Here is a 57,671-nt window from a genome sequence, read left to right on the forward strand (position 1 = left end):
TCGTCTTCATCTAATAAATTCACTAGCTCATCATCTGAAATTGCATCTTGATTTGTTAGATAATTTTCTATTGTTGTTTTGTCTAATGTGCTTTCTTGTGTTAAAATAGTTGTATAAATAGGTATCGATAAAGCTATAATTATAATAGCAGCGACTGCATAGAGCCAAGTTTTTTTTCTAGTAAAAAGTGTAATTATTTTTGGCTCATTTTCAGGTAATTGTTTTAATACTTTAGCTGAAAAATCATCAAAATAATTTTCAGGAACTTTAAATCCTGATTTAATTTTGGGTTGTTCATCTAATTTAAATTCATTCATAGTCATAGGACATTATTTTTTTTAAAAGGTTTAATTCGAAATCATGTAAATTTCAATCTTTTTTACAGCATGATGATAGGATGCTTTTAAGGCACCCACTGATGTTCCTAAAACATCTGACATTGCTTCGTATTTAATTTCTTCAAAGTATTTCATTTTAAAAACCAATTGTTGTTTTTCTGGTAAAAGTGTAATTGCTTTTTGTAATTTTATTTGAATTTCATTTCCATCAAAAAAAGAGTCTGCTTTTAAATTGTCAACTATTTTACTTTGCAACGCTTCACTTGTAGTCCCGTTTCGTTTTGATTTCAGATTAATAAATGTGATGGCTTCATTTGTTGCAATGCGATACATCCAAGAAAATAATTTGCTATCCCCTTTGAAGTTTTTAAGATGTTGAAAAACTTTTACAAATGTGTTTTGCAAAACATCATCGGTATCATCATGATTCAAAACGATATTTCTAATATGATTATACAATGGTTTTTGATACTCATGCAATAGTTCCTGAAACGCCACATTTTGCGTTTTAGGATTCAATAGTTTTTGTATGAAATCTTTCTCTTCCAAAGAAATGTTTTCTGTTAGAATGCAATTAATGAAAAAGGTTTAATTCTTCCACAAAAAAAATCAAGGTTCGGCAGTTTCAACAGCTTGTTCAACAGGAGTTTCAAGAGGTTTTTCAGCAGGTTTAGATTTCTCAACGACTGCTGTTTTAGATTGAATAGGAATATAAATTTCGGTAATCCATTGTGAAGGATTTGCAATTTGCTCCATGTTTTTATAGTACAGCTCTAAAGAAGCCACGTTTGTATTTTGAGACAAATTATTTTTTGCTATATATACAAAAGTTTTTCTCCAAGCTTCTTTGCTGTGAGAATAGTCCCCTTTTAAAATAGTTTTTACAGCTTTAAACGGATACAATTGTCCAGAAGTAATATCGCTCCCTTCACTAGTGTAAACCACTTCTTTTATAGGAATACAAACCGAAAGTTTGGTAATTCCAGAAGCTACATCATAAGTATGATACAAAACAAATGGTTTTCCGTACATTACTAATTTATTTTTCTTAAAGAAATTAATAATTTTTGGAATCATGATGCGTAAATTTTTTGGCACATCACTTATTTTACAGGTAATACTCTGTCTTAAATAAAAGCAACCGAGTTTTTGTACAACACCAGCCACTTTAATAGAGTAGGTGTTTATTTCATAATCTAAAGTTTTATCTAAATTGATTAGGCTTTTTTCATACATATCACCTATAACATTACTCGGTCCGCCTTTAAAAGCACTATAAACTTTAAAACCAAAACCCATAGTTCCTTTAGATCTCCATGTTACTTTTGTTCCTCCTGCCGTATCTTTAAATGTCCAATAAACATCTGAAAGAGAGCCGTTATAGTCCATTTTTTGATGAATACTAACATTGTTTTTTACAGCTATGGTTTTCATTTCTCCGTCACCGTCTTTCCCTTTCCAGGAATAATTGGCCCCAACGCCAACAGTATTATTAGGATAAGAAAAAGTCATTTCTGGGTCTTCCTTTTTCCAAGAACCAAAAGTCTCCCAATTTCTAAAATCGTTCACATAATTAAAAACAGTACTTCTTTGTGATTTTATCACACGACTTCTTGTTACATCGAAATCTCCTTTTTGAGTAGCAACAAAAACTGTTGATGCAAAAAGAGTTAACAAAAAGAGCAGAAATATATATTTTAAAATTTTCATGATTTTACAATTAATTGCTTTTGTAAAGTTATAATTTTTAACTGATGTTTAATAGTATTTATTCTACTTAATCACTTTTCAAATTCTAAATTAACGTTTCATAGTTACTTTTATAATGAAAAGTAAAACTATGAATAAAATAAAAGCAATTAAAACTTTATAGGAGCCTTTATAAAATGTTTGATGTATGTTTATATCTTTCCGATAAGAAAAAATCATAATAATAACAAAAGTGATTAAAAATAAAGCGGCAAAAATCCATTGACCAGTACTAAACATAATTATAATTATTTTCTACAAAAATAGTCAATTGTAAACAAAAGTTATTATTTTGCACCATGATTTAATTTATTTATAAAATGCAAAAACAACTGAACGCCGTTAAGGAATTTCATACCGCATTTGCTATAGGTCATAGTGAACATCCAATAGCCGATTTAGGGGAATCGAAAAATATTCTGCGATTTAATTTAATGAAAGAGGAAAATGAAGAATACCTAGAAGCGGTTCAAAACAATGATTTAATAGAAATTGCAGATGCATTGGGCGATATGATGTACATTTTGTGTGGAACTATTATTGAACATGGTTTGCAACATAAAATTGAGGAAGTTTTCGACGAAATTCAACGTAGTAATATGAGTAAGTTGGATGAAGACGGAAATCCTATTTATCGTGAAGACGGAAAAGTAATGAAAGGACCAAATTATTTTAAACCAGATTTTTCAAAAATATTGAAATAAGAGTGTAATAAATCTAAAAAGAGGGGTTTTCAATTGAAAACCCTCTTTTTTATAATAAAAAATAAACTAAACTTTTACAGTCCAACCAAAAGTATCATCTGCTAATTTATGCTGAATATTGGTTAAGTGTTCTTTAAGTTGTAATGCATATGAATTCTCAATTTTTGGCAATTCATAATAAACATCTCTATAAGAAAATCCAACAATAGGATTTACAACTGCAGCAGTTCCTGCTCCAAAAATTTCTTTCAATGTGCCATTTTTAGAGGCTTCTACAAGTTCTTGTACTAAAACTGGTCTAACTTCTACATTTATTCCTTTACTTTTTGCTAAATCGATGAGGCTTTTTCTTGTTACTCCGTCAAGTATTCTTTCGCTAACTGGTGCAGTGAGTAATGTATCATTTATTCTAAAGAAAACATTCATGGTTCCAGCTTCTTCCAACATGGTATGAGTGGCGTCATCTGTCCAAATTACTTGTTGAAAACCTTCTTTGTTAGCTAGATTAGTTGGGTAAAACTGTGCTGCATAGTTACCTGCAGCTTTTGCTGCGCCAATACCACCATTTGCCGCACGACTAAAATGTTCGGCAATAAGCACTTTTACTTCACCTGAATAATACGATCGAGCTGGCGATAAAAGAATCATAAATTTATAATCATCCGAAGGATTTGCAACAACTCCTGTACCAGTGGCAATCATGAAAGGTCTTATATACATTGTATTTCCTTTCCCTTTTTTTATCCACGACTCATCCAATCGAAGTAACTCATTAAGCCCTTCCATAAAAATATATTCTGGTACTTCGGGCATTGCCATTCTAACTGCAGATTTATTGAATCTTTTATAATTTTCATCGGGTCTAAAAAGCCAAACATCATTATTATCATCTTTATAGGCTTTCATGCCCTCAAAAATGGCTTGACCATAATGAAAAACTCTAGTAGAAGGATCTATTAAAAAAGGAGCATAGGGTTTAACAACAGGTTTTTGCCATTCACCATTTTTATAATCACATTCAAATAAATGATCTGTAAAAACTGCTCCGAAACTCAAGTTTTCAAAGTCAACTGAATTTATTTTTGTAGTCGTAGCTTTAATTATTTCAATTTTACTAGTTTGAGTTGTACTCATGATAATGAATTTATTTTATATTATGAATTGGCTTGAAATTATTGTTTTGAATAGTACATTACACACAAACAATACATGCAAAATTAAATAAAATTTAGCAAAAAACTTGCCAAAAATCTATTTAAAATAGAATTTACTGATGATTTGTTTATATTCTAAAAAAGTTATCATATTTATTATAAATTATATTAAATATCTAATAAAAAATAGATTTATTAAAGCTTTTACATTTTGCATTGGTTAATTTTGTAATTTAAAAGTCTATTATATAAAAAATAATTTGAGAAGAGAGATTATACAAACACTTGATGGTTCAACAACTATTCAACTCCAAGAATGGAATGAATGCTATCATTCTAAACATGGTGCCATTCAGGAGGCGAAGCATGTATTTATTAAGAATGGACTTTCATTATTTCAAAATAAATCTATTTCCATCCTGGAGATAGGTTTTGGTACTGGTTTAAATGCATTTATTACTTTTTTAGAAGCTCCAAAACTCAATTTGAACATTGATTATGTTGGAGTAGAAGCTTTTCCTATTTCATCTGATGAGATTCTTGCCATGAATTATGTTAATGAATTAGAAGCAGTTGATCAAGATTTAATTTTCAAAGCAATGCATTCAAGTATTTGGGAACAAAAGAATAGGTTGTCAAATACATTTTCATTAACCAAAAGAAAACAGTTTTTTGAAAATATTAATGATATAGAACAGTTTGATTTGATTTATTTTGATGCCTTTGGGTATAGAGTGCAACCAGAATTATGGAGTACAGAAATTTTCAGAAAGATGTATACTTCTTTAAAACCAAATGGAACTCTTGTAACTTATGCAGCTAGAGGAGTTGTAAAGCGAAGCATGATTGAAGTAGGTTTTATTGTTGAAAAATTAGCAGGACCTCCAGGGAAAAGAGAAATGTTTAGGGCGACAAAAAAAGAACTTATATTATTGTCAATTAACATTTAGTTTGTAAAATCTAAACTTATTTTATTTAAATTTGATTAAACAATTTATTTATATAATACATAAAAAAAGTTTGTAATTCCATGAAATGAGTTGTTAATTTTTCGCAAACACGATTGTTGATATGCGAATTACATAAGACCAATAAAAAATAAATGTCAACATATGAAAAGAACCATGTTTGCTTACACAAAAAGCATACTTGAAAGAGTAAGTTTTGATCCTCAACTTTTTTGTAAAGAATTAGAGAAAGCATTAAAAGTGCTTTTGCCTTATGAAATCGAACAATTAACGGAATGGCTATTAAGCTATACAATTGAAAGACCTGAATTAAGGCAGTGTCTTATTTATGTTAACAAATAATTTTAAAAGAGCTTAAATGGCTCTTTTTTTTATTAATATAGTTTTATTTGCAGATTTATATTGTAAGTTAAATCTTTAAAAATAAATATTTTAACGTTATTTATCGTTTTTTATAGCACTTAAACGTCTTTTTTTAATTATTTTTATTGTGTTGAATGTTTTTTTATTTTATATTTACCGAAAGTTAATTATTTAAGATAACCCCTAAATCTTAGTATTATGCCTAGAATGATTTACGACTACACAAAATCTGTGCTCGAGAGAGTAAGTTTTGATCCGATTCTTTTTTGTAAAGAATTGAGAAAAGCAATAAAAAATTTATTGCCATATGAAATTGAACAACTAAAAAAATGGTTGCAGAATTTTACATCAACTGAACATCCTGAACTAAGGCAATACATTAGTATTGTTAGTTAGTTTAAAATAAAAGAAGGAGCTAAATGATCCTTCTTTTATTTTTTATTTAGAGGACTTATAATTTCTACATTCTGAAAAGCAATTGCCCCTCTTATAACTCCAGATATAGTATTTCTAAGCGCATCTATAATTTGAATTTTTAATTCATTTTTCGGATAGATTATACTTATTTCTCTGGCTGGTTTAGGTTCCTTGAAATGTTTTAATTTTAATTTATCTTTGTCTTTTAGGTCTAAAGTGTGAAGATAAGGCAACAACGTTATTCCTAAACCTTCATCAGCTAATTTTATTAAGGTTTCAAAGCTTCCGCTTTCTATTTGAAAATGATTGATTTCACTTTTACTATAATTTTTGCATAAATTCATTATTCCGTCTCTAAAACAATGTCCATCTTGTAACAATAAAATGTCATCAAGATTCAAATCAGAAACTTCAATCTCGTGCTTTTCGTGATTTTTATGCCCCTCTGGAATATAAGCAACAAATGGCTCAAAATATAAAACAATTTCCTTAATTTTATCTTCCATCAGCGGAGTTGCTGCAATAGCAGCATCAAGATGTCCGTTTTTTAACTTTGTTACAATTTCTTCGGTATTGAGTTCTTCAATGATTAGCTTTACTTTTGGATACTTTTTAATAAAATTATTCAAAAACATAGGCAACAGAGTTGGCATAATAGTTGGAATGATTCCTAATCTAAACTCGCCACCAATAAATCCTTTTTGTTGCTCAACGATATCCTGAATTCTATCGGCTTCATTTACTATATTTTTGGCTTGAGTAACAATTTTTTGACCAATATCGGTTAGTTGGATTGGTTTTTTTGTCCTATCAAATATTTGTATGCTTAATTCTTCCTCAATTTTTTGTATTTGCATGCTCAAGGTAGGTTGAGTTACAAAACATTTTTCGGCTGCGAGAGTAAAATTTTTATGTTCGGCAACAGCCAAAACATATTTCAATTGTGTAATTGTCATTATATAATAAATTTTGATGCAAATGTAAAAACAATCGATTTAATTTATGGTAAAAAAAGAAACTTTCACAATTAAAATTGAGTTAATTTTTTAAGTTACTTTAATCAAGCTATTTAGAAGTTTTTTATAAAAGAAAAAAGTTTGATGAATTTATAATCATCAAACTTTTAAAGTCATCTAGTTAACAAAAGCTTAGATTAGAACATTGTTATTACAGCGTAATATAATGGCAATCCAATCGTAATATTAAAAGGAAAAGTTACTGCTAATGCCATAGGTAGATATAAACCTGGGTTTGCATTAGGAACAGCTATTTTCATGGCTGCAGGCACTGCTATATAAGAAGCACTTGCTGCAAGTACTGAAAATATAAAACGATCGCCTATTTCTTGAGTGATATATCCACTTAAAATGGCAACTAAACAACCATTTATAAGCGGTATCAAAATGGCAAATGCAAACGTAAACCAACCATTTTTAATAAAGTCTGATAATTTTCTTCCACTTGTCATACCCATATCGAGCAAGAAAATTACTAAAAATCCTTTAAATAAATCAGTTGTAAAAGGTTTTATACCTTGAGCCTGACTATCGCTAGCCAACATCCCGATAATTAAACTACCAACAATTAAAATAACACTACCGTTAGTGAATGAATGTTTAATTATTCCTGAAATTTTAATGTCACTATTTTTTTTGTAAAAGGAAATTAATATCACACCAACAATTATTGCGGGAGCCTCCATTAATGCCATTATGGCGACCATGTGACCGTTAAAGTTTATTTTTTGTAGTTCTAAAAATGAGATTGCAGTTACAAAAGTTACAGCACTTACTGAGCCATAAGCTGCAGCAATGGCACCTGCATTTTCTACTCCAAGTTTCTTTTTTAAAATAAAAAAAGTATAAAAAGGAACAATTAATGCAATTGAAATACCAAACATTACTGACCAAAATATATCCATATTTAAAGTGCTGTGTGCAAGCTCTTGTCCGCCTTTAAATCCTATGGAGAATAACAAATAGAGTGAAATAAATTTGGATGAATTTTCGGGAATTTCTAAATCGCTTTTTACCTGTACTGCAATTATTCCTAATAAGAAAAATAGTAATGCGGGACTCGTAAGATTATCCATTAAAATTGTTGTATTCATAGTTTTTGTTTATTTGTTAGTTTTTGTTTATTCGATTGTAAAGTCAAAATTTTCTTCTTGTGCTCTATATAATCGGTCGTTTATGCTAATTCCTATTCCTTTTTCGGGTACTTTTTCCGCATAAATAGCCTCAAAATTCATAGCGTCCAGTCTATGCATTGCAGCATATAAATTTTGTGCAGCCTCATTAATATCTTCATTTAATGATAATTGAATATACTTATTATAAGAAAGAGGTTGGCTCGTTTTTTTAAAAAGAAGAAATCCTATGTTTTTGTTTATATTGTTTTCAATATTATCTGAAATATTTTCAGAAACGAAGAACTTTGTTTTAGGTGAATAATGTTTGCTTAACATTCCTGGAGCTTCAGGTGATGCTGATGCCGTATTTTTAGTTTCTATTTTACCAATAATTTTTTCAATTTCTTCTTTAGAAATGGCCCCAACTCTATACAATATTGGTTTATTATTTTCAAAACCAATTATAGTTGACTCGATTCCTTTTTCGCATGAACCGCCTTCTAATATATAGGGGATTTTATCACCTAATTGTTTTTTTACATGTTCAGAAGTGGTTGGACTTATATATCCAAAAGGGTTGGCACTCGGTGCAGCTAAAGGAAAATCTAATTTTTCTAGAAGTGATAAAGCAATTGTATGCGAAGGGATTCTAATTCCTACCGTATTCTTTCCTCCTGTAACAATGTCAGGAATAATTGATTTTTTTTCTAATACTAAGGTTAAAGCTCCCGGCCAAAAATGGTTTGCTAAGTCTAATGCAATAGCTGGAATATTTTTGGCAATAGTATGTAAATAGTCAATAGACTTAATATGAACTATTAAAGGATTAAATAAGGGTCGCTTTTTTATTTCGAAAATTTGTGCTAAAGCTTTTTCATCGAATGCATTTGCAGCTAATCCATATACTGTTTCAGTTGGAATAGCAACAACATATCCTTGTTGTAATAAATTTGCAGCTACTTTAATTTCTTTTTTCATAATCTACGGATTGCAATAATCACAATACATTGGGTCTTCCCATTTTTTTCCATTAGGAAACATTTCTTCGGTTTCATAATTGCATTTCAAACAAGAATAAATATGTGATTTTATTGATCGCGTTTCGCTTCCGCAAAGACTACATTTTAATCCTGTTTTTGTTGAGGTGATTCCAAAACCTGGCGTTTCACATTTTGGACACTTAGATTTAATTTTTTCAATTAGTTTGCAAGCTGCTTTTTCAATAACTTTCATCCTAGTTGGATTATACATCGCTCTCATATCAGTTTCTGCATAAACCGTAGTATATTTTAACGAAATTTCTGCATACTTTTCTTTCAAATCATCCCATGTATGTATTCCTTTAGCAATAATACTAAAATCTTTTTCAGCATTTTTCAATATTATCGCATGAGATGGAAATTGTACTTTATTTGAAAAATCAATAAGTTCTTCATAATTAGTAACGCTTGTTGCGTTAAAATTGGTTTCAAGACTTATTTCACGAACTACTATTTCTATATCATTTTTTAAATCAATAAAAATTAGGATTTCATCATCGGCATTGGCAAAAAAAATACTAGGATGAGCCCCAAAAGATCCTTCGCTTGCAATTCCTAAATCGCAATTGTATTCTTTCATTGCAGCAATACATTTTGCTTTAACCGTTTCATAAGAATTCAAAGTTCTTTCTAATTCTCCTGAAAAAGTGCCAAAAATATCCGTATTATAATTATCAGGAGTAAAGCAATTTATACCTAAATTACTTTCAAAAATAGGTACAATTACCTTTTCTTTTTGATGCTGTGTTGCAATGATTAACTTTCTTCCCTCAAACATGTATTGTAATTACTGGGTTAAGACAATTTCAATTGTACTGTTAATTTTAAGTTTCATCCCTTTATCTTCTGCTTCTTTAATGATTTTTTTTATTGCCTCATTAGATTCAGTAAGAGCTTCGATTCTTTTTTTGGAATGTGATGCGTCACTATTAAAACGAATTTGATTGCTAAAAGAATCTAATTGATGAAACTTAATCTTGCTGTTTATTACTGACATAAGAATTTTCAATGCTTCAGTTGGGGTAAAATCTCCTTCTATTAATTGAAATTTGTATTCTTTATTTGCTTCCATAACTACTATTGTCTTTTACTCTGCAAACCTATTTCTATTTTTTTATAAATTTTTATTTATATTTGTTATGATAAACATTAATATATTTTATGAATTATACGCTTCATCAATTACAAATATTTTTAAAAGTTGCAGAAACTAAAAGTATTACAAAAGCTTCTGAGGCTTTAAACTTGACACAACCTGCGGTGTCCATTCAAATGAAAAATTTGCAGAATCAGTTTGATATTCCCTTAACTGAGGTTGTAGGAAGGCAATTATATATTACAGATTTTGGATTGGAAATTGTAGAAACGGCTCAAAAAATCATAAATGAAGTTCAAGCAATTAACTATAAAACCATGTTGTTTAAGGGAATTTTATCAGGAAAATTAACTATTTCAGTTGTATCAACAGGTAAATATGTAATGCCTTATTTTTTATCCGATTTTTTGAAATTAAATACTGGAATTGATTTAAACATGGATGTAACAAATAAATCTAAAGTAATAAAAAGTTTAGAAAATAATGAAGTCGATTTTGCTTTGGTTTCTGTTTTACCTAAAGATGTTAATTTGAATTCTGAAATTCTATTGGAAAACAAATTATATCTCATTGGTAACAATGAAGTAGTTATTCCTGATAAACCCTTTAATAAATCTATTTTTAGTGAAATACCTCTGATATATAGAGAAGAGGGTTCTGCAACTCGATTGGTAATGGAACAATTTTTTGAAAGAAACGAAATTAAAGCTCCTATGAAATTGCAATTAACTTCAAATGAAGCTGTTAAGCAGGCCGTAATATCAGGTTTGGGATATTCTATAATGCCATTGATTGGTTCTAGAAATGAATTGCAAAGCAAAGAGTTGCAAATAATTCCAGTTTCTGGTTTTCCTATAAAATCTGATTGGAGATTGGTTTGGCTTAAAAATAAAGCTCTTAGTCCTGTTGCACAAGCCTATTTAAATTTTTTAAAGAAAGAGAAAGCGCAAATTGTAGCGAATCATTTTTCATGGATTCATACTCTTTAATTTTTTTTGAATTAATATTGCAATTATTTTAAACTAAATATTAGTTTTATTTAGTTTAAATTCGTCTCTCAAAAAACTTAAATCATAAACAAGTTTTAATAATCATTATGTCAGACTTTTACAAAAAAATATTAGATAACAATAGGATTTGGGTTGAAACCGCTTTGGCATCCGATCCTAATTATTTTCAAGATCTCGCAAAAGGACAAACACCACCATTATTGTGGATAGGATGTTCGGACAGTCGTGTTCCTGCAAACGAAATTATAGGTGCAAAACCTGGCGAAGTATTCGTACATCGAAATATTGCTAATATGGTTGTACATTCTGATATGAATATGTTAAGTGTTTTAGATTATGCTGTTAATGTTTTAAAAGTTAAGCACGTCATAGTTTGTGGGCATTATGGTTGTGGGGGTATTAGAGCTGCTATGGGTAACGATTCTATTGGAATAATAGACAATTGGATTCGACATATAAAAGATGTTTACCGTTTGCATCAAAGTTATTTAGATTCAATTGTTGATGAAAATGATCGATTTAATGCTTTTGTTGAACTTAATGTGAAAGAGCAAGTTTACGATTTAGCCAAAACATCAATCGTTCAGTCAGCTTGGAAAAAAGGGCAAGACTTAACCCTTCACGGATGGGCTTATGGCTTAAATTCGGGTTTTGTAACTGATTTAGATGTAAATATTAGTTCTGATAAGGATTTAGATAAAGTGTATCAATTAAAATTTTAATACCAGTTTTACAGCTTTTTATTATTCATTTTCATCCAGATTCTCATTGAAGGCAGATGGTAATAAAGTAGGGATAAATTTAATTAAAATAGGCAATAATAAACTTCCGCCTGGTAATAAAAATATTGTAAGAGACGGAATGGTTTTGCAAATGTCTAAGATTTGTTTTTTAACTTTCTTTTTTTCTTTTTCGTTTAAATCTCTTCGGGTAGAATATGCTAATAACACCATCAATTCTTTGCTTTGAAGAATTTCTTTAATTAATCTTTTTTTATTCCGAGTAATAAGTGTTACAACACTTTGAGTTGTATGGTCGTAAAAATGTTTTACCGGATTTGAATAATTAAAATAAGGTATGTCTTTTTTATGTTTGATTATGAAGTCATTAGTATCTTGAATACTTTGATTTACAAAATCTTCCGAAACCTTTAAAATTTCAGCAAGTTTATATAAAAAATAGGCTTCGTTATTTTCAATTTCGCCGTCATTCCACATTGCCATCCCCGCAATATCAATTAAATATTTTTTTTCTAATTCATGTGAAAAAAAATCGAGTTCCAAATTTTCTATACTTTGAATAGTACCTTTGGAAAATTTACTATATCGTATTGATGCTTCAAAAAGTTTAATCAATAAGTCATCGTGTTGCGATTTATTTGATTTTATTTTAAGAGCTAAAGCTAAAACATTTACAACATTTTCCTCTATCTTTTTAAGATATTTTTCAGGAATACTGCCATGAATTAAATATTCCCGAAAAGCTAAAACATCTATAAATAACAAGGCATTTGTAACAAGATGGGTAAAGTTTTTGCTGATACTGTTTTCATTGGTCTGAACACGCTCGTCAATAATTTTTTCTAAAGTTAAAGATGGGGAGTTTGTGGGTAATATTTTTTTAAATAAAGTAAAACCTTGAGGATTCATTTCATTATAAAAAGCTACAGTTTGAATGATAAAATTTTCAGAATCGCAACTGTCTTTTGTCAGGCAAAAGAGTTCAAATAAGGTATTTAATAATGCTATTTTAGAAATTTCAGATTTAAACCAATCATCAATTTTAATCGTATTTTGGGTTGCAATGGCTACAATATGGCCATAAATAAACCCAGTATTTCTTACCTTATTATAAAAAATTTCGTCCGATTTTGAAACTGATTCTTTAGAGAATTTATGTTCAATAAAAAATTTGTCTATCCAACCTGGTGCTGAAGGATTAATCATAGCTACTCTTTAAGCTACAAAGCTAAGTTTTTTTATGAATGAGCAAAAATTTACATTCCATATTTATCCATTTGGTAGCGTTTTAATGAAATGATGCTCTTATTATTCCAAGATAAAATATAATGTTTATGAATTAAACATAGTTTCGGCTGTATCCCAATTTACAACATTCCAAAATGAAGCAATATAATCTGCTCTACGGTTTTGATTTTTAAGATAATAAGCATGTTCCCAAACATCTAAAGCTAAAATAGGTTTACCTTGTATTGTTACAGTAGGAATATCCATTAATGGGTTGTCTTGATTTGCTGTAGAAGTGATAACCAATTTACCATCAGTAACTACTAACCAAGCCCAACCTGAACCAAAGCGTTTTAAGGCGGCTTCACTAAATTGTTTTTTAAACTCTTCAAAACTTCCAAAAGTAGATTTAATTGCTATACCCAATTTTCCTTTAGGTTCACCACCACCATTTGGATGCATCATATTCCAAAATAAACTATGGTTAAAGTGTCCGCCACCATTATTGCGAATGATTTCTGGAAATTTTGACATGTTTTTAAATATCGATTCCATTGTTTTTGATGATTCTAACAAACTAGTTTCTAATGATTCAAGCCCTTTGTTTAAGTTTGTAACATAGGTCTGATGGTGTTTGCTATGATGTATCTCCATTGTCATTTTATCAATATGTGGTTCTAAAGCATCATAAGCATACGGTAGATTTGGTAATGTATATTGACCATCTTTATTTAGAGAAAAAGTTTCTAAAAAAGAGTTATTAGTATTTGCATAAGTATGATTCACTAGGCTTGAACCTATAAATACTCCTGCCGAAACAAGTGCCGATTTCTTTAAAAAATCTCTTCGAGAATTATTATTTTCCATATTACTTAATTTCTTATAAAATTAAGGATTTAATGGCAAGTAGTAATTAAATTTAACTTAAAATTATTTCGATTTTTCACCAACAAAATAATCAGTAGTCGATTTGAATAAAACATTAAAAGTAGTTAGACTACCATATATTCTAGTAATGTATTGTTGCAATTCTACTTTTTCAATTTCTTCAATTTTACTAGCGTTAATTTTTTGTTCCATTACTCTAACACGATCACGAACCATAATGATTTTATGAAAGAAAGTATCAATCGGAATTTCTTTAGCGGCTAATCCAGCTTGTCCCGGATCTAAAATTATTTTTCCGCCTTTCCATTTATCAGCGATTGGAACAATTTCAGAAATATCAGACCATTTTTTTAGAATTTGAAGCAAGCTTTTTTCAACATCATAAAAACTAATTGTGTCTACTTCGTTTTCTGCGGCTTCAATGACTTCAAATTCACTATCAATTGTAATTGTTTCTAACCCATTTTCAATAAAAGTTACCCAATATTCCTTAGAAGATACATTAGTAATTACACCTTTACCGTATTCAGCATGTTGAATTCTAGAACCTATTCCTAATATTTTCATTTTACATTTATTTTTAACGAAAATAGTAAACTATAAAATACAATCAAAAAAAAATCAAATCAAAGATGTTTTTTAGGATAAGATTTGGTTTTTGTTTCTGTATTTTTGCAATGCTTAATTTTATAATTAACAAAACCCTTTTTAGTTTATAAAATTGTATTTCTAATTAAAAAAAATGCGCTTTAATATAAAAAATGTTTTTAGTGATACTATTATTGAATTCATCAGGTTTTTTAAGCAGAAAATAATGAAAACGAAAGTTATTTTATCAACAAAATATTTGTTTAAAGCCTTTTTGCTTTTATTTTTTGTTTTTATGCAATTCAGCGTTATAGGTCAATCAAAAAAAGATTCTACGAAAGTTTGTCCAATAAAATCACTTCCAGAAATTTTCAAGAAAAAAGATTCGGTTTTGGTTATTAAACCGATGAAAAATAGTTTTTTTTTAATTATACCAATCATTGGAGTTCAACCAGCCAATGGTTTTATGTACGGAACTGTTGCTCAATTTACATTTAAAGGAAAAAGTATAATTGATAAATTTTCTTCGGTTAATTTAGGGGCGACATTCACTACCAAAAATCAATTGTTGGTTAATTTAAAAAACAATTTAATTTTAAATGATAACAAAATATATTTAAGTGGTGACTGGCGGTATTATGTTTTTTCACAAGGAAATTTCGGCTTAGGCACTGATATAATTCCTAATAATAGGAAAGATACTGATTTTCAGTTTGAATCTATAGAAGAACCAATGAAGTATAATTATTTTAAGTTTCACCAAACAGTTTCTTTTCAAGTAATTAAGAATTTGTATTTTGGAGCAGGTTTACATGTTGATGGATACACTAATATTGTTGATCAAAAATTAGATGTTGCCAACAATCAATTGACCAATCATTACAACTATAGTAAGAAATATGGCTTTACAGATGCAGAATATTATGTAAATGGACTTAGTATGAATATGGTTTTTGATTCAAGAGACAATCAAGTAAATACCAATTCGGGTTGGTTTGCTAATATTAATTATAGAATTAATCCTCAAGTAGGAAGAAACCAACAGTCAAGTCAGGTTCTCTATTCTGAATACCGTTATTTTCTACCTTTAAGTAAAACTAATTTCCAACATGTATTGGCTTTTTGGACCTACGGACAATTTTTAATTAATGGGAATGTGCCATATTTAAATTTGCCTTCAATTGGTTGGGATCAGCGTAGTAGAGGAGGTAAAGGATATACACAGGGACTTTTTAGGGGTTTTAATTTGGTTTATTTTGAAACAGAATACAGATTTCCAATTAGTTGTAATAAACTCCTTAGTGGCACTCTTTTTTCTAATTTTACTACTGCAAGTAACAAAGAAAATAATATAAAGTTATTTCAATACATTCAGCCATCGGTTGGTTTAGGTTTACGAATTTTAATTGATAAACCAACACGAACCAATATTATTGCAAATTATGGATGGGGTAGAAATTCCGAAGCTTTTTATTTAAATGCAGGAGAGACTTTCTAAATCAAGTTTTTTTTCATAAAAAAAACCGCACTGATTATGACAACAGTTGCGGTTTTTTTACAACAAATAATTTAATTTTATTAGAAACAATAACCATTTTCAGCCACTAACTTGGCAGTAATTATTTCTCTTAAACCTACAATATTTGGCATATTAGTATATTTTGTAAAACGGCGTAATCCCATTAACATCATACGTTGTTCATCGCCTTCGGCAAAAGAGATAATGCTTTCTTTTCCTTTTTGAGTAACAATGTCTACAGCTTTGTACAAATACAATTTTGCCATTGCTATTTGTTCTTGTACTTTATCTTCACCTTGTTTTTTAGCTAACTTTTCAGTTCTAAGAACGGTGCTTTCTGCCATATAGATTTCGATTAATATGTCGGCGGCAGCCATTAATAATTGTTGATGTCCATCTAAATCAGGACCGTATTTTTGAACGGCACCACCAGCAACCATTAAGAACGCTTTTTTTAGTTTCCCAAGTAATTCTTTTTCTTCTGAAAAAAGTACTGAATAATCAGGTGTGTCAAAGGATGGAATTCCCATTAATTCCTCTTGAACTTTAGAAGCAGGACCTAATAAATCAATATGACCTTTCATGGCTTTTTTGATCAACATTCCTACCGATAACATTCTGTTTATTTCATTGGTTCCTTCATAAATACGTGCAATACGTGCATCTCTCCAAGCACTTTCCATTGGCGTATCTTCTGAAAATCCCATGCCACCATAAATCTGAATGCCTTCATCGGCACAATTTTGAACGTCTTCTGAAACAGCTACTTTCAAAATCGAACATTCGATAGCAAATTCCTCAACACCTTTTAACTCGGCTTCTTGATGTGATGTTCCTTCGGCTTCTCGCAATTTGATTCGGGTTTCGATATCTTTGGCGGCTCTATACGTGGCGCTTTCTCCAGCATAGGCAGAAGTTGCCATTTCGGCTAATTTGTATCTAATGGCTCCAAATTGAGAAATAGGTGTGTTAAATTGAATTCTTTCGTTAGCATAATTCACCGCATTAGAGGTTACTCTTCGTTGTGCATCTAAACAAGCAGCTGCTAATTTAATTCGTCCAACATTAAGCGCGTTCATCGCTATTTTAAATCCGTTTCCTCTTTCAGAAAGCATATTTTCAACTGGTACTTTAGTATCTGCAAAGAAAACCTGACGTGTAGAAGAAGCTCGAATTCCCAGTTTATGTTCTTCTTCATTCATTGTTATTCCGTTACTTGGGTCATTTTCAATAATGAAACCAGTAATATTTTTGTCATCACCAATTCTAGCAAAAACAATGAATAGTGAACAAAATCCAGCGTTAGAAATCCACATTTTTTGACCTGTAATCGAATATGTTTTTCCATCATCTGATAAAACGGCTTTTGTTTTTCCTGAATTAGCATCGCTTCCTGCTCCTGGTTCCGTTAAACAATACGCGCCAAACCACTCACCAGAAGCTAATTTGGGAACGTATTTTTGTTTTTGTTCTTCGGTTCCATATAATGTAATAGGCATCGTTCCAATTCCTGTATGAGCTCCAAAAGCAGTTGAAAACGAACCTGTTGCTCCAGAAATATAATCGCAAACCAAGCAAGTATCCACAAATCCCATTCCCATTCCACCATAAGATTCAGGAACGGAAACACTTAAAAAGCCCATTTCGCCAGCTTTACGCATTGTCTCTTCTGTAAAGGCATAGTCTTTCTTTTCAAAACGGTCTTTGTAAGGCCAAATTTCTTTATCCACAAATTCTTTAACTGAATCACGCATCATGATTTGTTCTTCAGAGAAATCTTCTGGCGTAAATACATCTTCGCATTTGGTTTCTTTTACTAGGAATTGTCCTCCTCTTGTTATATCGCTCATTTCTTTATTTTTTATTTAGGTTGATTATAGTAATTCATAAACTCCAGCAGAACCTTGTCCAGTTCCAACACACATGCTCACAATTCCGTATTTATCACCACGGCGTTTCATTTCGTCAAATAATTGTACCGATAATTTGGCTCCAGTGCAACCTAATGGATGACCAAGTGCAATAGCCCCACCATTCACATTGATAATTTCAGGATTTAAATTCAATTCACTAGTTACTGCTAATGCTTGCGATGCAAAGGCTTCGTTCAATTCTATTAATCCAATATCGTTTAATGTTAATCCAGCTTGTTTTAATGCTTTTGGGATAGCTTTTACAGGTCCAATTCCCATAATTCTTGGCTCAACACCAGCCGATGCAAAATTCACTAATCGAGCAATAGGGGTGAGGTTCAATTCTTTTACCAATTCTTCACTCATAATTAAAACGAATGCTGCCCCATCACTCATTTGCGATGAATTTCCAGCAGTAACAGAACCATCGGCAGCAAAAACTGGCTTTAAGTTTCCTAATGCAGCCATATTGGTATCGGCTCTTGGTCCTTCATCTTTTGTTACGGTATATGATTTGGTTTCTTTTTTGCCATTTTCATTGATGAATGTTTGTTCAACAGTAATGGGTACAATTTGTTTATCGAATTTGCCTTCAGCTTGCGCTTTTAATGCTTTTTGATGCGAATTGAATGCAAATGCATCTTGATCTTCACGAGAAATATTGAATTGTTTAGCAACGGCTTCGGCTGTTAAACCCATTCCCCAATAGTAATCTTCGTTTCCTGCTTTTGCAACAGCGTAATCAGGTGTAGGTTTGTAACCACCCATTGGAATAAAACTCATACTTTCTGCTCCACCAGCAATGATACAATCGGCCATTCCTGATTGAATTTTTGCTGTTGCCATTCCGATAGTTTCCAATCCAGAAGCACAATAACGGTTGACTGTTACTCCAGGAACATCGGTCACTTTTAGTCCCATAAGGGAAATTAAGCGTCCCACATTTAAACCTTGTTCGGCTTCTGGCATGGCGTTACCCACCATAACGTCGTCAATACGTTTCTTGTCGAAATCGGGTAATTCATTCATCATGAACTGAATGGTTTCGGCTGCCAATTCATCAGGGCGTTTAAATCGAAATAGTCCTTTTGGAGCTTTTCCAACTGCTGTACGATATGCTTTTACTATATATGCTGTTTTCATATTTTTATTTTTTGAGAATATAGACAGAATGAATATACATGAAAGACTTTTCTAAACAGTCTATTATCTCTTCGTCTATTTTCAATTATCTAATTTCTCAGTGGTTTTCCTTTAGTTAACATGTATTGAATTCGCTCCAATGTTTTTCTTTCCGTGCATAAACTCAAAAATGCTTCTCGCTCAATATCTAATAAATATTGTTCGGATACTAGAGTAGGTTCTGATAAATCTCCTCCGGCCATAACATAAGCCAGTTTGTCAGCAATTTTTAAATCGTGTTCGGAGATGTATTTTCCAGCTACCATTTGATTGGTTCCAACTAAAAACATTCCCAATGCTTGTTTACCCAATACTTTTACATCTTTACGTTGAATAGGTTGAGTATAGCCTTGTTCTGCCATTTGTAAAGCAACTTGTTTGGCAACAGCAATTTGGCGATCTTTATTCACTACAACTATATCTTTCCCTTTTTGTAAAACGCCGGTATCAAATGCTTCATAAGCTGATGTGGATACTTTTGCCATCGCAACGGCTAAGAAATATTCTTGTAAAACATTCAATTCTACATCGTTTTTATGGAACAAATCGGATGCCCGTAATGCCATCTCTTTAGATCCACCACCACCGGGAATTACACCCACTCCAAATTCTACCAATCCAATATAGCTTTCAGCTGCAGCTACAACTCTGTCGGCGTGCATGGTCATTTCGCAACCGCCACCTAATGTCATTCCGTGAGGTGCAACAATCACTGGAGTAGCCGAGTAGCGCACGCGCATCATTGTGTCTTGAAAATATTTAATAGCCATGTTCAACTCTTCGTATTCTTGTTCGACGGCCATCATAAATATCATACCGATATTGGCGCCGACAGTAAAATTGGCTGCTTGATTTCCGATAACCAATCCGTTGTATTCTTTTTCCGCTAAATCGATTCCTTTATTGATGGCAGCTAAAACATCCCCACCAATGGTGTTCATTTTGGATTGGAATTCTAAATTCAAAATACCATCTCCAATATCAGTAATTACAGCACCACTGTTGCTCCATACTTTTTTGTTTTCGCGGATATTGTTTAAAATGATAAAACTATCTTGACCTGGTACTTTGATTTGCGATTTTGTTGGGATATTATAAAAATAAGTCGCACCATGTTTAATAGTATAAAAGCTAGAACTTCCAGAAGCTAACATATCGATTACCCACCTTGCAGGTTGATATCCTTCGACTTGCATTAAGTCAATTCCTTTTTCAACACCAATGGCGTCCCAAATTTCAAACGGACCATTTTCCCAACCAAAACCTGCTTTCATAGCATCATCTATTTTATAGAATTCGTCAGTTATTTCAGGAACACGATTAGAACAATAGGCAAACATGGCAGCGAAATTTTTTCTGTAAAAATCGCCAGCTTTATCTTTTCCTTTTACTAAAACTTTGAAACGATCAATAGGTTTGTCAATAGTTTTGGTTAATTCTAAGGTTGCAAATGAAGCTTTTTTAGCTGGACGATATTCCAATGCATCTAAATCCAAAGACAAAATATCCTTGTCTACTTTTTTATAAAATCCTTGACCTGTTTTGCTTCCCAACCATTTATTTTCTATCATTTTATTGATAAAATCTGGTAATTTGAAAAGTTCGTGCGCTTCATCATTTGGACAATTGTCATAAATTCCGTTGGCAACATGCACCAAAGTATCCAATCCAACTACATCAACAGTTCTGAAAGTTGCCGATTTTGGTCGACCAATAACTGGACCAGTTAATTTATCTACTTCTTCAATGGTTAATCCCATATCTTTTACCAAATGAAACAAACTCTGAATTCCGAAAATTCCAATACGATTTCCAATAAAAGCGGGAGTATCTTTTGCAATTACTGAGGTTTTTCCTAAATATTTAGAACCATAATCGAAAAGGAAATCCAATACATCTTGGGATGTTTTTGGTCCTGGAATAATTTCAAATAATTTCAAATAACGTGCAGGATTAAAGAAATGTGTACCGCAAAAATGTGCCTGAAAATCGTCACTTCTCCCTTCACTCATAAAATGAATAGGAATACCTGAGGTATTTGAAGTTACTAATGTTCCGGGTTTACGGTAGATGTCAATTTTTTCAAAGACTAATTTTTTAATATCCAATCGTTCTACTACTACTTCAATAATCCAATCGTAATTGGCAATTTTAGGCATATCATCAGTAGTATTTCCGGTAGTTATTCTGCTAGCAAATTTCTGACTGTAAATAGGTGATGGGTTTGATTTTAATGCATTGGTCAAATGTTCATTTACCATGCGATTACGAACGACTTTACTTTCTAAAGTAAGTCCTTTTTTTTGTTCAGCTTCCGTTAGCGCATTTGGAATAATGTCTAAAAGCAACACTTCTAAACCAATGTTAGCAAAATGACAAGCAATTCCTGACCCCATAATTCCTGATCCGACAACTGCCACTTTTTTAATTATTCGTTTCATCATTATTATTTTCGTTAGGATTAAATATGTTTTTAAATTGTATTAGCTCATTTATGGTTTCGGAGACTTCAATAAAATGCTGTAATTTTTCCGAATCTACATTTAATCGTATTGTTTCATTGAATTTGAGTACAGTATTTTTTGAGAGTTCTCTTTTTTGTTTGCCATGTTCAGTAAGAAAAATTAGAACCCCTCTACCATCACTTGGATTTGGTTTTCTATAAATAAGCCCTTTTTCTTCCATAGACTTTAAAGTTCTGGTAAGGCTTGTAGCTTCCATTCCCATTTTAGGTCCTAATGTAGTTGATGGAGTGCCACCTTCTTTATCTATACTTAATAATGCAAATCCCGTCGCCATAGTCGCCCCATATTTTGCCGCTTCTTCGTTGTATAGTCTAGCAACTGCCTGCCAAGTAGACCGAAGAATATAATCTATCGTTTTATCTTTCATAATTTTACTATAACGATATCAAAGGTAATAAAAAATACTATGCACGCATAATAAATTAAAATTATTATTTTGTCAAATTTTATACAATTTAAAAAGGAATAAAAAAACTCCTCAAGAAATTGAAGAGTTTAAATATTAAATCATTTTTTTCCAAACATTTTTAAAATGACAATTACATGTGGAAAAGTAATGGAAGCTAAGAAGGAAAAAAACAAGGCATTAAATATTTTTTGATCTTTAAAAATAAAATACAATAATGCTATACCAGCAAGTGAAACGATCCAATAAACAAAAGCAGAACGGAAATACAATTTTAAATTTTCTAAACTGACTTCCCCGAAAAGAAACTTTATTTGATCAATTATTGAAGGGATACTGTGCCAAAAAATAAAATACAATGCAAAACCCCAAATAAGACTTGAAACTTTAAATAGTACAGTAAAAATAATTAAATAAAAAAGTTCTTTAAAAATATAGTTTTTGAATGTCGCAATTTTAAAGTAAAAAACAGAACTTAATAAAAAAAATGAAATCAATAAAATTTTTAAAACAAGAAAAAAAAAGGGAATTGGGATTACTAGACTTGTAATGGCCGTAATAATTATCTGCACCTCTTTAACATGAAATGAAAAAATCAAAAAGAGAATTATAAGTCCATACAACATTTGAAATACAATTTTTACAAACTGATTCTCTAATTTTAAGTGTTTATTCCATTGTTGTTCTCCAAAATGATAGCCACTTACTAAAACAAATAAAGTCAGTGCTAGCCAAGGAATAATGTAAAATAAAACAGCTCCTGCTAGAACAATAATTATATAATACATTAGTACCTTATAAAAATGAAGTGTATTATCTTTCGTCTTTACATTTTTTATTAGTTCTAAATCGTTTGCGCCATGTAGGATACCAAAAGTAAAAATCAATATATAACCTACCCAAACTTGGACATTATCAGGTAGATATGAATTTATCCATAATCCAAAAAAGCTAGTTACTATTGCAAAATTCGAATATTTACTCATTTAAAATAAATTTTGTTTAAAATTAGTTAAAAAATATTAAACAATATGCATTGTTGTTTGTTTAATTTTTTGTATGTTTGTTTAAACATTTATTATTATTAACAACTAAAAACTATTTATTATGACAAACTTAATGTTTATTCCATCATTAGTAACTAAAATGTTACCAGATGATTATGTAGGGTTTACTTTTTTTGTAGGGTGTATGGCCATGATGGCTGCATCAGCTTTTTTCTTTTTATCATTAAATCAATTTGATAAAAAATGGCGTACTTCTGTTTTAGTGTCAGGTCTAATTACATTTATTGCCGCAGTACACTATTTTTACATGAAAGAATATTGGGCTGAAATTGGAGAGTCACCAACTTTTTTCCGTTATGTTGATTGGATTTTGACGGTGCCATTAATGTGCTTAGAGTTTTATTTGATACTCAAAGTTGCAGGTGCAAAAACTGATTTGTTATGGAAAATGATTGCACTTTCTATTGTAATGCTTGTTACGGGTTACTTAGGAGAGACTGTTTATTCTGATAATGCAGCACTTTGGGGGGGCATTTCTGGATTGGCTTATTTTGTAATAGTATATGAGATTTGGTTAGGAAGCGCATCTAAATTAGCGGCAGCAGCTGGTGGTGATGTTTTAGCAGCTCACAAAATTTTATGTTGGTTTGTACTTGTTGGGTGGGCTATTTATCCATTAGGATATATGTTAGGAACTGACGGATGGTACACAAGCATCCTTGGTAAAGGAAGTGTAGATGTAGCATACAACATTGCCGATGCAATCAATAAAATTGGTTTTGGTTTAGTTATTTACAACTTAGCTGTAAAATCTCAAAAAGATTAATTTTTTTAAATACCACACAATCCTAAACCGAGTCACAAATGTCTCGGTTTTTTATTTAATTTAAGTCAAATTATTTTGTATTTTCGTAATAATTGAAAATCTAAATTTATCATGAAAAAAATATTGTTGTTCTGTACATTGCTATTATTATGCAATTTTACATTTAGTCAAAAAAGTTCAACTTTTAAAAAAGTAACTTCATCAAATGCTCTTGCTAAAATCGAAAATATTTCTGCTGAGGTTGTTAAAAATAATTTTTATCTATTCATAACAAATAAAGGCGGAAAAAAGGATACCATTTTATTAAAAAAGTTTGAAGAAAACAAATTGCCTTTACAATGTAAAATTTCACCTTTTATGGCTAAAGGGATAAAGTTGTATAGTGTGTCTTGGATAGAAAATAAAATTACTGAAACCAAATTAAAAACGGAAGATGCAACAACAACATTAACCGAGATTTGCGATGTGACTTCTAAAACTAAATTGTTATCTAATACGCAAACGGTCACTAAAATTAAAGAAATTCATTTCTTAGATGCCAAGCAAACTGTTTCTGAAACCATACAAAAAGTAAGAAATGAAGGTTTTGCTTTAAGTTTAACAAAAGAAGGCGATGTGATTCTGAAAAATAAAACACAGGAAAATAAAATGACTTACAATCCTACTGAGAATAAGTTTGTAAATATATTAATTACTTCGACTCCAAAAAAGAAAAAACAATAATTGGTAACATTTTTTTCTGGTTACATAACAAATATTAAAGTTCAGAATAGGTAAAATTTTTATACAAATCAATTAATAAACAAAAAATGAAAAGAGAGAATATATTGACAGGTTCACCATGGGAAGACAAAATGGGTTACTGTCGTGCAGTTCGAATTGGTAACATTGTTGAAGTTTCTGGAACGGTAGCTATTGTTGATGGAGAAAAAGTAAAAGCAAATGATGCTTTTGCACAAACTATCAATATTTTAGAGCGGATAGAAAAAGTACTTGAAGATTTAAATGTAAGTATGAAAGACGTGATTCGTACCCGAATATTCACTACTGACATCACAACTTTTGAAGCTGTAGCAACAGCTCATGCCACTTTCTTTAAAGACATAAAACCAACTACAGGTTTTTATGAAGTAAGTAAACTAGTAGCTCCTGAATATTTGGTTGAAATAGAATTTACAGCAGTGATTGCTTAAAAACAGATACATTAAAGAAACCTTAAAAATTACATTTTAAGGTTTCTATTTAATAATTATTTATTCCGCAACCTTAATCTCAAACATTTTATCCCAATATTTACCAGTAACAAAAATGGAATTTGTTTTTGGGTTAAAGGCAATTCCGTTCAAAACTTCGGCTCTACTATATTTTAATTTTTTTCTTAAATCGGTTAGATTTAAAATGGCTTCGACAGTTCCGCTATTGGGATTAACAACTGCAATAGCATCTTTTTGCCAAATATTACAGTACAATTTTCCCTTTATCCATTCCAATTCATTTACACTTTTAATTTTACTATTGTTTGTATACACATTAATATAATCAATCATCTTTTGAGTTTCAGGATTCATTTTCCAGATTTTCTCAGTTCCATCTGATTGATACAAATATTTTCCGTCATTTGTCATTCCCCAACCTTCAATTTGTTTGTCGTAAGAAAATGTTTTTTCTACCTTCCAAGTATCCACATTATAAACAAAACCTTTAAGCTCTTTATACGTTAATTGAAAAATTTTATTGTTTAAAATAGTAATTCCTTCAGCAAAATATTGGTCGTCAATTTTTAAGTTCCTATAAACTTTTCCAGTTTTATAATCTGTTTTAAAAAGTTTAGATCTATTGTATTGCCCACCACTTTCATATAAAGTATCTCTAAAAAATTCTAAACCTTCAGTGTATGAAGTAGTATCATGTGGAAAAGTATTCACTATTTTATAGGTTAACAACTTCGGTTCTACATCCGAAACCAATTCAATTCTTACAGTAGTCTCAACATTTTCACCTTCAAAATAGACTAAAGCTTTCAAGTTTTGATACCCTAACTTTTTCCCTTTAAAGTCAAAACGAACTTTTTCAACTCCTTTTTTAGAAGCTATTTTTACATCATTTACATAATAAATAATACTGTCAATTTCTTTGTTTTGAGTATTTAGAATTTCAAGAAATAAGGATTCATTGGGTTTAAATTGTTCCTTAAATTCCGATGAGTTAAAGCTAAAATAGCTTGCTGAATCTTTTCCTTTACTTCCACAAGAAAAAAGAGTTATACCTAATAAAATGATTAATAGAATGTTATGGTTTTTCATTAGTCTAATTTTAAAGCTGCAATATACAATAGTAATTTATAAGTTTAATTCCATTTGCAAAAATACAAAAAGATTGTATATTTGCACCGGCAAGTCCTACACGACCAGCTCCTGCAAACTCCTCCAGGATGGGAACATAGCAAAGGTATGTGGTTGAGCGGTGCGATGTAGGTCGCTTGCCTTTTTTTAATCTTCCTTTTCGGAGGATTTTTTTTTGAGTAATTCGGAGCATCTATTTTCGGCATTTTAGCAATCATATTCCCGCTATCGCCTATAGTCGTTCCTACGACACGAGCTATTTGTCTCACACTAGCAAAGCGAACTGGCGAAGCACTCGGGGCTAAAGATGATTTTTAGGATTCTGTAGTTATTTTAATTAAAGAATCAAAATAACTACATTTACACTTTTAAATTAAACAATGAACAAAGTAGTTCTCATTACCGGTGGTTCATCAGGAATAGGAAAAGCTGTAGGAGAATTTCTGCATCATAAAGGTCTTGTTGTTTATGGCAGCAGTCGAAATCCTGAAAAAATCACTAATTCTATTTTTCCGCTACTCGCTTTAGATGTTAGAAATATAGAAAGTATAAAAGAGGCAATTGCCAAAGTAATATCAATTTCTGGTCGTTTAGATATAGTTATCAATAATGCTGGAGTGGGAATCACTGGACCATTAGAAGAAATCCCAACAGAAGAAATTAGGAATAATTTTGATACCAATTTTTTCGGACCAATAGAAGTCATGAAAGCGGTTTTACCTCAAATGCGCTCTCAAAATTCAGGATTAATAATCAATATAACTTCAATTGCAGGTTACATGGGGTTACCATATCGCAGTGTTTACTCAGCCTCTAAAGGAGCATTAGAATTAATTACAGAAGCTTTACGCATGGAAGTCAAATCATTTGGCATTCAGATTACGAATGTTGCTCCAGGAGATTTTGCTACCAATATTGCTACTGGACGATTTCACGCTCCATTGATTAAAGGATCAGCATATGAAATTCCGTACGGAAATATCTTGAAAATGATGGATGATCATGTTGATAATGGCAGTAATCCTAATGAAATGGCAGAAGCAATTTATTCGATTATTCAAAACCCAAATCCTAAAATTCATTATAAAGTAGGATTGTTTATGCAAAAGTTCTCCATTGTACTAAAAAGAATACTGCCTGATAAAGTGTATGAAAAAATGCTAATGAATCATTATAAATTGTAATTTTGCACTCGCGTAAAGGATTGAAGCGGAAATCCTTTTCCTTTCTTAGGAAAAGATTGTAGCGTAAAGCCTGACCCGAAGTTGCGAGGAAACGAGCAAATTACGGGTTACGCCCTAAAAAATAAACATTAAATATAAGTATACATATGAAATTTTTTATAGACACAGCTAATTTAGCTCAAATTAAAGAAGCACAAGCCTTAGGAGTTTTAGACGGAGTGACGACTAACCCAAGTTTGATGGCAAAAGAAGGAATTACTGGTAAAAACAGTATTTTGAAACATTATGTTGATATATGTAATATTGTTGACGGTGATGTAAGTGCCGAGGTTAATGCTTTAGATTTTGCAGGAATGATTAAAGAAGGCGAGGAGCTGGCTGATTTGCACGAACAAATAGTGGTTAAATTGCCAATGACCAAAGAAGGTGTTATGGCTGCTAAATATTTTTCTGATAAAGGCGTTAAAACTAATGTAACTTTAGTGTTTTCTGCCGGGCAAGCTTTATTAGCTGCTAAGGCTGGAGCAACTTATGTTTCTCCTTTTATAGGCCGTTTAGATGACGTTTCTACAGATGGTTTAGCACTTATTGAAGAAATTCGATTAATCTATGATAATTATGGTTACGAAACCCAAATTCTTGCAGCTTCTGTTCGACACACAATGCATATCGTAAATTGTGCTAAAATAGGTGCTGATGTGATGACGGGACCACTTTCTGCAATTCATGGTTTGTTAAAACATCCTTTAACTGATATAGGTCTGGCTCAGTTTATTGCCGATTTTGAAAAAGGAAATAAATAATTTTTTTCACATTATTAAGAACAAGCAAGAAATAAGAAAGCGATTTTCATAATCTGAAAATCGCTTTTTGTTTGTATTACTATTAAAAGTGAATAATTTTACTTCAAATTAGCTTCAAAATTCACATCAAATATATTTGTAAAGGCATTTTTAATTGTAGTATCAGAGTTTAAAACTATTGCTCTATGTACTTTCATAATCGCCCATTTGGCTTTAAGATCTTCAAAATCATAGCTTCTTAACTCGATACAAGTATCAAATTGATATTTTAATAAATTAGTATTCCATTCGTTTTGATTGTTGTCTAAACTTATAGCAATAAATTGATAATCAGGATGTTTTAATTTAAGGTCTGCAATTTTTTTGTGGGCAGCAATTAAATGAGAAGTTAGTTTTTCTGTCCAAAAGAAAATTACTGTTTTCTTTTTAAGAAATGAATTAGATGAAAGTATATTTCGATCTTTATCTATTAACATAACTTCAGGTAATGCATTTCTAACTTTTAGCAATTGAATGGCATGACCAATTTTTTGAATTTCATTTTTCTTACTTTTATCCGTAGAGTATTTATTATAAATTTCAAGAAATTTTTGATTATTAACCATATTTTGATCTTCTAATAAATAAGAAAAAGCAATGTTGTTAAGAATCGTGTTTTTTACTTTTTTGTTTTTAATTAAGGTATCGGCAATATTAAGTTTATTGATATTTGTTTTTAATTCTAAATCTAAATCTGAAAAATGATTGTGATAATTTATACTACCTACATTATTCAACATGTGAGATAAATACATAATATAAGGAGAAAAATTCGCTAACTCTTTACAATTAAAATTGATTGATTTTCTAAAATCATAATAATTTTTTGGTAAATCTTCATATAAATCGATTCCCGTTCTGATTTTATGAATTATTGGATACATTTCTTTTTTTGAAAAATAATGAAAATCTAAAGCCGCTTTTGCGAAAGTATCAAAGCCATCACTCCATTTTATGTGCTCTTTTTTTGTGGTGTAATACTTTTCAGAAATTGCATAGACGGAATCTATATTTTTATTAAATTTCTGAAAATCATAATCAAAAACATCAAATAGAGTGCTTCTGTCTTTTTCGTTTTTGAGATACAAGTCCATTAAAAAATTGTTTTTTTCATCTCCTCTACCACAATAAACAATAGATTCATCAAACTCTTTTGAATTAATATGAACCATTATACTATCATTCTTATCAAAATAAACGTATTGGTATTCGGGTTCATTTTTAAAGGTATACAAACCTGGAGTCAGTGAATCAAATTTTATAAAAAAACGATTGTTAGCATCAATTTTAAGGGTGTCAATAACTTCTGAATCTCTACAAAATAAAATATAAGGATTATTTGCATTGGTAACTTCTCCACCAAAATAGGCAGTATAATTATCTCCTTTAAACTCTTTATTACAGGAACTAAAAAAAGTAATACATGTTAGAGAAAAAAAGAGGTAATGTGTAGCGTTTTTAAAATGCATTTGAGACTAGGTTATCATACAAAAATATTTAGTTGATGTTAATATTACTGTTAATACATAGTTAAATAAATCCTTATTAGAATTGTAGCTTTTTAAGGTATTTAGCTTCAATATTTTTTCTACTTTTGCAAAAAATTTAATAATAAAGATTTCATGTTAGCAATAAATAATTTATCAGTTCAGTTTGGCAAAAGAATATTATTTGACGAAGTAAATACCACATTTACCCATGGAAATATTTATGGTGTTATTGGAGCCAATGGTGCTGGTAAATCTACATTTTTAAAAATAATTGCTGGCGATATTGATCCAACTTCGGGTCATGTTCATTTGGAGCCTGGAAAACGAATGTCGGTTTTAAACCAAAACCATAATATTTTTGATGAACATTCGGTTTTAGAAACGGTAATGATGGGTAATAAAATTTTATTTGCTGTAAAAAAGGAAATGGACGCTCTCTACCTGGATTATAATGATGAAAACGCTGATAGAATAGGGGAGTTGCAAGTGCAATTTGAAGAAATGAATGGTTGGAATGCCGATTCGAATGCAGCAGCAATGTTATCTAATCTAGGAATTTCAGAGGAATATCATTACACATTAATGGCTGATTTAGATGGGAAATTAAAAGTTCGTGTGCTTTTAGCACAAGCGCTTTTTGGTAATCCCGATTTGTTAATTATGGATGAGCCAACCAACGATTTAGATTTTGAAACTATCGCTTGGTTAGAAAATTTTCTTGCTAATTATGAAAATACAGTTATTGTAGTTTCTCACGATCGTCACTTTCTTGATGCCGTTTGTACACATATTTCTGATATCGATTTTGGAAAAATAAATCACTATTCAGGAAACTATACTTTTTGGTATGAATCTAGTCAGTTAGCCGCAAAGCAAAGGGCACAGCAAAATAAAAAAGCCGAAGAAAAGAAACAAGAACTAGAAGAGTTTATCCGTCGTTTTAGTGCAAACGTAGCCAAATCAAAACAAGCTACTTCTCGTAAAAAGATGATTTCTAAATTAAATATTTCTGAGATAAAACCTTCAAGCAGAAGATATCCAGCAATTATTTTTGATCAGGAACGAGAAGCTGGAGACCAAATTTTGAATGTTCAAAATCTAAGCGCTTCAACTGATGGAGAAAATTTGTTTACAAATGTCGATTTAAATATGGCTAAAGGCGATAAAATCGTATTGTTCTCTAAAGATTCTAGAGCGTGTACTGCTTTTTATGAAATTTTAAATGGCAATCAGAAACCAGATTCAGGAACTTATGATTGGGGAATTACTACCAATCAAGCTTATTTGCCCCTAGACAATCACTCTTTTTTCGAAAATGATTATTCTTTAGTCGATTGGTTGCGTCAGTGGGCAAAAACAGAAGAAGAACGAGAAGAAGTAAATATTCGCGGTTTTTTAGGCAAAATGATTTTTTCTGGTGAAGAAGCATTAAAAACAAGCCGTGTATTATCTGGAGGCGAAAAAGTACGTTGTATGCTTTCTCGAATGATGATGGAACGCGCCAATATATTAATGTTAGACGAACCAACGAATCATTTGGATTTGGAATCGATTACGGCTTTCAATAATTCATTGAAAAACTTTAAAGGTTCTGTTATTTTTACCACACACGATCACGAGTTTGCTCAAACAGTTGGGAATAGGGTAATTGAGTTAACTCCAAAAGGTGCTATAGACCGCTACATGACTTTTGATGATTATTTAGATGATGAAAGAGTACAGGAATTGAGAATCAAGATGTATTCTTAAAAAGCCAAAGGCAAACGTTTACCCCCAAAAACAACCGTGCTTGTCTTCATTTATGACTTTTATGAATTCCTTTAAGCTTTTTACTTTTAAATTTGGCTTGTAGCCATGCCATTTCATGTCTGACATAAACCAAAAAACTGCCCAAGTGGTATCTTTTTGAATGTAGGTTGCTTTAGCAATTTTACATTCTATTTTTTCAGTAGGATTATTCCATTTTGGACGAATCTCAAAAACAATAACACATTGATTTTCAATTCTATAATTAAGGTCTAGTTGGTCTCTAATTTCTTCTGGCGGACGTGAATTAATTAAAAACCCTTCCATTACTTCAATTATTTCTATTTGATTTTCAAATGCTAACGCCATATTATATTTTTAATTTCAATTTATATTTACAAATAAGCGATATAGTCTTTATGTGATTTTACAAAAGAACTTAACAAAATGGAAGCTGTCTTATCTTTAATATTTGCTAATTCAGTTCTGCTAAAAGTATCAAAAAAAATATTTTATATTAGTTTTTTATAATTAATTATATGAAAATCAATTGACCAATCTGAGGATTGTTTTTCTTTAACCTTTTCATTAAAAACACAAATAATTCTTTTATGATAAGAGTACTTTTTTATTTTTTCAAAAAGAATTTTATAACATCTTCTTCTCCTTCAATATAAAGCAAAACTCCAGTTATTTCATTGTTGATATTACTTCTTCTAGAATGTTTAGAAGCGAATCAATTTCATTTTCTTCTAAAAGATTTACTCATGAACTCATAATAAATGATTCTATACATAAATTAATCAATTAAATAATCCACACTAATTTAGTTTGTTTTTTTTAATTTGTATCGAAATTAAATTAAATTCGATATTTAACCTTATTAATTGTTAAATTTTTAATTCATAAGATACAATATTAAAATATCCTTACATTTGTATGCTAAATTTTAATCTTGACATAAAGATATAATATTGTATTTATAATTTCTAAGGTATCGTTTGTTAATTCCAAATCATGAAAAAAAACACCCAAATTCACATTTTATTTTTAATACTAAGTCTATTTTTCATACATTTTTCTTACAGTCAGAATAATATTTCTATTTCAAAAAGATCTCCTTCTGGAAAAGTTCGTTGTTCATCGGTTGAATATGAAAAATATTTAAAATTAAAAAACCCTAAAAGAGCAACTAAGGATGAATTTGAAAATTGGATTGCTCCTAAAATAATTGAACTTAAAAAAAATCAATACGTACAAAAAACAGCAGCTACTATTATTACAATTCCAGTAGTAATTCATATTATTCATAATGGAAATGCCATTGGGGTTGAAGAAAACATCACTGATGCCCAGGCTCTATCACAAATTACAGTTTTAAATCAAGATTTCAGAAGACAACTTGGGACTCTAGGTTACAACACAAATCCAGTAGGAGCCGATATTGAAATAGAGTTTTGTATGGCTCAAAGAAAGCCTAATGGAACTGCAACGAATGGTATAGATCGTATAAAAAGGTCAACAGAACAATACGCAACTATGGATGAAACTGAAAATATGAAAGCGGCTACACAATGGGATCCAAAGAAGTATTTTAATATTTGGACAGTTTATTTTTCAGATGATAATAATACTGAACAGTATGGAACTTTAGGATATGCTCAATTTCCGAGTACTTCCAGCTTGACAGGAATTGACGTTGATGGAGGAGCCGCTAATACTGACGGTGTAATTATTGATTATAGAAATTTTGGCACTTCAGATATTGCGACTGGTCCATATTCACAAGGGTATGATAAAGGGAGGACAGCTACGCACGAAATTGGCCATTGTTTTGGTCTTGTTCACATTTGGGGTGATGGAAACGGAAATCCTGATACTGGTAAAACAGATTGCAGTGCAACCGATTACTGTGCAGATACTCCGCAGTCAGGTTATGAACATTATGAGTGCGGTACTTTTGATACTTGTAAAACTAAACCAGGTAGGGATATGAATGAAAATTATATGGATTATACCGAAGATGCCTGTATGAATATCTTTACTTTAAATCAAAAAGAAAGGATTACAGCTGTAATGAATAATTCTCCTAGAAGAAAAGAGTTAAAAACTTCGAATGCATGTTCACCACTTTTATCATCTAATAAATTTGATTATTTGAATGGTATTTATTTGTTTCCAAATCCTACTAAAAACGTGTTGAATATTTCAGTTTTACGGTCAGAATTGCCTAATAGCTATACAATTTATAATACTTTAGGACAAGAAATCGAAAATAGAAATGTTCAAACCAGTGCCGATTTAAAAATAAATACAAGCTCTTATACTAAAGGTTTTTATTTAATTAAAATTGTTAAAGAGAACGCTTCTAAAACATTACAATTTATAAAAGAATAATTAAAAACTTAAAGATTAAAAAGGAACTTTACATCAGAGTTCCTTTTTTTATGAATTGAACTTTAGTAAAAATATAAATACGGCATTATAAGACTTAAATTTTCAAATCCACAAAATATATTCTATTTTAGCATTATTAAAATTTTTATGATAATGATAACAGAAGCTCAGTTTCAGAATGAATTGCAACTCATTATAAAAAATGCGATACGTGAAGATGTTGGCCCTGGAGATTTTAGTTCTTTGGCTTGCATTCCAAAATCTGCAACAGGAAAAGCAAAGTTATTAGTAAAAGATGAAGGCATAATTGCAGGTGTTGATTTCGCAAAAATGATTTTTGAATATATAGATTGCAATCTTCAATTCGAAGTTTTTATTCAAGATGGAATGCCTGTAAAATATGGCGATGTAGTTTTTCATGTTTCTGGCTGTTCACAATCTATTCTTAAAGCAGAACGATTAGTACTCAATTCTATGCAACGGATGTCTGCAATTGCAACAAAAACGAATAATTACGTTAAACTCTTAGAAGGAACCAACACTAAAATTCTCGATACTCGAAAAACAACACCTGGTTTTCGTGCTTGTGAAAAATGGGCAGTTACAATAGGTGGAGGTGAGAACCATCGTTTTGCTTTATACGACATGATTATGCTTAAGGATAATCATAATGATTTTGCTGGAGGAATTACAATGGCCATTCAAAAAACAAAATCTTTTCTAAAAGTGAACAATCTCGATTTAAAGATTATTGTAGAAGCAAGAAATCTTGAAGAAATAAAAGAAATTTTAAAAAACGATGGCGTTCATAGAATTTTAATAGATAACTTTAATTATGAAAACACAAGAAAGGCAGTTCAGTTAATTGGTAATCAATGCCAAACGGAATCGTCAGGAAATATCAATGAAATTACCGTTCGTCATTATGCAGAATGTGGTGTAAATTATGTTTCCTCAGGAGCATTAACACATTCTGTTCACAATATGGATTTAAGTTTAAAGGCAACTGAATAAATTTAGATGTTTAGAAAATAATAAATCAAGACTCCATTCATGTCGCAAGAAATAGAAATTAAATTAAAGAGAATTCCTATAGTCAGAAACCTAATACAGGTATTAAAGATGATAAAACTTCCTTGGCTACAAGGGTTGTCGTTTTATGATTTATTAGAATTTTATATTTTAGGAATAGTAGAAGGCGCATTATCTTATCACGCCAGTGCTGTAGCTTTTAGTTTTTTTATGGCATTGTTTCCTTTTGCACTGTTCATTTTAAATCTAATTCCATATATACCTATAGAAGGATTTCAGGTTGATTTTCTAGAATTTGTAAAAGAAGGAGTTCCTCCAAATACTTATGATGCAATTTATAAAATCATAAGCGATATTCTAAACAATAGTCATTCAGGATTATTATCTTCTGGATTTTTATTGTCTATTTTCTTAATGGCAAACGGCTTAAACGGAATATTAGGTGGTTTTGAATCTTCTCGACATGTACTAAATAAAAGAGGTTTTTTTCATCAATATTTGGTTGCTTTAGGAATGTCATTACTACTGTCTTTACTTTTATTGGTTACAGTAGCGATTATCGTTGTTTTTGAGGTTTTAATTCAACAAACTATTATTCAAGATGTAGTAAGCGATTCTATTCCTTTAATTGTTTTAGGGCGTTATGCATTTGTAATCCTTATGATTCTGATAACTACATCTATACTTTTTAAGTTTGGAACTATAAACCATAAAAATAGAGCCTTTATTTCTATAGGTTCAGTATTTACTACTGTACTTATTATTCTATCGTCATATATATTTGGAATTTGGGTCATTAAATTTTCAAAATACAATGAATTGTATGGTTCAATAGGAACATTATTAATTATGATGTTTTACATTTGGATAAATTGTATGATCCTTCTTCTAGGATTTGAATTGAATGCTTCTATAGAGAAATTAAAAAAGAAAAATTCAAATTAATCACTTTTACGAATAAGTTGCAACATTTATATAAAATCCATCATTTTAATGAATAAAATCCAGTATCATATATTACTTTTATTACTACCATTAGTCATAAACGCTCAAGTTGTTACTGGCAAATGGAAAGCAATAGATGATGTGACTGGAAAACCATTAGCTATTCTTGAGATTTATGAAATTGAAGGGAAAATTTACGGGAAAGTGCTTGATATTTTAAACCCAAAAGATCGCCACAAAGTATGTAGTAATTGCTCTGGCGAAGATAAAGACAAACCAATTATTGGGATGACAGTTATAAAAGGGTTAATCAAAGATGGATTTGAATACAATTCAGGAAAAATTTTAGATCCTAAACACGGAAGGCTTTATAAATGCTTCATTACTCTAGAATCTAAAGACCAACTTAAAGTACGGGGCTATATAGGATTTTCATTATTCGGAAGAACACAATATTGGTATCGGGTAAAATCGCAATAGCAATTTAAATAAAAAATATCAAACAAAAAAATGTACTTTGTAGAAGTAATTTTACCGCTTTCCCTAACCAAAACGTTTACTTACAGCGTCTCGGAAGCCGAATTTTATTATATAAAAAAAGGAATGCGATTAGCAGTTCCTTTTGGTAAAAGTAAAATTTATACTGCGCTAGTTATCGAGTTGCATCAAAATAAACCCATTTTATACGATGCTAAAGAAATACATCAAATTCTAGACGAAAAACCTATTGTAAACGAAATCCAAATTTCACATTGGCAATGGATAGCGTCCTATTATATGTGTGCTATTGGCGATGTATATCGAGGTGCTATGCCCAGTGCTTTTCTTTTGGAAAGTGAAACTATTATTTCTCAAAAAAATGATGGTTTTGTTGATGAAAGTCAACTTTCAGATGATGAGTTTCTAGTTTACCAAGCTTTACAACAGCAATCTTCTCTTAAAGTACATGATGTTGCTTCAATTTTAAACAAGAAAAATGTTTTACCTGTTATTCAAAAGTTAATTGATAAAGGAATCTTGGTTTTACAAGAAGAAATAACTGAAGCGTATAAGCCAAAATTAGTTCGCTACATTCGTCTGGATTCAAAATACGAATCGAATGAAGGATTGAGTCAACTTTTAGAATCACTAAAATCAAACAAACAAAAAGAAATAATCTTAAGTTATTTTCAATTACAAGCCACATTAAAAAAATCAATTACTGTAAAAGAGATTGTACAAGTCGCAAATTCAACAGTTGCAGTTGTAAAAGCACTTATCGATAAACAAATTTTTGAAGAATATTATATTCAAGAAGATCGAGTAAATTTTAACGGAAAAGTTAAAGAAGAAGCTTTGCAATTAAGCGCTGCACAAGAAATTGCTTTTCAAGAAATAAAATCGGAATTTATAAATAAAGAGGTTTGTCTATTACATGGCGTTACCTCTAGCGGAAAAACCGAAATTTATATTCAACTTATAGAAGAATATATTCAACAAGAAAAACAAGTTTTGTATTTGTTACCAGAAATCGCTCTAACTACACAATTAGTAAGTCGATTACGTGAATATTTCGGAAACAAAGTGGCGGTTTACCATTCAAAATACAATAACAATGAGCGTGTTGAAGTTTGGAAACAAGTTTTAGAGAATTCTCCGAAATCGCAAATAGTAATAGGAGCGAGGTCAGCTTTATTTTTGCCCTATTCTAATTTAGGGCTTATTATTGTAGATGAAGAGCATGAACAAACATTTAAGCAGCAAGACCCGTCACCAAGATATCATGCTCGTGATGCTGCTATTGTATTGTCTAATTTTCATCAATCAACACGTGGCAACCGAGCCAATAGCGAACTGAGCGGAGCTAATGCCGATCTGGGCGGAGCCAAAGTACTTTTAGGATCTGCTACACCAAGTATTGAGACGTATTATAATGCACAATCCCAAAAATACGGTTTAATCGAAATTAGTGAACGCTTCGGGAATGCCGTAATGCCAGAAATTGAGTTAGTCGATTTAAAAGACAAATATTTTCGTAAAAAAATGTCGGGCCATTTTAGCGATACTTTACTAGAAGAAATAACTACTGCATTATCTTATGGGAGTCAAGTGATTTTATTTCAAAACCGAAGAGGGTTTTCTCCCGTCGTAGAATGTATGACTTGTGGTCATGTGCCTCAATGCCCGCAGTGCGACGTGAGTTTAACGTATCATAAGCATAAAAACCAGTTGCGATGCCATTATTGTGGCTATTCAATGGCAAATCCAACGAGTTGCCATGCCTGTTCAAGTGTACACCTGATAACAAAAGGCTTTGGAACCGAACAAATTCAGCAAGAATTAGTAGCTCTTTTTCCAAACACCAAAATTGGAAGAATGGACCAGGACACGACTCGTGGAAAATTTGGTTTCGAAAAAATAATCGACAGTTTTAAAAACAGAGAAATTGATATTTTAGTAGGAACACAAATGCTCGCCAAAGGATTAGATTTTGATAATGTAAGTTTAGTTGGAATCATGAATGCCGATAATATGTTGTACCATCCTGATTTTCGGGCTTTTGAAAGAAGCTTTCAAATGATGACACAAGTAGCGGGCCGTGCAGGTCGTTCTGAAAAAAGAGGAAAAGTAATTATTCAAACTTATAATCCAAATCACAATACGATTCAACAAGTTACTCAAAATGATTATTTAGGTATGTATAAAGAGCAATTATACGAAAGACAAATTTATAAATATCCACCGTATTTCAAATTAATTAAGCTTACTTTAAAACATCGTGATTTCGAAAAATTGAAAACAGGTGCAATGTGGCTATTTCAAGTATTGCAACAAAATATGAGTATTCCAATTCTAGGACCAGAAGAACCACCAATAAGCCGCATTAGAAATGAATATATCAGAACGATAATGATTAAGATTCCTCAAAATCAATCCTTGCAAGTCACAAAAAAAACTATCCAGAAAATTCTGAATAGTTTTGAATCTGTTGCTCAATTCAAAGCTATAAAAACAGCTGTGAATGTAGACTTTTATTAATTTATTGCTAAGGCGCGAACAAGATCCTCTTTCTTGTTTCTACTCAAAGGAATTTTTGTTATTCCAATTTCAGCAAACTTACTATTAAATCGTTCTACCTTATCAATATTAATGATATAGGACTTATGGACTCGAATAAATTTATCTTTCGACAAATCGTTTTCAAAAGACTTCATAGTAGAAAGCACTAGGTTGCTATCTTCCTCGGTAACTACTTTTACATAATCACCAAAAGCTTCAATCCATTTAATTTTTGAAGTAAACACTTTTAATTTTTTAAGATTACTCTTAATAAAAATGTGTTCTCCATCTTCATCTTGATTTTCATTCTTTAGAATATGAAAATCCATGGCGCGTTTTACAGAAGCATTAAAACGATCAAGAGCAATAGGTTTTTGTAGGTAATCTGTTGCATCATAATCGAAAGCTTTCATAGCGTATTCAGCCTTAGACGTGATAAAAATGATTTGAGGTTTCACTTTTAAACCGTCTAAAAAATCAAAACCGCTTATGACCGGCATTTCTATATCTAGAAATATTAGGTCTACGGAGTGTACAGACATGCAATTTTTTGCTTCAATTGCATTAGAAAAATCTCCAATTAAATGTAAATTTGGATGATTATTCACTAACTTTGCAATGATCATCCTCTGGATAGAGCTATCATCGACAACTACACAATTTAGTTTCATAATTTTATTGTATTATAGATTTGGTTCGACGAAAGTAAAACGTTTTTTCTTATAAACCTAACGTTTGTCGGTTTTTTTTGCCATACAACGAATAAAATTACTTTTTGCTTGTTTATTTAAAAAAAAAGACTATTTTTGCAAAAATTAACAAATTAATATATATTTTTATGAATCATTATGAAACTGTTTTCATTTTAAATCCCGTTTTATCTGAAGTTCAGGTAAAGGAAACAGTGAGCAAATTCGAAGAATTTCTTACGTCCAGAGGAGCAGAAATGGTATCAAAAGAGGATTGGGGCTTGAAAAAGATGGCTTACGAAATCCAAAACAAGAAAAGTGGTTTTTACCATTTATTCGAATTCAAAGTTGCAGGAGAAGTTTTAATTGCTTTTGAAACTGAATTTAGACGTGACGAGAGAGTAATGCGTTTCTTAACTGTAAGTTTAGATAAGCATGCAATATCTTGGGCAGAAAGAAGAAGAACTAAATTAAAAGCAGCAAAAGCGTAATCATGGCAACACTACAACAATCCGCTTCAGGAAAAAAAGATGGAGATATCAGATATCTTACTCCTTTAAACATTGAAACTAACAAAACTAAAAAATATTGTCGTTTCAAAAAATCTGGAATCAAATATATTGATTATAAAGATGCAGACTTTTTATTGAAATTCGTAAACGAACAAGGTAAGATTTTACCACGTCGTTTAACAGGAACTTCATTAAAATACCAAAGAAAAGTGTCAGTTGCGGTAAAAAGAGCGAGACATTTAGCGTTAATGCCATATGTGGCAGATTTATTAAAATAATTTAAAAAAAATCAGTTGTTGGTTTTCCGATAAAGGAAACCTAACTTCTATAATAAGGACAACAACATGGAACTTATATTAAGACAAGACGTTCAAAACGTAGGATTTAAAGATGATGTAGTTACAGTTAAAGCTGGTTACGGTCGTAATTTTTTAATTCCTCAAGGATTTGCACATTTAGCAACTCCATCGGCAAAAAAAGTTTTAGCTGAAAATTTAAAACAAAAAGCGCACAAAGAAGCTAAAGTGGTAAACGATGCAAAAGCATTGGCTGAAGCTTTAAAAGCTATCGAAATTAAAATTTCAGCGAAAGCTGGAGGTGAAAAACTTTTTGGTTCTATTACAAATATTGACATAGCTGATGCTTTAGCTAAAGGTGGTCAAGTAATTGATAGAAAATTTATTACTTCTGGTATCGTTAAACGTACTGGTAAATATGCTGCTACCGTAAGGTTACACAGAGATGTAATCATAGAATTGCCATATGAAATTGTTGCTGAAAAAGCATAATTTCTAAAACATGTAAAAAATCCCAACTCTTAGGAGATTGGGATTTTTTTTTGATTTTTTTACAACCTTTCACTTCTAACTTCCAACTTGCTAAAACCTATGAAATACTCAAGACTTACAAAAGAACAATTCGAAGAATTACATCCTGAGTTCGTAAACTTTTTGGCAACCCAAACAATTGATAAAGCCGAATGGGATAAATTAAAAATAGAAAAACCAGAAATAGCTGAACAAGAGCTTGATGTTTTCTCTGATTTAATTTGGGAAGGAGTTCTAGCTCGAGCACAATATTTAGAACATTTTTCGAAAAACCATATTTTCCTTTTTCAATGTTTTGACACGTATATCAATTCTATAGTCTTAAAATCATTGGTTCCAGAAACTGATTTTCTAACCAAAGAAGGATTGCAGTGGCTGAGTGACAATATGTTTACTGAAACCATTGAAATGAAAGTAGGTAAAAAAGAATTTACCGAAGAAAGAAATGCTTCTATTTTTGGATTAATTCAGCAGGGAGCATTTCTAAGTGATGGTCAATTATTCAAACAAATAAATACGATTATTGAATCGTAATTTTTTAGATAGAATTCCTTTAAATTGGTTATTTTAGTGTTTTATTTCAAATACTAAAATAGCTTATTTTATTTTCTATGGATATTCAACAAACCATTCAAACTCTTAGAGAAGAACTTAATCTTCACAATCACAATTATTATGTGTTGGATAAACCCATAATTTCTGATTATGAATTTGACCAAAAACTCAAACAGCTTGAAGATTTAGAAAAAAAACATCCTGAATATTTCGATGAAAATTCCCCAACACAAAGAGTAGGAGGAACTATTACTAAAAACTTTCAAACGGTTACCCACGAGCATCGTATGTATTCATTAGATAATTCTTATTCTAAGGAAGATTTAATAGAATGGGAAAATCGAATTCAGAAAGTTTTAGGAAATGTAACTTTGGAATATACTTGCGAATTAAAATACGATGGTGCTTCGATTTCGATTACTTATGAAAACGGAAGACTAAAACGGGCCGTAACCCGCGGGGATGGTTATCAAGGAGACGATGTAACCAACAATGTCAAAACTATAAAGTCGATTCCTTTGCAATTAAGCGGTACTAATTTTCCAGATAAGTTTGATATTAGAGGTGAAATTATATTACCATTTGCAGGATTCGAAAAAATGAATCAAGAGTTAATAGAGATTGGTGAAACTCCATATTCAAACCCTAGAAATACAGCTTCTGGAAGTCTAAAATTACAAGATAGCTCTGAAGTTGCAAAAAGGCCTTTAGATTGTTTATTGTATTTTTTAATTGGAAACAATTTACCTTTTAAAACGCAGTATGATGGATTGGAAATGGCTAGAAAATGGGGTTTCAAAGCACCTAAAGAAGCAAAATTAGCTCGAAACCTAGGCGAGGTTTTTGAATATATTGATTATTGGGACATTCACAGACATACTTTGCCTTATGAAACAGATGGTGTAGTGGTTAAAGTGAATTCTTTTCAGCACCAGGATGAATTGGGTTTTACTGCTAAATCTCCACGTTGGGCAATAGCTTATAAATTCAAATCAGAACAAGTTTTTACTATATTGAACTCAATTTCGTATCAAGTAGGAAGAACTGGAGCTATAACTCCAGTTGCTAATTTAGAGCCTGTTCAATTAGCCGGAACAATTGTAAAACGAGCTTCATTACACAACGCGGATCAAATTGAAAAACTTGACATTCGAATTGGCGATACTGTTTTTGTAGAAAAGGGAGGTGAAATTATTCCAAAGATTATTGCTGTCGACTTTACCAAACGTCCTAAAAATAGCTTACCAACAATTTACATTACTCAATGTCCAGAATGCAATTCAGAATTAGTTAGAAATGAAGGAGAAGCGAATCATTATTGTCCCAATTTTTATGGATGTCCGCCACAGATTATAGGTAGAATTCAGCATTTTATATCTAGAAAAGCTATGGATATTGAAGGTTTGGGAGGAGAAACAGTTGCTTTATTATTTAATAATGGGCTAGTACGTAATTACGCTGATTTGTATGAATTAAAGGTAGAACAAATTTTGCCATTAGATAGAATGGCACAAAAATCAGCAGAAAATCTAGTTAAAGGAGTTGAGAAATCTAAAACAATTCCCTTTGAAAATGTATTATTTGCTTTAGGAATTCGGTTTGTAGGCGAGACCGTAGCTAAAAAATTAGCCAAACATTACAAAAACATAGACGCTTTAAGTCAAGCCAGTTTGATGGATTTGATATTAGTTGATGAAATTGGAGATCGGATTGCAAAAAGTGTAATCGAATTCTTCGAAAATAAAGAAAACAGAATTATTATTGAACGATTAAAGAGCTATGGTGTTCAATTTGAAGTTGTTGAAAAAGTAAATCTAAATGCTACCAATAAACTTTTAGGGAAAACTTTTGTGGTTTCAGGAGTTTTCGAACAATTTTCTAGAGATGATTTAAAGAAAGCAATTGAAGATAATGGTGGTAAAGTAGGAAGTTCTATTTCTTCTAAAACGGATTACGTAGTGGCTGGAGAAAATATGGGTCCCGCCAAATTAGAAAAAGCGAATCAATTAAAAGTAGCTATCATTTCTGAAGATGATTTTATAAAATTGATACAGTAATTTTTAAACATCAAATTGATTTCAATAAATATTTTTTAGTATCATTACGTTTACATTGCTATTTTATACCTATTTTAGTAAATTAAACGAATTAATATAAAAATTTTAGTAAATTTTCTAATGAAAACATTTAATAAATTTTTTGAAAATCCTAGAAGAAACGAATACGTTAATGGTTTAATTGGTGTTTATTTTTTTATAGTAATCATAGAAATATTCGCAGAGTTTTTTGAAAGTCAATTTTTTGTATTTATTTCAAAACCATTTTTAATCCCCATATTGTTCATAATGTATCTGATTAAAAGCAGAAAATACAATTTAATTTATATTTTAGCAATTGGTTTTACTTGGATATCGGATGTTTTTTTTATTTCTCATAAATTAGTTTACCTTACATTAGGATCTGTTTCATTCTTGCTTTTTTTATTGCTTTTCATTTATTTTATTTTTAAACATGTAAAGTTTCAAGGTTATTTTTCACTAATAATTGGATGTTTTCCTTTTTTTGTAGGGTATTACTTTTTCTATAACCTAGCTCATGAACAATTAAAAGTAATGTTCTATTTGTATTTATTAATTGGTTTTTTTATAATTTTTTTAGGCGGATATTCATTAGGAAGTTATATTTTCAACCCAAGTAAATCAAATACTTTTTTGGCATTAAGTGTGTTTTTATTAGCTACAGCTCAATTTGTTTTTGTTCTTAAATATTATTTTACTGAAATTAAGATATTAATTTCTTTTCAAATTTTGCTTTATGCAATAGCACAATATATTCTATTTGAATTTGTTACATTAGAAGAAAAAAGAAAAAGATATCATGAAATTAGAAATAAAAGTCTTAAAATTAATGATAACCAATAAGTAATAATTTATCTATTTCTAGTTTTAAATTCAATATTTTAAATAAAATCTGTAAAATTTAGACTGTAGTTGTTAATAATTCTATTGTTTATAAGTAAACTAATTTTAACTGTCAATTACTTGAAAAAATAAATTAAGATTGCTTTTTTTTGAGAATCAAAATCGGTACATTTGCAAATTAATACACTTTAGAATTAATGAAGAAGAATAAAATTACATATTATTTATCTCTTATTGCAATGGTAACTTTATTTTCATGTAATAATGATGATAATCCTTCTGTCGATTCAAATAATACTTTTTTACCCGTTTCTTTTAAAGTAGGCTTTAGTGGTCAGACGCTTACGGCAGATGAAGCACAAGCTGTCATTTCAAACGGAGAAATTTCAATTAATGCCATCAAAGGAACTAACAATGAATCTTTTTCATTTGCTATTGCAGGTAATTCTGTAGGTACGTATCCAACAAATGAGAGCGTAATCCTTTATTCTACAGGAGTAAACCAGCAAATATATTCAAGTATAAACCCAGCAGATGCATTAACAAATACTGGTCAAATTAAAATTACATCTATAAATACAGTAAACAAAAGAATATCTGGAAGTTTTGATTATACAGGCTATTATAGAGATGGTTTAATAACCTATACGAAAGAATTTACAAATGGAACTTTTAAGAATATTCCATATACCATAGGAATTCAATAAATTTTCAATAATATCAAAATCCGCTTCTTGCGGATTTTTTTATGGCATAAAGTTTGTCATTTTAATATATTCAACAAATTAATATACCATACATCGATTTTAAATTAAAGTTTTGTTAAGATATATTATATTTGTTATTCAATTTATAAACTTAATGTCATTTTGACCTACCCAATTATATGCCACAGCACAAAATACTGACACTTGACAATATGTCACTACAAGATTTTGGTTCAGATGCCGAGTTAATTCCGCTATTGACACCAGAAGACGAAGAAGAAATGAATAATGAAGAATTGCCTCAATCATTAGCTATCTTACCTTTGCGAAACATGGTTTTATTTCCTGGAGTTGTTATACCAATAACAGCTGGAAGAGACAAATCAATAAAATTAATTAATGATGCAAATGCAGAAGGAAAAATAATTGGAGTTGTAGCTCAAAAAAATGAAGAAGATGAAGATCCTTCAAAAAATGATATTCACAAAATTGGTACAGTTGCTAGAATTTTGCGAGTGCTTAAAATGCCAGACGGAAATATAACAGTTATCCTACAGGGAAAAAAACGTTTTGAAATTGACGCAGTCATTTCGGAAAAGCCCTACATCAAAGCTACTGTAAAAGAAGTTCCAGAAAAACGACCAGGAAAGCACGATACTGAATTTTTGGCTATTCTTGATTCTATAAAAGAGCTTGCTATTCAAATTATAAAAGAAAGTCCAAATATACCTAGTGAAGCTACATTTGCTATAAAGAATATTGAAAGCCAATCTTTTTTAATCAATTTTGTTACTTCTAACATGAATTTATCAGTTAAAGAAAAACAAGATTTATTAGCTATTAATGCATTAAAAGAAAGAGCATTAGAGACTCTTCGATATATGAATATCGAATTGCAAAAACTGGAATTGAAAAATGATATTCAGTCTAAAGTCCGTTTTGATTTAGACCAGCAACAACGCGAATATTTTCTTCATCAGCAAATGAAAACCATCCAAGAGGAATTAGGTGGAGCTTCACAAGAAGAAGAGTTGGATGAAATGCGTCAAAAGGCTAAAACTAAAAAATGGGACGAAAAGACTCAAAAGCATTTTGAGAAAGAATTGTCTAAAATGCAACGCATGAATCCACAAGCACCTGATTTTGGAATTCAAAGAAATTATTTGGAATTATTTTTAGAGTTGCCTTGGAATGAATATTCTAAAGATAATTTTGATTTAAAAAGGGCACAGAAAATCTTAGACAAAGATCATTTCGGATTAGAAGATGTTAAGAAAAGAATGATTGAACATTTAGCCGTTTTGAAATTGCGAAATGACATGAAATCGCCAATTATTTGTTTATCAGGACCACCGGGTGTCGGAAAAACATCTATAGGAAGGTCGGTAGCAGAAGCTCTTGGTAGAGAGTATGTTCGCATTTCATTAGGTGGTTTACGTGATGAAGCTGAGATTCGAGGTCACAGGAAAACTTATATTGGCGCTATGCCAGGAAGAATTATTCAAAGTTTGAAAAAAGCAGGTACTTCAAATCCGGTTTTTGTTTTAGATGAGATTGATAAATTATCCAACAGCCATCAAGGAGATCCATCATCTGCCTTATTAGAAGTTTTAGATCCAGAACAAAACAATTCTTTTTATGATAATTTTCTAGAAATGGGTTATGATTTATCTAAAGTAATGTTTATTGCAACTTCTAACAATATGTCAGCAATTCAACCAGCGCTTGTTGATAGAATGGAAGTAATAAAAATGTCGGGATATACCATAGAAGAAAAATTAGAGATTGCTCATCGTCATTTATTTCCAAGACAATTAAAAGAGCATGGACTAAATACAAAACAATTAACCATAGGTAAAAAACAATTAGAGAAAATAATTGAAGGTTATACCCGTGAATCTGGAGTTCGAGGTTTAGAGGCTAAAATTGCTCAAGTAATCCGTCATGCTGCTAAATCCATCGCAATGGAGGAAGAATATAACAAAAAAGTTACGGATGAGGATATTGTAAGTGCTCTAGGAATTTCTAGAATGGATAGAGACAAATATGAAAATAATGATGTTGCAGGAGTAGTAACTGGTTTGGCGTGGACTTCCGTTGGGGGAGATATTTTATTTATAGAATCATTAATTTCTCCAGGAAAAGGAGGAATGACCATTACAGGAAATTTAGGAACTGTAATGAAAGAATCAGCGACTATTGCTTTAGAATATATTAAGGCCAACACAGCACTTTTAGGATTAGAACCAGAATTGTTAACTAAATATAACATTCACTTACACGTTCCAGAAGGAGCAACTCCTAAAGACGGTCCTAGTGCAGGAATTGCGATGCTTACCTCTTTAGTATCTGTTTTAACTCAAAAGAAAGTTAAGAAAAGTTTAGCCATGACTGGCGAAATAACATTACGAGGAAAAGTATTACCTGTTGGAGGTATAAAAGAAAAAATATTAGCTGCAAAGCGAGCAAATATTAAAGAAATTATATTGTGTCATGAAAATAAAAGTGATATCGATGAAATTAAATCGGAATACGTTTCAGGACTAACTTTCCACTATGTCAAGGAAATGAGCGAGGTTTTGGCAATAGCCATTACCAATCAAAAGGCAAAAAATGCCAAATCACTTTAAAATATAAAACGGCTTATTTTTTAGCCGTTTTTTTTATTAAAAATAATATCTTCGCATTTGCGTTATACTTTATTGAAACAGCGGCTGCAAACATGATTAAAATGAAATTTTATTGTTTTCTGATTTTATGGAGTACATTGTCTTACAGTCAAATTGGAGGAAAATCGGTATATCAGTTTCTAAATTTGGTAACCTCTCCTAGACAAGCAGCTTTAGGAGGAAAAACCATTACCATTTATGATTATGATGTGAATCAGGCTAATTTTAATCCGGCAACAATTAATCAAGAAATGCACAATCGATTGGCTTTGAATTACGGAAGTTATTTTGGAGCAGCAACATACGGAACTGCCTCTTATGCTTATACCTTTGATAGACACGTGCAAACTTTTCAAGCAGGAGTAAATTATGTAAATTATGGGGATATAGATGGTTATGATGAAAACGGAACAGCCACAGCTAGTTTTACAGGAAGCGAAATAGCTTTAAATTTTGGCTATTCCTATAATATTCCGTACACTGATTTTCATATTGGCGTTAGTGCAAAATTAATATCTTCAACTTTAGAGACGTATAATTCATTTGGTGGGGCAATAGATGTAGGGAGTTTATATATTGATGAAGAAAATGACGTAAATTATGCTTTAGTCATTAGAAATATTGGTACACAATTTACGACTTATAATGGCACTAGCGAAAAACTACCAATGGAAATTATGGTAGGAATATCACAGCAAGTAGAGAATGTTCCGCTTCGTTGGCATCTTACATTAGAAAATTTGCAACAATGGAATTTGGCCTTTTCTAATCCTAACAGGGCTGTAAATAGTCTAGACGGAGGCTCAACAGAAGAGAAAGTTTCATTTGTAAATAATGCATTACGTCACGTAATTATAGGTGCAGAACTTTTCCCTAAAAAAAGTTTTAATGTTCGTTTGGGTTATAATTTTAGAAGAGGCGAAGAATTACGATTAGAAGAACAAAGAAATTTTTCGGGAATATCACTAGGATTCGGTTTAAAAATGGGACGACTTAAATTTGATTATTCTTATTCAAGATATACTTTGGCTGCAAACACCAGTTTATTTGGATTAACTATTAATTTTCAAGATCAATAATTAGGGTAAAATAGTTGTTTTGGATTATAAAAATTTAATAAAAAATGAAAAAAATTACCATTGCAATAGACGGATATTCTTCTACAGGTAAAAGTACTTTAGCAAAACAATTGGCAAAACATTTGGGTTATGTATATGTCGATACTGGTGCTATGTATAGAGCTGTTACTTTATTTGCAATGCAAAACGGATATATTGGAGCTGAGTTTTTTGATAAAGAATCGCTTATTAATAGTCTATCATTTATCAATTTGCAATTTAAGTTTAATGCTGATTTAGGATTTGCTGAAATGTTTCTCAATAGTAAAAATGTTGAAACTGAAATCAGAACGTTAGAAGTTTCTAATTTCGTGAGTAAAGTGGCCGAAGTTTCACAAGTTCGTTCCAAATTAGTAGAACAACAAAAAGAAATGGGTAAAGAAAAAGGTATTGTTATGGATGGTCGTGATATTGGCACAGTTGTTTTTCCTGATGCTGAAGTTAAAATTTTCATGACAGCAAGCCCTCAAACCAGAGCTCAAAGAAGGTTTAAAGAGATGCTCCGAAATGGGAGTAATGTCACCTTTGAAGAAGTATTGAAAAATGTAGTAGAACGTGATTATATTGATAGCCATCGAGAGGATTCCCCACTAGTCAAAGCTGAGGATGCCTTAGAATTTGATAATTCTAATGTTTCGAAGCAAGAACAATTTGTTGCCGTTTTAGATTTGGTTCTGGATGTTGCTAAAAACGTATAAATATTTGTTTATTTGATTTTTAATAGTAGATTTACGTACAATTAATAACAAAAAATCAAAACTAAGGTATTTATGAGTTTAAAATTTAGATTAACTGTAATGAATTTTCTCCAGTTTTTTGTTTGGGGAGCATGGCTGATTTCATTAGGTGGATATATGGGACAAAATTTTGGACCAATAGAAGGAAGTAGTATTGGTTTATCAATAGGAAGAACATATGGTTCAATGGGTTGGGCAAGTTTATTTATGCCTGCACTATTAGGTATAATTGCTGATAAATATTTTAGTGCGCAAAAAGTTTTGGGTTTTGCACATATCGGAGCTGGAATAGCGATTTACTTTGCTACTAAAGCAACGAATTCCTCCGAAATGTATTGGATTATTTTTGCTACTAGTTGTTTTTACATGCCAACAATTGCTTTGAATAATTCGGTAAGCTACGCTTTACTTAATAAATTTAATTATGATGTTCAAAAAACCTTTACGCCAATTCGTGTTTGGGGAACAGTAGGTTTTATTTTAGCTATGTGGATGACTGATTTGACAGATTGGAAATCCAACACCATGCAATTTGTTTTTGCTTCTGTAGCCATGATTGTTACTGGATTGTTATGTTTTACTTTGCCGGATGTTCCAGCAGAAAATAAAAATACAAATCAATCTTTATCAAGTAAATTTGGATTGGATAGTTTCGTACTTTTCAAACAAAAAAAACTAGCAATATTTTTTGTTTTCGCAATGTTGTTAGGTGCAGCACTACAAATAACAAATATGTTTGGGGATACTTTTATTAGAGATTTTGGTTCGAATCCAGAATATCAAGGAACCTTTGGAGTAGAACATTCCGTATTTATTATTTCGTTATCTCAAATTTCAGAAACACTTTTTATTCTAACAATTCCATTTTTCTTAAAAAGATTTGGAATAAAACAAGTAATGATTTTTAGTATGATTGCTTGGGTTTTACGATTTGCATTATTTGGAATTGGGAATCCTGGTTCAGGAGTTATATTCTTAATATTATCGATGATTGTATACGGAATGGCATTTGATTTCTTTAATATTTCAGGTTCATTATTTGTAGAAAAAGAAACAGATAGCAAAATGCGCTCAAGCGCTCAAGGTTTATTTATGTTGATGACCAATGGTGTGGGGGCTATATTAGGTGGTGAGTTTGCAGGAAGAACAGTTTCATATTTCACAATTGATAATAAAGTACAATGGCCAAATGTTTGGTTTTCTTTTGCTGGTTATGCTTTAGTCATAGCCATTTTATTTGCACTGGTTTTTAAATACAAACATAATCCTAATGAAGTAATTAATGTGAGTCATTAGAAAATATATTTTTACAAATCAAACCCGACAAATTTTTAAAGTCTGTCGGGTTTTTTATTGCTTAACAACCAAAACAAACAGCTCCTGATTTTAAGTCATTTATCATAACTTTTTCTTCTACTTTCTTTTCTTAAAAATTTTGCAAATACATAAAAAAGAATTACTTTTGCACACCTTTTGGCGAGCAGTGTTTCCTTTAGGTATCAACAAATTATATAAAAACAACTTCTGTTTTTTCAACCGCATTACGAAACACATGGAAAACAGAATACAAATTTTTTATCAGCATGTCTGAAACATTAAAATCACAAGAGCAGTTTTTAGCAAATTTTAACTGGCACAATTTCGAAGAAGGTATTGATGCCGTTGACGAAAAAAACTTGCTTGAATTTGAAGAATTAGTATCAAAAACTTTTATTGATACGGATCAAGAAGAAGTAGTAGAAGGAGTAGTTGTAAGAATTACAGATAGAGACGTTATTGTTGATATCAACGCAAAATCGGAAGGTGTTATTTCATTGAATGAATTCCGTTACAATCCAAACTTAAAAGTAGGTGACAAAGTAGAAGTATTAATTGACATCCGTGAGGATAAAACAGGTCAACTAGTATTATCTCACAGAAAAGCACGTACTATCAAATCATGGGATAGAGTTATTTCGGCTAACGAAACAGGAGAAATCGTTAATGGTTTTGTAAAATGCAGAACTAAAGGGGGTATGATTGTTGACGTTTTCGGAATTGAAGCGTTCTTACCAGGATCTCAAATTGATGTTAAGCCTATTAGAGATTACGATGTATATGTAAATAAAATGATGGAATTCAAAGTGGTGAAAATCAACCACGAATTCAAAAACGTTGTTGTTTCTCACAAAGCGCTTATCGAAGCGGATATTGAAGTACAGAAAAAAGAAATCATTGGTCAATTACAAAAAGGACAAGTATTAGAAGGTGTTGTTAAAAACATTACTTCTTATGGTGTGTTTATTGATTTAGGTGGTGTTGACGGATTAATTCACATTACTGACCTTTCTTGGAGTAGAATCAACCATCCAAGTGAAGTATTAGAATTAGACCAAAAATTAAACGTTGTAATTCTTGATTTCGATGATGAAAAAACAAGAATTCAATTAGGATTGAAACAATTAAACGCTCACCCATGGGATGCTTTAGATGCTAAATTAGCAATTGGAGACAAAGTAAAAGGTAAAGTAGTTGTAATCGCTGATTACGGAGCATTTATCGAAGTTGCTGAAGGTGTAGAAGGTTTGATCCACGTTTCTGAAATGTCATGGTCTACGCACTTGCGTTCGGCACAAGATTTCGTAAAAGTAGGTGATATTGTTGAAGGAGTTATTTTAACTCTTGATAGAGATGATCGTAAAATGTCATTAGGTATCAAACAATTATCTCAAGATCCTTGGACTGATATTACTTCTAAATACCCAGTAGGTTCTAAACATACAGGTATCGTTAGAAACTTTACAAACTTTGGAATTTTCGTAGAATTAGAAGAAGGAATTGATGGATTAATTTACATCTCAGACCTTTCTTGGACTAAGAAAATCAAACACCCATCTGAATTTGTAAATGTTGGTGAAAAACTAGATGTAGTTGTATTAGAATTAGATGTTGACGGACGTAAATTATCTTTAGGTCACAAACAAACAACTGCTAATCCTTGGGATCAATACGAAGATTCTTTTGCTGTAGGAACTATCCACACAGGTGAAATTTCTGAAATTGTTGACAAAGGAGCTACTGTAGAATTTGGTGATGATATCGTTGCTTTTATTCCTACTCGTCACCTTGAAAAAGAAGACGGTAAGAAATTGAAAAAAGGGGATACTGCTGATTTCAAAGTAATCGAATTTAACAAAGAATTCAAAAGAGTTGTTGCATCTCACACGGCTATCTTCCGTGAAGAAGAAGAGAAAAATGTAAAAGCAGTTGCTGAAGCAGTTTCATCTAATAACAACGCACAAGCTGCAACGTTGGGCGATAACAATGATATTCTTGCTGGTTTGAAAGCAAAAATGGAAAAAAACGAAAAAAAGAAATAATTTAATTTCTTGATTTTGAATATAGAAAGTCCCGAGCAATCGGGACTTTTTTTGTTAATTATTGTAATATTTATTTTGCCAAATTTCTTCATTGAAATTTTTGCCTAACATAAAGAAGTAATAGCAGAATACAGCAATAACAGATTTAAACATAAATAGAAAAATGATAAATGGGGCAAAAGGGATCGATTTGCTTAAATTATTTGCTGGGACAAAACAAGTGATAATTACACTTAGTATCAAACTAAAAATAATGAAATTTGATAAATTTCTGACTGGTTTAACCATTAGTTTTCGTACTGGACTCATATCATTCCCCCATTTGTGAATCAAGTAATAATAGTCATTTCCTATGGGTGCAAACAACAATGGGTCATCATAATTCAATAAATGAAATGCTTTGCTTGGAGCGATAATTTTAAATCCATTAAGTTTTGTACCATGATTTTTTTCCAAAGTTGCTATTTTAGAAATGGCTTCTTCAGGAATTTCATTTTTATAAAAATGACTATCCAAGAATCGTAACCTATAATCGATACACACATTTTTTATTTCTTGAATATGAAATATTTTGTCCGTTTCTATTAAATCGAACACAAAATCATTTTGATTTGTTGAACTTTTGGTTTGAAGTTCATGTTTAATGACTTTTCTAAGTTCTTCATTTTCCAATAAAATAGCTTTTACATCATCTAAAATGTCGTTTTCAGATTTGAATTTACTTCTTTCTGAACGCAAAGCAATTTCTAAATTTTTAGTATTTACCAGCATTGTAGTTTTGTATTAGTTAAAATGAAATAAAATAATCTCATTCTCTAAGGTATATAAAAAAAGATTTTAAAAAAAAAATTAAATACTATTTTTTGATAATCAATACTTTAAACTAATGTTAAATAGTAAATAGGGTTAATTGGATAAACTTAAATTTAAAAAAGGTTTAATTCAATTTATTGAATTAAACCTTTTCTTAACAAAACAAACATTAAGACTCTTATTTTTTAATAATTACTTTATACGATTTTGATTTTTGTCTACTTGATATTTTTACAAAATAAATACCATTGTAAACAGTATCGGTATCAATAATGCACAATGTGCTCCCTTGTAAAATTTTACTTGTTTTAACAATTTGACCTAGTTCATTTATCAGTTCAACATTCATATCTTGTTCTGTCATTTGTGTTTGAATGGCAATAAATTCTGAAGCTGGATTTGGAGCAATAGAAACTTTATAATCCGTATTATCAAATGAATTAGTGGCTAGGGTTGTTGTTCCTGAAGGAACAGAATTTACTGTACTGACTGTTATATTTCCATAAAATGTTGGGCCAACTACATAGGGATAGGTCGAATTATGATTGGCATCTACAGTAGCAAAGTAACAGTATATTCCATTTGGATACAAGGATGCAGGATATTCAGGAGTATTGCAAATTCTACCATTATGTGTATCTAAGTAGGTGGCATCACCTGTATGGGAAACATATTCATAATCTTCTTTAAAATAACCATTAAAAAAAGTTTGTGTTCCTATGGTTTGGCCAACATTTGGCCCACCACTTCTTGTAGTTTGGGTTTTTAATTGGTAGCTCGATTTCATTCGAGTAATAGTTCCAGTTCCGTTAGTATTGGTATATCCATATGCACCATAAATAGGAAAACCATCGTAAGCAAAACCTAATAATGGAGAATGTTCAGATGGATTTATTACATACAACCCATCTGATGGATAAGCATCACAAATATTCGAAATTACAGTTAAATCCAAATTAAAAGCACTTGGATTTTGATGGTGATGATAATTCCCCATAGCAGGATGTGCTTTTGCACAATCAAATCCTGCTTTTTCTGCAGGAATTGCATCTCTATTCCAAGCTTGGGTTGTACCCATTCCGCCTGGACAACTAGGATTATTTGGAGGCCCACCACATATACCATTTGTAGCAGTTGCACTATAGGCTACGCCATCCCTATAATCAAATAAAGCTACACCGTTTTTAAAAACTCCAATATTTCCTCCAGTCGTTGATACTATTCCTGTTCCTTGAACTGGTGCTAATGGAATTCTGAATATTTTATTTTGAGCTGTCGCTAATGAAGTATTTCCATCTTTAAAAGGTCCAGTTATATATGCAGGAATCCCAGTTGCAGAAATATAAGAATAGGTTGCATTATATTTTACAGTTTGCACATTGGCTAAAACTGCATCATTGATAGGCGTAGAATTGTTGGCTACATAATGACGACCAGTAATTCCTGTTGAGTTTACTAACCAACTAGTAATTGCAGGATTGGTTTGAGCAAATGTGTTCCAACTTATTGCAATAATTGTTACGAATAATATTTTTTTCATTTTTAATTTATTTAGTTCATATTATTTTTTTCTCCTCTGTAATATATTTTACAACCAAAAGATTCCGATTTAGAAACGGTTACTTTTTTTCTATTTAACAATTCATCAACTGCATCAGTTAGGAAATGATTTTCAGCCTTCTCAGGTTCGCCAGCGTTATCATCAATAGCTCCTTGATATCTTACAATTAATTTACCGGCTTTATTTTTCCAAACGACAAAGGCTTGTGGGGTATTTTCGGCTTTAAATTGTTTGGCTATTGTTTGGTTTTTATCCTGTAAATAGGGAAAACTAAAATTGTCAGACTTTGATTTTTTTTTCATTTTAGCAAAGGATTCATCCGCATAGGCTAAAGTATCCATAGCATTTATGGCCAATAAATAGACTCCTTTATTTTGATATTTTTCATTTATCTGATTCAATCGCTTTGAATAAAATTTTGCCATTGGACATTTATTGGATAAAAAAACCACAATAAATCCTTTGGCATTTTTATAATCGGAAATTGCAACCCATTTATTTGTAGTAGCGCTTTTTAATTTGAAATTTGAGATACTTCTTTCTTTATTAAAATCAGCATAACTCGAAAAAACAAATTGAAGAGTAAAAACAGTCAAATAAATAAAATACTTTCTCATCTCTTATTTCTTTATAAATTTCTGAGTGGTAACACTTTTCGTTTTCTTATCCATCATTTGAAATATATAAACCCCAGTTTCTAAAGAAGAAATGTCAATTCCGTTTTGCCATTGAGGTTGAGGAAGCATCATCACTACACGACCTGTAATAGTAGTTATCGTAACATAATAAATTTCTGTATTAACATCTTTAAGTGCTACAAAAAGAATATTACTGCTTGGATTTGGAAACAAAGTAAAAGCGTTTGTACTACTGAAACTAGTAGTAGCTAAAGGCGTAGTGACAATAAATTGTCCCATCATTCCACCGTCTTCGTGACCAGCAAAATGACAATGGTACATATATGGATGTGTCACGTCAGCATCTGCAAAATCATCAAATTTCCCAACGAAAGTTACTGATTCGTTTCTTGGTACATAAAAAGTATCTTTCCAGCCTGATTCATGAGTACCTACATTGGCGGCCGAGCCATTTCTAGCAACTACTTTAAATTCAATATCATGAACGTGAAAGGAATGTCCAAAAATGTTGTTATTTGTAACTGTCCACTTTTCTATGTCATTAAGATTAATTGTCTTGTTAATGTAATTTAAAACAAATGTACGATTATCTAAACTAAAAGGCATCGGGCCTTGTCCTCCCGTTACTGCTATTGCTCTAGTTACTGTAGCATCTGAAGCAGCCCAATAGGCATTTGTGGCTAAAGTTGTTGGCACTGCTGTAATAGGAGTTGTAGTAGTTGTAGTTGCCCCAACATTAATATGTAAAACCGAAAAATCGGTATTATTTAATAAACTTCCAAATTGTCCAGTGGTATTTGGTTCTCCACCAGGAAACCCTAATGCTAAACCTGAATTATATGCTTTCAAATCTACCGTAGAACCAATGGCATCATTTGCTAAATTTACCAAAATTTCAATTCTTTCCCCGACCATTAATTTTACTCTATTGGTTCCAGAAATAGCAACTGGAGCATTCAATAAACCTCCATCATTGGCAATAATATAAAAGGTTCTGTTATCGCTAAATGCTAAATTGTAGCCTCTTTCTATTTCTGCATTCAAAATTCGTAAACGCACATATTGTTTAGGCAAAGTATATTGTGCCTTTGGAGTTCCGTTACTTAACATATAATCACCGTACACACGAGTAGATGCTGGTGGTGTTACAAAGGTATTTGTACCGGAGTTATAACTTCTACTGGTTAATGCTAAGACAATATCGTCGACTCCATAAGTTCTGGGTAATGCCAAGGAACTTTCTTGTGAATCTCTGACAATAATAAAACCACCAACTCCTTTGGTCATTTGCGCTTGTGTGGTTTCATGTAAATGTGGATGATACCATAAAGTAGACGCTTGATTTTTAACTGTCCAATAGGGTTGCCATAAAGTCCCAGCTGGAATGACTTGATGAGGACCGCCATCCATAACAGCAGGTAAATGCATGCCATGCCAGTGAACTGTGGTAGATTCGTTTAAATTATTGGTCACATTCAAACGAACTTCTTCATCTTTATTTATAAACAGCGTTGGCCCCCAAAACGTCTCATTGTTAATCGCTCCAGTTATAGTTTGATTTCCTGTAACTAATTGTTTGGTAGATTCATGAATGTTCAAATTAAATGTTTTACCATAAAGTGCTTCAGGCATTGACATGTTATTATATTGTGCTTGTACAATAATTGAATAAAAGACAACACTGGCAATAAAAAGAGTTTTTTTCATATTTATTAGATTATTTTAAACTATTAGACGGTAAATAAATTTTATTCTTG

Annotated in this window: 56 protein-coding genes and 1 other RNA gene (2 of these 57 running past the window's edge); 31 read left to right on the forward strand and 26 right to left on the reverse strand. The window is 31.0% G+C overall.

Annotation, left to right across the window (positions count from 1 at the left end):
* The 3 genes in view from F6464_RS00765 to F6464_RS00775 are tightly spaced (at most 60 nt apart) and all read right to left on the reverse strand, a layout consistent with a single transcriptional unit that may run on beyond the window.
* Positions 1 to 323 carry the 5' portion of a hypothetical protein gene (locus tag F6464_RS00765; protein ID WP_151105841.1) on the reverse strand. 97 nt of this gene lie to the left of the window's left edge, so 323 of the gene's 420 nt are visible here — the first part of the coding sequence; it begins with the start codon at positions 321 to 323; its stop codon lies beyond the left edge, outside the window.
* 24 nt (positions 324 to 347) lie between these two features.
* A complete protein-coding gene (locus F6464_RS00770; protein WP_225318008.1) occupies positions 348 to 887 on the reverse strand; it encodes an RNA polymerase sigma factor in 540 nt (179 codons plus the stop codon).
* Positions 888 to 947: 60 nt separating this feature from the next.
* Positions 948 to 2,048 carry an SRPBCC family protein gene (locus F6464_RS00775; protein ID WP_151105842.1) on the reverse strand — a complete coding sequence of 367 codons (1,101 nt, stop codon included), beginning with the start codon at positions 2,046 to 2,048 and terminating at the stop codon, positions 948 to 950.
* 359 nt (positions 2,049 to 2,407) lie between these two features.
* On the opposite strand from F6464_RS00775, the gene F6464_RS00785 reads away from it, so the two are divergent.
* Positions 2,408 to 2,791, forward strand: coding sequence for a pyrophosphohydrolase domain-containing protein (locus F6464_RS00785; protein WP_151105844.1), 384 nt, complete (start codon positions 2,408 to 2,410; stop codon positions 2,789 to 2,791).
* Between the two features lie 66 nt (positions 2,792 to 2,857).
* On the opposite strand, the gene F6464_RS00790 is transcribed toward F6464_RS00785, so the two are convergent.
* Positions 2,858 to 3,925, reverse strand: a complete 1,068-nt coding sequence (locus F6464_RS00790; RefSeq protein ID WP_151105845.1) for a branched-chain amino acid aminotransferase — start codon at positions 3,923 to 3,925, stop codon at positions 2,858 to 2,860.
* Between the two features lie 280 nt (positions 3,926 to 4,205).
* Between F6464_RS00790 and mnmD the strand changes: the two genes are divergently transcribed.
* The 3 genes from mnmD (at position 4,206) to F6464_RS14575 (ending at position 5,672) form a co-directional block, all read left to right on the forward strand.
* Positions 4,206 to 4,895: a tRNA (5-methylaminomethyl-2-thiouridine)(34)-methyltransferase MnmD gene (gene mnmD / locus F6464_RS00795; RefSeq protein ID WP_151105846.1), complete on the forward strand. Its 690-nt coding sequence runs from the start codon at positions 4,206 to 4,208 to the stop codon at positions 4,893 to 4,895.
* Between the two features lie 162 nt (positions 4,896 to 5,057).
* Entirely contained in the window at positions 5,058 to 5,255 is a 198-nt protein-coding gene (locus F6464_RS00800; RefSeq protein WP_151105847.1) for a hypothetical protein, read from the forward strand.
* Between the two features lie 219 nt (positions 5,256 to 5,474).
* Positions 5,475 to 5,672 (forward strand): hypothetical protein, encoded by a 198-nt coding sequence (locus tag F6464_RS14575; protein WP_151105848.1) that lies wholly within the window; start codon positions 5,475 to 5,477, stop codon positions 5,670 to 5,672.
* 35 nt (positions 5,673 to 5,707) lie between these two features.
* Here the strand turns inward: F6464_RS14575 and F6464_RS00810 are convergent, their stop codons facing one another.
* From F6464_RS00810 to F6464_RS00830, 5 genes are all read right to left on the reverse strand, one after another.
* On the reverse strand, positions 5,708 to 6,649 hold the full coding sequence (locus F6464_RS00810) for a LysR substrate-binding domain-containing protein (RefSeq protein ID WP_151105849.1): 942 nt from the start codon (positions 6,647 to 6,649) through the stop codon (positions 5,708 to 5,710).
* Positions 6,650 to 6,846: 197 nt separating this feature from the next.
* The gene (locus tag F6464_RS00815; RefSeq protein WP_151105850.1) at positions 6,847 to 7,803 is read right to left on the reverse strand and encodes a sodium-dependent bicarbonate transport family permease; all 957 of its coding nucleotides are present in this window, start codon (positions 7,801 to 7,803) and stop codon (positions 6,847 to 6,849) included.
* A 27-nt stretch (positions 7,804 to 7,830) separates the two neighbouring features.
* A complete protein-coding gene (locus F6464_RS00820) occupies positions 7,831 to 8,802 on the reverse strand; it encodes an L-threonylcarbamoyladenylate synthase (RefSeq protein ID WP_151105851.1) in 972 nt (323 codons plus the stop codon).
* Positions 8,803 to 8,805: 3 nt separating this feature from the next.
* A complete protein-coding gene (locus tag F6464_RS00825) occupies positions 8,806 to 9,642 on the reverse strand; it encodes a DUF6671 family protein (protein WP_151105852.1) in 837 nt (278 codons plus the stop codon).
* A 9-nt stretch (positions 9,643 to 9,651) separates the two neighbouring features.
* Positions 9,652 to 9,936, reverse strand: coding sequence for a hypothetical protein (locus F6464_RS00830; protein ID WP_151105853.1), 285 nt, complete (start codon positions 9,934 to 9,936; stop codon positions 9,652 to 9,654).
* An 89-nt stretch (positions 9,937 to 10,025) separates the two neighbouring features.
* On the opposite strand from F6464_RS00830, the gene F6464_RS00835 reads away from it, so the two are divergent.
* Both F6464_RS00835 and can read left to right on the forward strand, forming a co-directional pair.
* Positions 10,026 to 10,949 (forward strand): LysR family transcriptional regulator, encoded by a 924-nt coding sequence (locus F6464_RS00835; protein WP_151105854.1) that lies wholly within the window; start codon positions 10,026 to 10,028, stop codon positions 10,947 to 10,949.
* A 107-nt stretch (positions 10,950 to 11,056) separates the two neighbouring features.
* Positions 11,057 to 11,692: a carbonate dehydratase gene (gene can, locus F6464_RS00840; protein WP_151105855.1), complete on the forward strand. Its 636-nt coding sequence runs from the start codon at positions 11,057 to 11,059 to the stop codon at positions 11,690 to 11,692.
* A gap of 21 nt (positions 11,693 to 11,713) precedes the next feature.
* Here can and F6464_RS00845 read toward each other — a convergent pair whose 3' ends face one another.
* From F6464_RS00845 to F6464_RS00855, 3 genes are all read right to left on the reverse strand, one after another.
* On the reverse strand, positions 11,714 to 12,916 hold the full coding sequence (locus F6464_RS00845; RefSeq protein ID WP_151105856.1) for an LETM1-related biofilm-associated protein: 1,203 nt from the start codon (positions 12,914 to 12,916) through the stop codon (positions 11,714 to 11,716).
* 126 nt (positions 12,917 to 13,042) lie between these two features.
* Complete coding sequence (locus tag F6464_RS00850; protein WP_151105857.1) at positions 13,043 to 13,804, reverse strand: Fe-Mn family superoxide dismutase; 762 nt, start codon at positions 13,802 to 13,804, stop codon at positions 13,043 to 13,045.
* Between the two features lie 63 nt (positions 13,805 to 13,867).
* A complete protein-coding gene (locus tag F6464_RS00855) occupies positions 13,868 to 14,392 on the reverse strand; it encodes a hypothetical protein (RefSeq protein WP_151105858.1) in 525 nt (174 codons plus the stop codon).
* A gap of 247 nt (positions 14,393 to 14,639) precedes the next feature.
* Between F6464_RS00855 and F6464_RS00860 the strand changes: the two genes are divergently transcribed.
* Entirely contained in the window at positions 14,640 to 15,911 is a 1,272-nt protein-coding gene (locus tag F6464_RS00860) for a BamA/TamA family outer membrane protein (RefSeq protein WP_151105859.1), read from the forward strand.
* 80 nt (positions 15,912 to 15,991) lie between these two features.
* Here the strand turns inward: F6464_RS00860 and F6464_RS00865 are convergent, their stop codons facing one another.
* From F6464_RS00865 to F6464_RS00885, 5 genes are all read right to left on the reverse strand, one after another.
* The gene (locus tag F6464_RS00865; RefSeq protein ID WP_151105860.1) at positions 15,992 to 17,782 is read right to left on the reverse strand and encodes an acyl-CoA dehydrogenase family protein; all 1,791 of its coding nucleotides are present in this window, start codon (positions 17,780 to 17,782) and stop codon (positions 15,992 to 15,994) included.
* A 24-nt stretch (positions 17,783 to 17,806) separates the two neighbouring features.
* Positions 17,807 to 18,988 (reverse strand): acetyl-CoA C-acyltransferase, encoded by a 1,182-nt coding sequence (locus tag F6464_RS00870; RefSeq protein ID WP_151105861.1) that lies wholly within the window; start codon positions 18,986 to 18,988, stop codon positions 17,807 to 17,809.
* An 89-nt stretch (positions 18,989 to 19,077) separates the two neighbouring features.
* Complete coding sequence (locus F6464_RS00875) at positions 19,078 to 21,468, reverse strand: 3-hydroxyacyl-CoA dehydrogenase/enoyl-CoA hydratase family protein (protein ID WP_151105862.1); 2,391 nt, start codon at positions 21,466 to 21,468, stop codon at positions 19,078 to 19,080.
* Entirely contained in the window at positions 21,452 to 21,919 is a 468-nt protein-coding gene (locus tag F6464_RS00880) for a MarR family winged helix-turn-helix transcriptional regulator (RefSeq protein ID WP_151105863.1), read from the reverse strand. Before F6464_RS00880 ends, F6464_RS00875 begins: the two co-directional genes overlap by 17 nt.
* 140 nt (positions 21,920 to 22,059) lie before the next feature.
* A complete protein-coding gene (locus tag F6464_RS00885; RefSeq protein WP_151105864.1) occupies positions 22,060 to 22,944 on the reverse strand; it encodes a Brp/Blh family beta-carotene 15,15'-dioxygenase in 885 nt (294 codons plus the stop codon).
* A gap of 121 nt (positions 22,945 to 23,065) precedes the next feature.
* On the opposite strand from F6464_RS00885, the gene F6464_RS00890 reads away from it, so the two are divergent.
* The 3 genes from F6464_RS00890 to F6464_RS00900 all read left to right on the forward strand — a co-directional run bounded on the left by F6464_RS00890 (position 23,066) and on the right by F6464_RS00900 (position 24,984).
* Entirely contained in the window at positions 23,066 to 23,791 is a 726-nt protein-coding gene (locus F6464_RS00890; RefSeq protein ID WP_151105865.1) for a bacteriorhodopsin-like, read from the forward strand.
* 111 nt (positions 23,792 to 23,902) lie between these two features.
* Positions 23,903 to 24,514, forward strand: a complete 612-nt coding sequence (locus F6464_RS00895) for a hypothetical protein (RefSeq protein ID WP_151105866.1) — start codon at positions 23,903 to 23,905, stop codon at positions 24,512 to 24,514.
* Positions 24,515 to 24,600: 86 nt separating this feature from the next.
* On the forward strand, positions 24,601 to 24,984 hold the full coding sequence (locus F6464_RS00900; protein WP_151105867.1) for a RidA family protein: 384 nt from the start codon (positions 24,601 to 24,603) through the stop codon (positions 24,982 to 24,984).
* Positions 24,985 to 25,044: 60 nt separating this feature from the next.
* On the opposite strand, the gene F6464_RS00905 is transcribed toward F6464_RS00900, so the two are convergent.
* A complete protein-coding gene (locus F6464_RS00905; RefSeq protein WP_151105868.1) occupies positions 25,045 to 26,094 on the reverse strand; it encodes a glutaminyl-peptide cyclotransferase in 1,050 nt (349 codons plus the stop codon).
* Positions 26,095 to 26,181: 87 nt separating this feature from the next.
* On the opposite strand from F6464_RS00905, the gene ffs reads away from it, so the two are divergent.
* The 3 genes from ffs to fsa all read left to right on the forward strand — a co-directional run bounded on the left by ffs (position 26,182) and on the right by fsa (position 28,120).
* An RNA gene (ffs, locus tag F6464_RS00910) (signal recognition particle sRNA small type) lies at positions 26,182 to 26,279 on the forward strand.
* Between the two features lie 234 nt (positions 26,280 to 26,513).
* On the forward strand, positions 26,514 to 27,317 hold the full coding sequence (locus F6464_RS00915) for an SDR family oxidoreductase (RefSeq protein WP_151105869.1): 804 nt from the start codon (positions 26,514 to 26,516) through the stop codon (positions 27,315 to 27,317).
* Positions 27,318 to 27,463: 146 nt separating this feature from the next.
* Positions 27,464 to 28,120: a fructose-6-phosphate aldolase gene (gene fsa / locus F6464_RS00920; protein ID WP_151105870.1), complete on the forward strand. Its 657-nt coding sequence runs from the start codon at positions 27,464 to 27,466 to the stop codon at positions 28,118 to 28,120.
* A 98-nt stretch (positions 28,121 to 28,218) separates the two neighbouring features.
* On the opposite strand, the gene F6464_RS00925 is transcribed toward fsa, so the two are convergent.
* The gene (locus F6464_RS00925; protein WP_151105871.1) at positions 28,219 to 29,628 is read right to left on the reverse strand and encodes a thioredoxin-like domain-containing protein; all 1,410 of its coding nucleotides are present in this window, start codon (positions 29,626 to 29,628) and stop codon (positions 28,219 to 28,221) included.
* Positions 29,629 to 29,781: 153 nt separating this feature from the next.
* Here F6464_RS00925 and F6464_RS00930 point away from each other — a divergent pair, with 153 nt between their 5' ends.
* Positions 29,782 to 31,398 carry an ABC-F family ATP-binding cassette domain-containing protein gene (locus F6464_RS00930; RefSeq protein ID WP_151105872.1) on the forward strand — a complete coding sequence of 539 codons (1,617 nt, stop codon included), beginning with the start codon at positions 29,782 to 29,784 and terminating at the stop codon, positions 31,396 to 31,398.
* Positions 31,399 to 31,416: 18 nt separating this feature from the next.
* Here F6464_RS00930 and F6464_RS00935 read toward each other — a convergent pair whose 3' ends face one another.
* Entirely contained in the window at positions 31,417 to 31,764 is a 348-nt protein-coding gene (locus F6464_RS00935; protein ID WP_151105873.1) for a DUF3024 domain-containing protein, read from the reverse strand.
* Between the two features lie 648 nt (positions 31,765 to 32,412).
* On the opposite strand from F6464_RS00935, the gene F6464_RS00940 reads away from it, so the two are divergent.
* From F6464_RS00940 to priA, 5 genes are all read left to right on the forward strand, one after another.
* Positions 32,413 to 33,792 (forward strand): T9SS type A sorting domain-containing protein, encoded by a 1,380-nt coding sequence (locus F6464_RS00940; RefSeq protein WP_151105874.1) that lies wholly within the window; start codon positions 32,413 to 32,415, stop codon positions 33,790 to 33,792.
* Positions 33,793 to 33,945: 153 nt separating this feature from the next.
* Complete coding sequence (gene nadC / locus F6464_RS00945; RefSeq protein ID WP_151105875.1) at positions 33,946 to 34,806, forward strand: carboxylating nicotinate-nucleotide diphosphorylase; 861 nt, start codon at positions 33,946 to 33,948, stop codon at positions 34,804 to 34,806.
* Between the two features lie 39 nt (positions 34,807 to 34,845).
* Entirely contained in the window at positions 34,846 to 35,769 is a 924-nt protein-coding gene (locus F6464_RS00950; RefSeq protein WP_151105876.1) for a YihY/virulence factor BrkB family protein, read from the forward strand.
* Between the two features lie 48 nt (positions 35,770 to 35,817).
* Positions 35,818 to 36,249 carry a DUF2147 domain-containing protein gene (locus F6464_RS00955; RefSeq protein WP_151105877.1) on the forward strand — a complete coding sequence of 144 codons (432 nt, stop codon included), beginning with the start codon at positions 35,818 to 35,820 and terminating at the stop codon, positions 36,247 to 36,249.
* Between the two features lie 30 nt (positions 36,250 to 36,279).
* A complete protein-coding gene (priA, locus tag F6464_RS00960; RefSeq protein ID WP_151105878.1) occupies positions 36,280 to 38,787 on the forward strand; it encodes a replication restart helicase PriA in 2,508 nt (835 codons plus the stop codon).
* Here priA and F6464_RS00965 read toward each other — a convergent pair.
* The gene (locus F6464_RS00965; RefSeq protein ID WP_151105879.1) at positions 38,784 to 39,479 is read right to left on the reverse strand and encodes a LytR/AlgR family response regulator transcription factor; all 696 of its coding nucleotides are present in this window, start codon (positions 39,477 to 39,479) and stop codon (positions 38,784 to 38,786) included. The genes priA and F6464_RS00965 overlap by 4 nt on opposite strands.
* Positions 39,480 to 39,646: 167 nt before the next feature.
* On the opposite strand from F6464_RS00965, the gene rpsF reads away from it, so the two are divergent.
* The 12 genes from rpsF (at position 39,647) to rpsA (ending at position 52,902) form a co-directional block, all read left to right on the forward strand.
* The gene (gene rpsF / locus F6464_RS00970; RefSeq protein WP_116724185.1) at positions 39,647 to 39,988 is read left to right on the forward strand and encodes a 30S ribosomal protein S6; all 342 of its coding nucleotides are present in this window, start codon (positions 39,647 to 39,649) and stop codon (positions 39,986 to 39,988) included.
* 2 nt (positions 39,989 to 39,990) lie between these two features.
* Positions 39,991 to 40,287, forward strand: coding sequence for a 30S ribosomal protein S18 (rpsR, locus tag F6464_RS00975; RefSeq protein ID WP_007138295.1), 297 nt, complete (start codon positions 39,991 to 39,993; stop codon positions 40,285 to 40,287).
* A gap of 66 nt (positions 40,288 to 40,353) precedes the next feature.
* Positions 40,354 to 40,797, forward strand: coding sequence for a 50S ribosomal protein L9 (rplI, locus tag F6464_RS00980; protein WP_151105880.1), 444 nt, complete (start codon positions 40,354 to 40,356; stop codon positions 40,795 to 40,797).
* 99 nt (positions 40,798 to 40,896) lie between these two features.
* Positions 40,897 to 41,370 carry a DUF6495 family protein gene (locus tag F6464_RS00985; RefSeq protein ID WP_151105881.1) on the forward strand — a complete coding sequence of 158 codons (474 nt, stop codon included), beginning with the start codon at positions 40,897 to 40,899 and terminating at the stop codon, positions 41,368 to 41,370.
* Between the two features lie 77 nt (positions 41,371 to 41,447).
* A complete protein-coding gene (gene ligA, locus F6464_RS00990) occupies positions 41,448 to 43,448 on the forward strand; it encodes an NAD-dependent DNA ligase LigA (RefSeq protein ID WP_151105882.1) in 2,001 nt (666 codons plus the stop codon).
* Positions 43,449 to 43,568: 120 nt separating this feature from the next.
* Positions 43,569 to 44,312 carry a hypothetical protein gene (locus tag F6464_RS00995; RefSeq protein ID WP_151105883.1) on the forward strand — a complete coding sequence of 248 codons (744 nt, stop codon included), beginning with the start codon at positions 43,569 to 43,571 and terminating at the stop codon, positions 44,310 to 44,312.
* A 197-nt stretch (positions 44,313 to 44,509) separates the two neighbouring features.
* Complete coding sequence (locus F6464_RS01000; protein WP_151105884.1) at positions 44,510 to 45,019, forward strand: DUF6252 family protein; 510 nt, start codon at positions 44,510 to 44,512, stop codon at positions 45,017 to 45,019.
* Between the two features lie 179 nt (positions 45,020 to 45,198).
* Positions 45,199 to 47,649: an endopeptidase La gene (lon, locus tag F6464_RS01005; protein WP_151105885.1), complete on the forward strand. Its 2,451-nt coding sequence runs from the start codon at positions 45,199 to 45,201 to the stop codon at positions 47,647 to 47,649.
* Positions 47,650 to 47,750: 101 nt separating this feature from the next.
* Positions 47,751 to 48,767 (forward strand): type IX secretion system protein PorQ, encoded by a 1,017-nt coding sequence (gene porQ, locus F6464_RS01010; RefSeq protein WP_225318009.1) that lies wholly within the window; start codon positions 47,751 to 47,753, stop codon positions 48,765 to 48,767.
* A gap of 44 nt (positions 48,768 to 48,811) precedes the next feature.
* Positions 48,812 to 49,504 (forward strand): (d)CMP kinase, encoded by a 693-nt coding sequence (cmk, locus tag F6464_RS01015; protein ID WP_151105887.1) that lies wholly within the window; start codon positions 48,812 to 48,814, stop codon positions 49,502 to 49,504.
* A 72-nt stretch (positions 49,505 to 49,576) separates the two neighbouring features.
* Entirely contained in the window at positions 49,577 to 50,839 is a 1,263-nt protein-coding gene (locus F6464_RS01020; RefSeq protein WP_151105888.1) for a nucleoside permease, read from the forward strand.
* A gap of 287 nt (positions 50,840 to 51,126) precedes the next feature.
* A complete protein-coding gene (gene rpsA / locus F6464_RS01025) occupies positions 51,127 to 52,902 on the forward strand; it encodes a 30S ribosomal protein S1 (protein ID WP_151105889.1) in 1,776 nt (591 codons plus the stop codon).
* 54 nt (positions 52,903 to 52,956) lie between these two features.
* Here the strand turns inward: rpsA and F6464_RS01030 are convergent, their stop codons facing one another.
* From F6464_RS01030 to F6464_RS01050, 5 genes are all read right to left on the reverse strand, one after another.
* Positions 52,957 to 53,673, reverse strand: a complete 717-nt coding sequence (locus tag F6464_RS01030; protein ID WP_151105890.1) for a hypothetical protein — start codon at positions 53,671 to 53,673, stop codon at positions 52,957 to 52,959.
* Positions 53,674 to 53,893: 220 nt separating this feature from the next.
* A complete protein-coding gene (locus F6464_RS01035) occupies positions 53,894 to 55,255 on the reverse strand; it encodes a YHYH protein (RefSeq protein ID WP_151105891.1) in 1,362 nt (453 codons plus the stop codon).
* 11 nt (positions 55,256 to 55,266) lie between these two features.
* Complete coding sequence (locus F6464_RS01040; RefSeq protein WP_151105892.1) at positions 55,267 to 55,893, reverse strand: redoxin domain-containing protein; 627 nt, start codon at positions 55,891 to 55,893, stop codon at positions 55,267 to 55,269.
* Positions 55,894 to 55,896: 3 nt separating this feature from the next.
* A complete protein-coding gene (locus F6464_RS01045; RefSeq protein ID WP_151105893.1) occupies positions 55,897 to 57,621 on the reverse strand; it encodes a multicopper oxidase domain-containing protein in 1,725 nt (574 codons plus the stop codon).
* Positions 57,622 to 57,662: 41 nt separating this feature from the next.
* Positions 57,663 to 57,671: the 3' portion of a cytochrome-c peroxidase gene (locus F6464_RS01050; RefSeq protein WP_151105894.1), read on the reverse strand. The gene runs 1,038 nt beyond the window's last position; only the last 9 of its 1,047 coding nucleotides appear in the window; the start codon falls outside the window, past its right edge — the gene reads right to left on this strand; the stop codon is at positions 57,663 to 57,665.

The sequence above is a fragment of the Flavobacterium luteum genome (genome assembly GCF_008806775.1).
Taxonomy (GTDB): domain Bacteria; phylum Bacteroidota; class Bacteroidia; order Flavobacteriales; family Flavobacteriaceae; genus Flavobacterium; species Flavobacterium luteum.

What these genes read in the sequence shown, in the direction of transcription:
- F6464_RS00890 (WP_151105865.1), top strand. Translation starts at nt 23,066, where the DNA reads ATGACAAACTTAATGTTTATTCCATCATTAGTAACTAAAATGTTACCA.
- F6464_RS00955 (WP_151105877.1), top strand. Translation starts at nt 35,818, where the DNA reads ATGAATAAAATCCAGTATCATATATTACTTTTATTACTACCATTAGTC.
- can (WP_151105855.1), top strand. Translation starts at nt 11,057, where the DNA reads ATGTCAGACTTTTACAAAAAAATATTAGATAACAATAGGATTTGGGTT.
- F6464_RS00935 (WP_151105873.1), bottom strand. Translation starts at nt 31,764, where the DNA reads ATGGCGTTAGCATTTGAAAATCAAATAGAAATAATTGAAGTAATGGAA.
- F6464_RS00965 (WP_151105879.1), bottom strand. Translation starts at nt 39,479, where the DNA reads ATGAAACTAAATTGTGTAGTTGTCGATGATAGCTCTATCCAGAGGATG.
- F6464_RS01040 (WP_151105892.1), bottom strand. Translation starts at nt 55,893, where the DNA reads ATGAGAAAGTATTTTATTTATTTGACTGTTTTTACTCTTCAATTTGTT.
- F6464_RS00995 (WP_151105883.1), top strand. Translation starts at nt 43,569, where the DNA reads ATGAAAACATTTAATAAATTTTTTGAAAATCCTAGAAGAAACGAATAC.
- F6464_RS00820 (WP_151105851.1), bottom strand. Translation starts at nt 8,802, where the DNA reads ATGAAAAAAGAAATTAAAGTAGCTGCAAATTTATTACAACAAGGATAT.
- F6464_RS01030 (WP_151105890.1), bottom strand. Translation starts at nt 53,673, where the DNA reads ATGCTGGTAAATACTAAAAATTTAGAAATTGCTTTGCGTTCAGAAAGA.
- F6464_RS14575 (WP_151105848.1), top strand. Translation starts at nt 5,475, where the DNA reads ATGCCTAGAATGATTTACGACTACACAAAATCTGTGCTCGAGAGAGTA.
- F6464_RS00790 (WP_151105845.1), bottom strand. Translation starts at nt 3,925, where the DNA reads ATGAGTACAACTCAAACTAGTAAAATTGAAATAATTAAAGCTACGACT.
- F6464_RS00830 (WP_151105853.1), bottom strand. Translation starts at nt 9,936, where the DNA reads ATGGAAGCAAATAAAGAATACAAATTTCAATTAATAGAAGGAGATTTT.
- F6464_RS00825 (WP_151105852.1), bottom strand. Translation starts at nt 9,642, where the DNA reads ATGTTTGAGGGAAGAAAGTTAATCATTGCAACACAGCATCAAAAAGAA.
- F6464_RS01020 (WP_151105888.1), top strand. Translation starts at nt 49,577, where the DNA reads ATGAGTTTAAAATTTAGATTAACTGTAATGAATTTTCTCCAGTTTTTT.
- F6464_RS00870 (WP_151105861.1), bottom strand. Translation starts at nt 18,988, where the DNA reads ATGAAAACAGCATATATAGTAAAAGCATATCGTACAGCAGTTGGAAAA.
- rplI (WP_151105880.1), top strand. Translation starts at nt 40,354, where the DNA reads ATGGAACTTATATTAAGACAAGACGTTCAAAACGTAGGATTTAAAGAT.
- F6464_RS00800 (WP_151105847.1), top strand. Translation starts at nt 5,058, where the DNA reads ATGAAAAGAACCATGTTTGCTTACACAAAAAGCATACTTGAAAGAGTA.
- F6464_RS00925 (WP_151105871.1), bottom strand. Translation starts at nt 29,628, where the DNA reads ATGCATTTTAAAAACGCTACACATTACCTCTTTTTTTCTCTAACATGT.
- nadC (WP_151105875.1), top strand. Translation starts at nt 33,946, where the DNA reads ATGATAACAGAAGCTCAGTTTCAGAATGAATTGCAACTCATTATAAAA.
- F6464_RS00905 (WP_151105868.1), bottom strand. Translation starts at nt 26,094, where the DNA reads ATGAAAAACCATAACATTCTATTAATCATTTTATTAGGTATAACTCTT.
- porQ (WP_225318009.1), top strand. Translation starts at nt 47,751, where the DNA reads ATGAAATTTTATTGTTTTCTGATTTTATGGAGTACATTGTCTTACAGT.
- F6464_RS00860 (WP_151105859.1), top strand. Translation starts at nt 14,640, where the DNA reads ATGAAAACGAAAGTTATTTTATCAACAAAATATTTGTTTAAAGCCTTT.
- F6464_RS00815 (WP_151105850.1), bottom strand. Translation starts at nt 7,803, where the DNA reads ATGAATACAACAATTTTAATGGATAATCTTACGAGTCCCGCATTACTA.
- rpsR (WP_007138295.1), top strand. Translation starts at nt 39,991, where the DNA reads ATGGCAACACTACAACAATCCGCTTCAGGAAAAAAAGATGGAGATATC.
- F6464_RS01035 (WP_151105891.1), bottom strand. Translation starts at nt 55,255, where the DNA reads ATGAAAAAAATATTATTCGTAACAATTATTGCAATAAGTTGGAACACA.
- F6464_RS00835 (WP_151105854.1), top strand. Translation starts at nt 10,026, where the DNA reads ATGAATTATACGCTTCATCAATTACAAATATTTTTAAAAGTTGCAGAA.
- F6464_RS00880 (WP_151105863.1), bottom strand. Translation starts at nt 21,919, where the DNA reads ATGAAAGATAAAACGATAGATTATATTCTTCGGTCTACTTGGCAGGCA.
- F6464_RS00875 (WP_151105862.1), bottom strand. Translation starts at nt 21,468, where the DNA reads ATGAAACGAATAATTAAAAAAGTGGCAGTTGTCGGATCAGGAATTATG.
- F6464_RS00865 (WP_151105860.1), bottom strand. Translation starts at nt 17,782, where the DNA reads ATGAGCGATATAACAAGAGGAGGACAATTCCTAGTAAAAGAAACCAAA.
- F6464_RS00810 (WP_151105849.1), bottom strand. Translation starts at nt 6,649, where the DNA reads ATGACAATTACACAATTGAAATATGTTTTGGCTGTTGCCGAACATAAA.
- F6464_RS00850 (WP_151105857.1), bottom strand. Translation starts at nt 13,804, where the DNA reads ATGGAAAATAATAATTCTCGAAGAGATTTTTTAAAGAAATCGGCACTT.
- rpsA (WP_151105889.1), top strand. Translation starts at nt 51,127, where the DNA reads ATGTCTGAAACATTAAAATCACAAGAGCAGTTTTTAGCAAATTTTAAC.
- F6464_RS00855 (WP_151105858.1), bottom strand. Translation starts at nt 14,392, where the DNA reads ATGAAAATATTAGGAATAGGTTCTAGAATTCAACATGCTGAATACGGT.
- F6464_RS00950 (WP_151105876.1), top strand. Translation starts at nt 34,846, where the DNA reads ATGTCGCAAGAAATAGAAATTAAATTAAAGAGAATTCCTATAGTCAGA.
- F6464_RS01000 (WP_151105884.1), top strand. Translation starts at nt 44,510, where the DNA reads ATGAAGAAGAATAAAATTACATATTATTTATCTCTTATTGCAATGGTA.
- F6464_RS00940 (WP_151105874.1), top strand. Translation starts at nt 32,413, where the DNA reads ATGAAAAAAAACACCCAAATTCACATTTTATTTTTAATACTAAGTCTA.
- F6464_RS00845 (WP_151105856.1), bottom strand. Translation starts at nt 12,916, where the DNA reads ATGATTAATCCTTCAGCACCAGGTTGGATAGACAAATTTTTTATTGAA.
- F6464_RS01045 (WP_151105893.1), bottom strand. Translation starts at nt 57,621, where the DNA reads ATGAAAAAAACTCTTTTTATTGCCAGTGTTGTCTTTTATTCAATTATT.
- F6464_RS00915 (WP_151105869.1), top strand. Translation starts at nt 26,514, where the DNA reads ATGAACAAAGTAGTTCTCATTACCGGTGGTTCATCAGGAATAGGAAAA.
- cmk (WP_151105887.1), top strand. Translation starts at nt 48,812, where the DNA reads ATGAAAAAAATTACCATTGCAATAGACGGATATTCTTCTACAGGTAAA.
- ligA (WP_151105882.1), top strand. Translation starts at nt 41,448, where the DNA reads ATGGATATTCAACAAACCATTCAAACTCTTAGAGAAGAACTTAATCTT.
- F6464_RS00900 (WP_151105867.1), top strand. Translation starts at nt 24,601, where the DNA reads ATGAAAAGAGAGAATATATTGACAGGTTCACCATGGGAAGACAAAATG.
- F6464_RS00775 (WP_151105842.1), bottom strand. Translation starts at nt 2,048, where the DNA reads ATGAAAATTTTAAAATATATATTTCTGCTCTTTTTGTTAACTCTTTTT.
- F6464_RS00895 (WP_151105866.1), top strand. Translation starts at nt 23,903, where the DNA reads ATGAAAAAAATATTGTTGTTCTGTACATTGCTATTATTATGCAATTTT.
- F6464_RS00785 (WP_151105844.1), top strand. Translation starts at nt 2,408, where the DNA reads ATGCAAAAACAACTGAACGCCGTTAAGGAATTTCATACCGCATTTGCT.
- lon (WP_151105885.1), top strand. Translation starts at nt 45,199, where the DNA reads ATGCCACAGCACAAAATACTGACACTTGACAATATGTCACTACAAGAT.
- F6464_RS00985 (WP_151105881.1), top strand. Translation starts at nt 40,897, where the DNA reads ATGAAATACTCAAGACTTACAAAAGAACAATTCGAAGAATTACATCCT.
- fsa (WP_151105870.1), top strand. Translation starts at nt 27,464, where the DNA reads ATGAAATTTTTTATAGACACAGCTAATTTAGCTCAAATTAAAGAAGCA.
- rpsF (WP_116724185.1), top strand. Translation starts at nt 39,647, where the DNA reads ATGAATCATTATGAAACTGTTTTCATTTTAAATCCCGTTTTATCTGAA.
- F6464_RS00885 (WP_151105864.1), bottom strand. Translation starts at nt 22,944, where the DNA reads ATGAGTAAATATTCGAATTTTGCAATAGTAACTAGCTTTTTTGGATTA.
- priA (WP_151105878.1), top strand. Translation starts at nt 36,280, where the DNA reads ATGTACTTTGTAGAAGTAATTTTACCGCTTTCCCTAACCAAAACGTTT.
- F6464_RS00930 (WP_151105872.1), top strand. Translation starts at nt 29,782, where the DNA reads ATGTTAGCAATAAATAATTTATCAGTTCAGTTTGGCAAAAGAATATTA.